This window comes from Crenobacter caeni (assembly GCF_010435965.1).
Classification (GTDB): Bacteria; Pseudomonadota; Gammaproteobacteria; order Burkholderiales; family Chromobacteriaceae; genus Craterilacuibacter; species Craterilacuibacter caeni.
In genome coordinates, this window is record NZ_JAAGAA010000005.1 from 164066 (window position 1) to 220270 (window position 56205).

49 protein-coding genes and 1 pseudogene (2 of these 50 only partly in view) are annotated in these 56205 nt (G+C 67.6%); 26 read left to right on the forward strand and 24 right to left on the reverse strand.

Annotation, left to right across the window (positions count from 1 at the left end; all coding sequences use genetic code 11):
- The 5 genes from GZH52_RS07515 to GZH52_RS07535 all read right to left on the reverse strand — a co-directional run.
- Positions 1–712: the 5' portion of an MgtC/SapB family protein gene (locus tag GZH52_RS07515; protein WP_163315865.1), read on the reverse strand. It extends 563 nt beyond the left edge of the window; 712 of the gene's 1275 nt are visible here — the first part of the coding sequence; its start codon is at positions 710–712; its stop codon lies beyond the left edge, outside the window.
- 14 nt (positions 713–726) lie between these two features.
- The gene (dxs, locus tag GZH52_RS07520) at positions 727–2583 is read right to left on the reverse strand and encodes a 1-deoxy-D-xylulose-5-phosphate synthase (protein ID WP_163315866.1); all 1857 of its coding nucleotides are present in this window, start codon (positions 2581–2583) and stop codon (positions 727–729) included.
- Positions 2584–2593: 10 nt separating this feature from the next.
- A complete protein-coding gene (locus tag GZH52_RS07525; RefSeq protein ID WP_163315867.1) occupies positions 2594–3487 on the reverse strand; it encodes a farnesyl diphosphate synthase in 894 nt (297 codons plus the stop codon).
- A complete protein-coding gene (locus GZH52_RS07530; RefSeq protein WP_163315868.1) occupies positions 3477–3710 on the reverse strand; it encodes an exodeoxyribonuclease VII small subunit in 234 nt (77 codons plus the stop codon). Before GZH52_RS07530 ends, GZH52_RS07525 begins: the two co-directional genes overlap by 11 nt.
- A gap of 79 nt (positions 3711–3789) precedes the next feature.
- Entirely contained in the window at positions 3790–4767 is a 978-nt protein-coding gene (locus GZH52_RS07535; RefSeq protein WP_275405050.1) for a TerC family protein, read from the reverse strand.
- A gap of 98 nt (positions 4768–4865) precedes the next feature.
- On the opposite strand from GZH52_RS07535, the gene GZH52_RS07540 reads away from it, so the two are divergent.
- Entirely contained in the window at positions 4866–5690 is an 825-nt protein-coding gene (locus GZH52_RS07540) for an SDR family oxidoreductase (protein WP_163315869.1), read from the forward strand.
- 77 nt (positions 5691–5767) lie between these two features.
- On the opposite strand, the gene sstT is transcribed toward GZH52_RS07540, so the two are convergent.
- Positions 5768–7018: a serine/threonine transporter SstT gene (gene sstT / locus GZH52_RS07545; RefSeq protein ID WP_163315870.1), complete on the reverse strand. Its 1251-nt coding sequence runs from the start codon at positions 7016–7018 to the stop codon at positions 5768–5770.
- 283 nt (positions 7019–7301) lie between these two features.
- Between sstT and GZH52_RS07550 the strand changes: the two genes are divergently transcribed.
- Together GZH52_RS07550 and GZH52_RS07555 are read left to right on the forward strand one after the other, a co-directional pair.
- Positions 7302–10115 (forward strand): valine--tRNA ligase, encoded by a 2814-nt coding sequence (locus GZH52_RS07550; RefSeq protein ID WP_163315871.1) that lies wholly within the window; start codon positions 7302–7304, stop codon positions 10113–10115.
- 1044 nt (positions 10116–11159) lie between these two features.
- A complete protein-coding gene (locus tag GZH52_RS07555; RefSeq protein ID WP_163315872.1) occupies positions 11160–11699 on the forward strand; it encodes a hypothetical protein in 540 nt (179 codons plus the stop codon).
- Positions 11700–11789: 90 nt separating this feature from the next.
- Here GZH52_RS07555 and GZH52_RS07560 read toward each other — a convergent pair whose 3' ends face one another.
- From GZH52_RS07560 to GZH52_RS07595, 8 genes are all read right to left on the reverse strand, one after another.
- Positions 11790–12113 carry a hypothetical protein gene (locus tag GZH52_RS07560; protein WP_163315873.1) on the reverse strand — a complete coding sequence of 108 codons (324 nt, stop codon included), beginning with the start codon at positions 12111–12113 and terminating at the stop codon, positions 11790–11792.
- Positions 12114–12143: 30 nt separating this feature from the next.
- Positions 12144–12416 carry a hypothetical protein gene (locus GZH52_RS07565; protein WP_163315874.1) on the reverse strand — a complete coding sequence of 91 codons (273 nt, stop codon included), beginning with the start codon at positions 12414–12416 and terminating at the stop codon, positions 12144–12146.
- Between the two features lie 771 nt (positions 12417–13187).
- Entirely contained in the window at positions 13188–13718 is a 531-nt protein-coding gene (locus tag GZH52_RS07570; protein ID WP_203525668.1) for a lecithin retinol acyltransferase family protein, read from the reverse strand.
- Between the two features lie 109 nt (positions 13719–13827).
- The gene (locus tag GZH52_RS07575; protein ID WP_163315875.1) at positions 13828–14628 is read right to left on the reverse strand and encodes a hypothetical protein; all 801 of its coding nucleotides are present in this window, start codon (positions 14626–14628) and stop codon (positions 13828–13830) included.
- Between the two features lie 80 nt (positions 14629–14708).
- Complete coding sequence (trpE, locus tag GZH52_RS07580; RefSeq protein WP_163315876.1) at positions 14709–16172, reverse strand: anthranilate synthase component I; 1464 nt, start codon at positions 16170–16172, stop codon at positions 14709–14711.
- 127 nt (positions 16173–16299) lie between these two features.
- On the reverse strand, positions 16300–16968 hold the full coding sequence (locus GZH52_RS07585; protein ID WP_163315877.1) for a phosphoglycolate phosphatase: 669 nt from the start codon (positions 16966–16968) through the stop codon (positions 16300–16302).
- Positions 16969–16980: 12 nt separating this feature from the next.
- Complete coding sequence (gene rpe, locus GZH52_RS07590) at positions 16981–17661, reverse strand: ribulose-phosphate 3-epimerase (protein WP_163315967.1); 681 nt, start codon at positions 17659–17661, stop codon at positions 16981–16983.
- Between the two features lie 70 nt (positions 17662–17731).
- Positions 17732–18091 carry a hypothetical protein gene (locus GZH52_RS07595; RefSeq protein WP_163315714.1) on the reverse strand — a complete coding sequence of 120 codons (360 nt, stop codon included), beginning with the start codon at positions 18089–18091 and terminating at the stop codon, positions 17732–17734.
- 75 nt (positions 18092–18166) lie between these two features.
- On the opposite strand from GZH52_RS07595, the gene apaG reads away from it, so the two are divergent.
- Positions 18167–18529, forward strand: coding sequence for a Co2+/Mg2+ efflux protein ApaG (gene apaG / locus GZH52_RS07600; protein ID WP_163315878.1), 363 nt, complete (start codon positions 18167–18169; stop codon positions 18527–18529).
- A gap of 1 nt (position 18530) precedes the next feature.
- On the opposite strand, the gene GZH52_RS16995 is transcribed toward apaG, so the two are convergent.
- On the reverse strand, positions 18531–18665 hold the full coding sequence (locus GZH52_RS16995; RefSeq protein ID WP_275405051.1) for a hypothetical protein: 135 nt from the start codon (positions 18663–18665) through the stop codon (positions 18531–18533).
- 9 nt (positions 18666–18674) lie between these two features.
- Here GZH52_RS16995 and GZH52_RS07605 point away from each other — a divergent pair, with 9 nt between their 5' ends.
- From GZH52_RS07605 to GZH52_RS07630, 6 genes are all read left to right on the forward strand, one after another.
- Complete coding sequence (locus GZH52_RS07605) at positions 18675–20468, forward strand: ABCB family ABC transporter ATP-binding protein/permease (protein WP_163315879.1); 1794 nt, start codon at positions 18675–18677, stop codon at positions 20466–20468.
- Positions 20469–20582: 114 nt separating this feature from the next.
- Positions 20583–20858 carry a LysO family transporter gene (locus GZH52_RS07610; protein WP_163315880.1) on the forward strand — a complete coding sequence of 92 codons (276 nt, stop codon included), beginning with the start codon at positions 20583–20585 and terminating at the stop codon, positions 20856–20858.
- Positions 20855–21457, forward strand: coding sequence for a LysO family transporter (locus tag GZH52_RS07615; RefSeq protein ID WP_163315881.1), 603 nt, complete (start codon positions 20855–20857; stop codon positions 21455–21457). The genes GZH52_RS07610 and GZH52_RS07615 overlap by 4 nt, the downstream gene beginning before the upstream one ends.
- A gap of 85 nt (positions 21458–21542) precedes the next feature.
- Positions 21543–24449, forward strand: a complete 2907-nt coding sequence (locus GZH52_RS07620) for a bifunctional diguanylate cyclase/phosphodiesterase (RefSeq protein ID WP_163315882.1) — start codon at positions 21543–21545, stop codon at positions 24447–24449.
- 37 nt (positions 24450–24486) lie between these two features.
- Positions 24487–25335, forward strand: coding sequence for a hypothetical protein (locus GZH52_RS07625; RefSeq protein ID WP_163315883.1), 849 nt, complete (start codon positions 24487–24489; stop codon positions 25333–25335).
- 66 nt (positions 25336–25401) lie between these two features.
- On the forward strand, positions 25402–26898 hold the full coding sequence (locus GZH52_RS07630) for an amidase (RefSeq protein WP_163315884.1): 1497 nt from the start codon (positions 25402–25404) through the stop codon (positions 26896–26898).
- A gap of 4 nt (positions 26899–26902) precedes the next feature.
- On the opposite strand, the gene GZH52_RS07635 is transcribed toward GZH52_RS07630, so the two are convergent.
- The 3 genes from GZH52_RS07635 to GZH52_RS07645 all read right to left on the reverse strand — a co-directional run bounded on the left by GZH52_RS07635 (position 26903) and on the right by GZH52_RS07645 (position 31386).
- Positions 26903–27904, reverse strand: coding sequence for a TIGR03790 family protein (locus GZH52_RS07635; protein ID WP_163315885.1), 1002 nt, complete (start codon positions 27902–27904; stop codon positions 26903–26905).
- A complete protein-coding gene (locus GZH52_RS07640) occupies positions 27897–29312 on the reverse strand; it encodes a class II fumarate hydratase (RefSeq protein ID WP_203525669.1) in 1416 nt (471 codons plus the stop codon). The genes GZH52_RS07635 and GZH52_RS07640 overlap by 8 nt, the downstream gene beginning before the upstream one ends.
- Before the next feature lie 70 nt (positions 29313–29382).
- Positions 29383–31386, reverse strand: a complete 2004-nt coding sequence (locus GZH52_RS07645) for a helicase-related protein (RefSeq protein WP_163315886.1) — start codon at positions 31384–31386, stop codon at positions 29383–29385.
- 169 nt (positions 31387–31555) lie between these two features.
- Between GZH52_RS07645 and GZH52_RS07650 the strand changes: the two genes are divergently transcribed.
- From GZH52_RS07650 to GZH52_RS07705, 12 genes are all read left to right on the forward strand, one after another.
- Complete coding sequence (locus GZH52_RS07650) at positions 31556–32986, forward strand: circularly permuted type 2 ATP-grasp protein (RefSeq protein WP_163315887.1); 1431 nt, start codon at positions 31556–31558, stop codon at positions 32984–32986.
- 3 nt (positions 32987–32989) lie between these two features.
- A complete protein-coding gene (locus GZH52_RS07655) occupies positions 32990–33901 on the forward strand; it encodes an alpha-E domain-containing protein (RefSeq protein ID WP_163315888.1) in 912 nt (303 codons plus the stop codon).
- Positions 33901–34680 carry a transglutaminase family protein gene (locus GZH52_RS07660; protein ID WP_163315889.1) on the forward strand — a complete coding sequence of 260 codons (780 nt, stop codon included), beginning with the start codon at positions 33901–33903 and terminating at the stop codon, positions 34678–34680. Before GZH52_RS07655 ends, GZH52_RS07660 begins: the two co-directional genes overlap by 1 nt.
- 12 nt (positions 34681–34692) lie before the next feature.
- Positions 34693–35415 (forward strand): proteasome-type protease, encoded by a 723-nt coding sequence (locus GZH52_RS07665; RefSeq protein WP_163315890.1) that lies wholly within the window; start codon positions 34693–34695, stop codon positions 35413–35415.
- 165 nt (positions 35416–35580) lie between these two features.
- On the forward strand, positions 35581–36342 hold the full coding sequence (locus tag GZH52_RS07670; RefSeq protein ID WP_163315891.1) for an ABC transporter substrate-binding protein: 762 nt from the start codon (positions 35581–35583) through the stop codon (positions 36340–36342).
- A 60-nt stretch (positions 36343–36402) separates the two neighbouring features.
- On the forward strand, positions 36403–37089 hold the full coding sequence (locus GZH52_RS07675; RefSeq protein ID WP_163315892.1) for an ABC transporter permease: 687 nt from the start codon (positions 36403–36405) through the stop codon (positions 37087–37089).
- A complete protein-coding gene (locus tag GZH52_RS07680; RefSeq protein ID WP_203525670.1) occupies positions 37089–37790 on the forward strand; it encodes an ABC transporter permease in 702 nt (233 codons plus the stop codon). Before GZH52_RS07675 ends, GZH52_RS07680 begins: the two co-directional genes overlap by 1 nt.
- Before the next feature lie 8 nt (positions 37791–37798).
- Positions 37799–38914, forward strand: a complete 1116-nt coding sequence (locus tag GZH52_RS07685) for a succinylglutamate desuccinylase/aspartoacylase family protein (RefSeq protein ID WP_163315894.1) — start codon at positions 37799–37801, stop codon at positions 38912–38914.
- Between the two features lie 19 nt (positions 38915–38933).
- Positions 38934–39755 (forward strand): ABC transporter ATP-binding protein, encoded by an 822-nt coding sequence (locus GZH52_RS07690; protein WP_163315895.1) that lies wholly within the window; start codon positions 38934–38936, stop codon positions 39753–39755.
- A gap of 10 nt (positions 39756–39765) precedes the next feature.
- Complete coding sequence (locus tag GZH52_RS07695; protein ID WP_163315896.1) at positions 39766–40719, forward strand: GlxA family transcriptional regulator; 954 nt, start codon at positions 39766–39768, stop codon at positions 40717–40719.
- A 15-nt stretch (positions 40720–40734) separates the two neighbouring features.
- The gene (locus GZH52_RS07700; protein WP_163315897.1) at positions 40735–41757 is read left to right on the forward strand and encodes an arginine N-succinyltransferase; all 1023 of its coding nucleotides are present in this window, start codon (positions 40735–40737) and stop codon (positions 41755–41757) included.
- Positions 41757–42476 carry an arginine N-succinyltransferase gene (locus GZH52_RS07705; protein WP_163315898.1) on the forward strand — a complete coding sequence of 240 codons (720 nt, stop codon included), beginning with the start codon at positions 41757–41759 and terminating at the stop codon, positions 42474–42476. The genes GZH52_RS07700 and GZH52_RS07705 overlap by 1 nt, the downstream gene beginning before the upstream one ends.
- 10 nt (positions 42477–42486) lie before the next feature.
- Here the strand turns inward: GZH52_RS07705 and GZH52_RS07710 are convergent.
- Positions 42487–42819 (reverse strand): annotated as a pseudogene (locus GZH52_RS07710) (MurR/RpiR family transcriptional regulator); the annotation flags it as partial.
- 123 nt (positions 42820–42942) lie between these two features.
- Here GZH52_RS07710 and katG point away from each other — a divergent pair.
- The 4 genes from katG (at position 42943) to fdhF (ending at position 49988) form a co-directional block, all read left to right on the forward strand.
- Positions 42943–45105: a catalase/peroxidase HPI gene (gene katG, locus GZH52_RS07715; protein ID WP_163315899.1), complete on the forward strand. Its 2163-nt coding sequence runs from the start codon at positions 42943–42945 to the stop codon at positions 45103–45105.
- A gap of 133 nt (positions 45106–45238) precedes the next feature.
- Entirely contained in the window at positions 45239–45676 is a 438-nt protein-coding gene (locus GZH52_RS07720) for an NAD(P)H-dependent oxidoreductase subunit E (RefSeq protein WP_163315900.1), read from the forward strand.
- A complete protein-coding gene (locus tag GZH52_RS07725; protein WP_349290644.1) occupies positions 45673–47217 on the forward strand; it encodes a formate dehydrogenase beta subunit in 1545 nt (514 codons plus the stop codon). Before GZH52_RS07720 ends, GZH52_RS07725 begins: the two co-directional genes overlap by 4 nt.
- A complete protein-coding gene (fdhF, locus tag GZH52_RS07730; protein ID WP_163315902.1) occupies positions 47214–49988 on the forward strand; it encodes a formate dehydrogenase subunit alpha in 2775 nt (924 codons plus the stop codon). The genes GZH52_RS07725 and fdhF overlap by 4 nt, the downstream gene beginning before the upstream one ends.
- Before the next feature lie 51 nt (positions 49989–50039).
- On the opposite strand, the gene GZH52_RS07735 is transcribed toward fdhF, so the two are convergent.
- The 5 genes from GZH52_RS07735 to GZH52_RS07755 form a co-directional block, all read right to left on the reverse strand.
- The gene (locus GZH52_RS07735; RefSeq protein WP_163315903.1) at positions 50040–50972 is read right to left on the reverse strand and encodes a bifunctional OB-fold nucleic acid binding domain-containing protein/MaoC family dehydratase; all 933 of its coding nucleotides are present in this window, start codon (positions 50970–50972) and stop codon (positions 50040–50042) included.
- Positions 50973–50975: 3 nt separating this feature from the next.
- Positions 50976–52187 (reverse strand): thiolase family protein, encoded by a 1212-nt coding sequence (locus GZH52_RS07740; protein WP_163315904.1) that lies wholly within the window; start codon positions 52185–52187, stop codon positions 50976–50978.
- A 94-nt stretch (positions 52188–52281) separates the two neighbouring features.
- A complete protein-coding gene (locus GZH52_RS07745; RefSeq protein ID WP_163315905.1) occupies positions 52282–53916 on the reverse strand; it encodes a class I adenylate-forming enzyme family protein in 1635 nt (544 codons plus the stop codon).
- On the reverse strand, positions 53913–55037 hold the full coding sequence (locus GZH52_RS07750) for an acyl-CoA dehydrogenase family protein (RefSeq protein WP_163315906.1): 1125 nt from the start codon (positions 55035–55037) through the stop codon (positions 53913–53915). Before GZH52_RS07750 ends, GZH52_RS07745 begins: the two co-directional genes overlap by 4 nt.
- 3 nt (positions 55038–55040) lie before the next feature.
- Positions 55041–56205, reverse strand: the 3' portion of a protein-coding gene (locus tag GZH52_RS07755; protein ID WP_163315907.1) for an acyl-CoA dehydrogenase family protein. The gene runs 26 nt beyond the window's last position; the window shows 1165 of its 1191 coding nt (coding positions 27–1191); the start codon falls outside the window, past its right edge; the stop codon is at positions 55041–55043.

Below are 56205 nucleotides of genomic sequence, written 5' to 3' on the forward strand. Positions count from 1 at the left end.
CGGGGCGCTCGCGGGCCTGGCGTGCGAACACCAGTGTCGTCGCCGTCGACGACACCACCCCGCCCATCAGCCCGGTCAGCGGCGCGCCGTAGCGCGAGCCCAGCACCTTCAGCGCGAGGTAGCCGGCGAGGCCGACGCCGACGATCAGCACCACCAGCAGCCACACCTTGTACGGGTTGAACGCGCCGTACGGGCCGAAGCGCGCGTCCGGCAGCAAGGGCAGCACGACGAAGGTCAGCGCGCAGAACTGGATGATGGATAAGAGGTCGCGCCGCGACAGCCCGTGCGACATGCCGGAGAGTTCGCGCTTCAGATACAGCAGCAAGGTGGTGAGCACGCCCAGCGCAATCGCGAGCTGCGCCTCGCCCAGCCAGATCAAGACGCCCAGCCCGTAACAGATCAGAAGCGCCATCTGCGTGGTGGTGCGCGGCTCGCGCAGCGCCTCGCGCGGGGCGGGCAAAAAACCCAGGGCGCCGGCGAGTGCGAGACCGACCGCCGGCAGCCAGGCAGCGGCGAAGGTGGTGCCGAGCATCGCGAGCAGGGTACCCAGCAGCGCGGTCAGCGCGAAGGTGCGGATGCCGGCGATGTCGGCCTTGCGCTCGCGCTCGACGCCGATCAGAAGGCCGATCGCGATGCTGGTCAGGAATTCGGGCAGCGCCGCGAACGGCGTGCCCTCGAAGCGCAGCCAGGCCGAGAAATCCCACTCGCCCATGGCCGCGCCTCCGCTTAGTTGTCGCTCAGGCGCGCGCGGATCGCCGCCTCGATGCCGGCGCCGTCCAGCCCCAGTCCGGCGAGCAGCTTCGCGTGGTCGCCGTGTTCGACGTAGTCGTCGGGCAGGCCCAGTTGCAGGCAGTTGGCAGGCAAGCCCGCCGCGGCGAGTGCTTCCAGGCAGGCCGAGCCCGCGCCGCCCATCACCACGTTCTCTTCCACGGTGACGATCAGCTCGTGGCTCTGCGCGAGCTCGCGCACCAGTGCTTCGTCCAGCGGTTTGACAAAGCGCATGTCGGCCACCGTCGCGTCCAGCGCCTCGGCCGCGGCGAGCGATGGCGCGACCATCGAGCCGAAGGCGAGGATGGCGACCTTTTGCCCCCGGCGGCGCACGACGCCGCGGCCGACCGGCAGCGCGGTCATCTCGGCGTGGATTTCGGCACCGCAGCCGCTGCCCCGCGGGTAGCGTACCGCGGTCGGCGTGTCCATCTGGTACGCGGTGAACAGCATCTGCCGGCACTCGTTCTCGTCGGACGGCGCCATCACCGTCATGTTCGGGATGCAGCGCAGGAAGGAGAGATCGAACGCGCCGGCGTGGGTTGGGCCGTCGGCGCCGACCAGGCCCGCGCGGTCGATCGCGAACAGCACCGGCAGGTTCTGCAGCGCGACGTCGTGGATCAGCTGGTCGTACGCGCGCTGCAGGAAGGTCGAGTAGATCGCGACCACCGGCTTCATGCCGTCGCACGCCATGCCGGCGGCGAAGGTCACCGCGTGCTGCTCGGCGATCGCGACGTCGAAGTAGCGCTCGGGGTGCTCGCGCTCGAAGCGCACCAGGCCCGAGCCCTCGCGCATCGCCGGCGTGATGCCGACCAGGCGGTGGTCCTTCTTGGCCATGTCGCAGATCCAGTCGCCGAACACCTGCGTGTAACTGGGTTTGCCGCCGCCCTTGCCGCTGGAGAGGCCCGCAGCCGGGTCGAAGCGCGACACGCCGTGGTAGGCGGTCGGGTCGTTCTCGGCGAGCTTGTAGCCCTGGCCCTTCTTGGTGACCACGTGCAGGAACTGCGGGCCCTTCAACTTGCGGATGTTGGAGAGGGTGTCGACCAGCACGTTCAAATCGTGCCCGTCGATCGGGCCGATGTAGTTGAAGCCGAACTCCTCGAACAGCGTGCCCGGGGTCAGCATCCCCTTGGCGTACTCCTCGACCTTGCTGGCCAAGTCGCGCAAGGGCGGCGCGAAGCCCTTGAGCACCTTGTTCGACTGCTGGCGCACCGTGCTGTAGAAGCGGCTGGAGAGCAATCGGGCGAGGTAGTTGTTGAGTGCGCCGACGTTCGGCGAGATCGACATCTCGTTGTCGTTGAGGATCACCAGCAAGTTGGTGTCCATCGCGCCGGCGTTGTTCAGCGCCTCGAAAGCCTGGCCGGCGGTCAGCGCGCCGTCGCCGATGATGGCGACGCAACGGCGCTCGCTCTTTTGCGCCTTGGCCGCGACGGCCATGCCCAGCGCCGCGCCGATGCTGGTCGAGCTGTGGCCGACGCCGAAGGTATCGTAGGTCGATTCCTCGCGCTTGGGAAAACCGGCGAGGCCGCCTTGCTGGCGCATGGAGTCCATGCGGTCCTTGCGGCCGGTCAGGATCTTGTGCGGGTAGGTCTGGTGGCCGACGTCCCACACCAGGCGGTCGTCCGGTGTGTCGTACACATAGTGCAGCGCGACGGTTAGCTCGATGCTGCCCAGGTTGGACGAGAAGTGGCCGCCGGTCTTGCTGACCGACTCGACCAGGAAGTCGCGCAGCTCGCCGGCGACCTTGGGCAGCGCCTCGCGCGGCAAACGGCGCAAGTCGGCCGGGGTGTCGATGGTATCGAGCAGGGCGGTCGTCATCAAGGCGGCCTCAGAAGGAGCGTTCGACAATGTAGTCGGCCAGTTCGCGCAGGCGGCGGGCGTCTGCGCCAAAGGGTTCGACGGCGCTAATGGCGTCGTCGTAGAGTTCGCGGGCGAATTCACGGGCACGGGCAAGTCCCAGCAGGCTCACGTAAGTCGGTTTGTCATGGGCGGCGTCCTTGCCGGCGGTCTTGCCGAGCGCCTGGCTGTCGGCGTCGACGTCGAGCACGTCGTCGACCACCTGGAAGGCGAGCCCCATGCACTTGGCAAAATGGTCGAGGCGCGCGCGCGCATCGTCGTCGATGTCGCCGGCCAGTGCACCCAGGCCAACCGCCGCGCGGATCAGCGCGCCGGTCTTCATCAGGTGCATGTATTCAAGTTCGGGCAATTCGAGCGACTGGCCGACGGAGGCCAGGTCGATCGCCTGGCCGCCGGCCATGCCGGCGTGCCCGGCGGCGCGGGCGAGCGTGTGCGCCATCGCCAGTTGCCGCGCGGGCGCGACGCCCGGCAGCGGGCGGCTGACGATGTCGAACGCCAGCGTCTGCAGCGCGTCGCCGGCCAGAAGCGCGGTCGCCTCGCCGTAGGCGACGTGGCAGGTCGGCTTGCCGCGGCGCAGCACGTCGTCGTCCATGCACGGCAAATCGTCGTGGATCAGCGAATAGACGTGCACGCACTCGACGGCGCAGGCCAAGGGCGCCAGTACCGCGGGCGCGGCGCCGGCCGCTTCACCGGCGGCGAAGACCAAGAGCGGGCGCACCCGCTTGCCGCCGCCCAAGGTGCTGTAGCGCATCGCCTCGTGCAGCGCGCGCGGGTGCGTGCCCTCGGCGGGCAGCAGGGCGGCGAGCGCCTGTTCGGTCTGCTGCTGGATGGCGGTCATCCAGCCGGTAAAGGTGTCAGCCGGCATCGGGCAGGTCCAGCGGTTTGAGTTCTTCGTTTTCCAGGATCTTGAGCTGCTGTTCGGCGTCGGCGAGCTTGGCCTGGCAGAACTTGATCAGCTCGGTGCCCTGCTTGTATGAGGCGAGCGCGTGCTCCAGCGGCATGTCGCCGCTTTCCATCGCGTGGATGATCTCCTCGAGCTGGGCGAGCGCCGCCTCGAAAGTCGCGGCGCTCTTCGGTGCTCTGGCCATGTGCATTCCTTTGGCAAAAAACCGTCTGGCGCCCATTGTAGGGCGCATGGCTGAAGCTGCCTAGCGAGGCCGGCCGACTTTACGCGGCCTTCTGCTTGCGCGGGAAGAGCAACGACAGCACCACCGAGCTTGTGATTACCACGAACACCACGCCCAGCGAGATCGCGGTCGGGATGTGGAACACCTTGACGATCAGCATCTTGACGCCGATGAAGGTGAGCACCACCGCCAGGCCGTATTTGAGCAGGTGGAAGCGGTCGGCGACGTCGGCGAGCAGGAAGTACATCGCGCGCAGGCCGAGGATCGCGAAGATGTTCGAGGTCAGCACGATGAAGGGGTCGGTAGTCACCGCGAAGATCGCCGGGATGCTGTCGACCGCGAACACCACGTCGGAGAGTTCGATCATCACCAGCACCAGGAACATCGGCGTCGCGTAGCGGATGCCGTCCTTCATGATGAAGAACTTCTCGCCGTGCAGCTCGGGAGTGACCCTGAGGTGGCTGCGCACGAACTTGAGGATGGGGTTGTCCGACAGGTCGGCTTCCTCGTCCTTCTCGGGCAGCATCATCTTGAGGCCGGTGAACACCAGGAAGGCACCGAAGATGTACAGCACCCAGGCAAATTCCTTCACCAGCGCGGCGCCGACGCCGACCATCACCGCGCGCAGCACGATCGCGCCGAACACGCCGTAGACCAGCACGCGGCGCTGGTACTCCGGCGGCACCTTGAAGTAGGCGAAGATCATCAGGAACACGAAGATGTTGTCGACGGCGAGCGATTTCTCGATCACGTAGCCGGTCAGGAACTCCAGCGTCTTCTCGTGGGCAATCACCGGCCCGAACGCCGGGTCCATCTTCAGGTCCCAGTAGAGCCAGGCGGCGAAGGCGAGGGCGACGCTCACCCAGACCGCCGACCAGCCCAGCGCTTCCTTCGCGCTGACCTTGTGCGCGCCTTGCTTGTTGAGCGCGACGATGTCGATGGCGAGCATCGCCAGGACGGCGACGAAGAAGACGCCGTAAAAGAACGGCGAGCCGATGTCCGGCATGGCCTGCTGCATGATCAAACCCCTGTAAGCGTTGCGTTGTATTGCGGGCGCGTATTTTGGTGTAGTGTGCGCGCTCTGGCTAGTAGCAAAAACGCATAGATTGTAAAACGATGAAAACCATCCTGATTAGCGGGTGTTCGAGCGGGATCGGCTACGCGGTCGCGCACGGCCTGAAAAACGAAGGTTGGCGGGTGTTCGCGACCTGCCGCAAGTCTGAGGACGTGGCGCGGCTGGTCGCCGAAGGGCTCGAAGCCTTAAGGCTAGACGTCGACGACAACGAAAGCATCCACGCCTGCGTCACCGAAGTGCTGGAAAGGACCGGCGGGCGGCTCGACGCGCTGTTCAACAACGCGGGCTTCGGCCAGCCCGGCGCGTGCGAAGACATCACGCGCGACGCGCTGCGCGCGCAGTTCGAGACCAATTTGTTCGGCGCGTGGGCGCTGTGCGCAGCGGTGCTGCCGGCGATGCGCAAGCAGGGGCACGGCCGCATCCTGTTCAACAGCTCGGTGCTGGGTTTTGCCGCGATGAAGTGGCGCGGCGCGTACAACGCCTCCAAGTATGCGATGGAAGGGCTGTGCGACACGCTGCGCCTGGAGCTGGACGGCTCGGGCGTGTTCGTCAGCCTGATCGAGCCGGGGCCGATTGTCAGCCGCTTTCGCCCGAATGCGCTGGCTAAATTCCTGGCCAATGTCGACATCGAAATGAGCGTGCACCGTGCCGCTTACGAAGCGCAACTGGCTCGCCTGCAAAAGCCGGGGCCGGCGGCGCCGTTCACCTTGCCCGAGTCGGCGGTGCTAGATAGCGTGCGCCGCGCGCTGGCCGCCCGTCGTCCGGCCGCGCGCTACCGGGTGACGGTGCCGACGCATCTCTTCTGGTACTTGAAGAGAGTGTTGCCGACGCGCTGGCTGGACGCCTTGCTCTCGCGCGCCGCTTAAAACGCAAAAAGCCCCGCAGCATGGCGGGGCTTTGCTTTGGGTGGATGGGACCCGGGTACTGCTTCTTGTTGTATAGCTTAGGCCTTGGCGGCGCTGGTGACCGCGCCTGCCTGCGCCTCTTCCTCGGCGATGCAGGCGGCGGCGGTGAACAGCACGTCGGTCGACGAGTTGAGCGCGGTCTCGGCCGAATCCTGCAGCACGCCGATGATGAAGCCGACCGCGATTACCTGCATCGCGATGTCGCCCGGGATGCCGAACAGGCTGCACGCCAGCGGGATCAACAGCAGCGAGCCGCCGGCCACACCCGATGCGCCGCACGCGCACACCGCGGCGACCACCGACAGCAGCAGCGCCGTCGGCACGTCTACCGTGATGCCCAGCGTGTGCACGGCAGCGAGGGTCAGTACGGTGATGGTGATCGCGGCGCCGGCCATATTGATGGTCGCGCCCAGCGGGATCGATACCGAGTAGGTATCTTCATGCAGGCCGAGCTTCTCGCACAGCTCCATATTGACCGGGATGTTGGCGGCCGAGCTGCGGGTGAAGAAGGCGGTGATGCCGCTTTCTTTCAGGCAGGTGAAGACCAGCGGGAACGGATTGCGGCGGATCTTCCAGAACACGATCAGCGGGTTGAGCACCAGCGCCACCAGCAGCATGCTGCCCAAGAGCACGGCCAGCAGTTGCGCGTAACCGTACAGCGCGTCAAAGCCGGTTTCGGCGATGGTCGACGACACCAGGCCGAAGATACCCAAGGGCGCGAAGCGGATCACCACGTGGACGATGAAGGTCACGCCGTAGGAGAGGTCGTGCACCACCTGCTTGGTGGTGTCGGACGCATGGCGCAGGGCGATGCCCAGCGCGATCGCCCACGCCAGGATGCCGATGAAGTTGGCGCGCAGGATCGCGTTGACCGGGTTGTCGACCACGTTCAACAGCAGCGCCTTCAATACCTCGCTGATGCCGCCGGGCGGGGTGAGGTCGCCGCTATGGGTGGCCAGCGTCAGCACGGTCGGGAAGGCGAAGCTCATCAGCACCGCGACCAGGGCGGCTGCGAAGGTGCCCAGCAGATACAGCACGAGGATGGGGCGGATGCTGGTGGGTTGGCCCTTCTTGTGGTTGGCGATCGACGAGGCGACCAGCACGAACACCAACACCGGCGCGACCGCCTTGAGCGCGCTGATGAACAGCGAACCCAGCAGCCCAGCCGACTTGGCGGCCGACGGCGCGAACACGGTCAGCGCGATGCCGGCTACCAGGCCGATCATGATCTGGCTGACCAGCGAGCCGTGCATCAGGTAGCGCAGCAGGGGATGTTGCTTCTCTTGCATGATGGGGACGTTCCTCTCTCTTCTCTAACGTGCGCAGGGCGCACCTCTATTTGGTCCGGATCTTTTTATTGGTGTTCCCGCCGCCGCCCATGCTGAGGGGGTGGCTGGATGGGAGCGGTTAGTCTATCCGCTAAATCAGAAAAATTGGAAGTAGTTGTATACGATATGCGATATGCAATTGCGGGTTTGCGACACGCGTTTCGGGCGTCGGCAAGACGGCAGGGAGGCGGGCGGGTTATAATCGTCCCATTTTTTCGCGCATAACAAGACACCGAAAACGACCATGGAACTTGCCAAGAGCTTTGAACCGGGCGACATCGAACGCCGCTGGTACGACGTGTGGGACAAGGCCGGCTACTTCAAGCCGAGCATGAACGAAACCCAGCCCTCGTTCTGCATTCAGCTGCCGCCGCCTAACGTCACCGGCACGCTGCACATGGGCCACGCCTTCAACCAGACCATCATGGACGGCCTGACCCGCTACTACCGGATGAAGGGCGACAACACGCTGTGGGTGCCGGGCACCGACCACGCGGGCATCGCCACCCAGATCGTCGTCGAGCGCCAGCTCGCCGAGCAGGGCGTCTCCCGCCACGACCTGGGCCGTGACGCGTTCATCTCCAAGGTATGGGAGTGGAAAGAGAAGTCCGGCGGCACCATCACCAGCCAGATGCGCCGCGTCGGCTGCTCGGTCGACTGGGACAAGGAATACTTCACCATGGACGACAAGATGTCGACCGCGGTGACCGAGGTGTTCGTGCGCCTGTTCGAACAGGGCCTGATCTACCGCGGCAAGCGCCTCGTCAACTGGGACCCGAAGCTGGGCACTGCCGTGTCCGACCTCGAAGTGGTTTCCGAGGAAGAAGACGGCAAGATGTGGCATATCGGCTACCCGGTGGTCGGCTCCGACGATGTGGTGGTAGTTGCCACCACCCGTCCGGAGACGCTGCTGGGTGACGTCGCCGTCGCCGTCAACCCGAGCGACGAGCGCTACCAGCACCTGGTCGGCAAACAGCTCGAGCTGCCGCTGACCGGTCGCACCATCCCGGTGATCGCCGACGACTACGTCGACGCCGCCTTCGGCACCGGCTTCGTGAAGATCACCCCGGCGCACGACTTCAACGACTACCAGGTCGGCAAGCGCCACGCCACAGAGCTGATCAACGTGATGGCGCTGGACGCGACCATCCTGCCCGAGGCCGAAGTGTTCGCCTTCGACGGCACCGACATGGGCCGCATCACGCTGCCGGCCGCTTACGCCGGCCTCTCTACCGCCGATGCCCGCAAGGCGGTTCTGGCCGACCTGGAAGCCGCAGGCCTCTTGGTTGAAACCAAGCCGCACAAGCTGATGGTGCCGCGCGGCGACCGTACCGGCTCGGTGATCGAGCCGCTGCTGACCGACCAGTGGTTCGTCGCGATGAGCAAGGTGGGCGAGGGCGACCCGACCGGCAAGAGCATCACGCAGAAGGCGATTGACGCGGTCGAGTCGGGCGAAGTGCGCTTCGTGCCGGAGAACTGGGTCAACACCTACAACCAGTGGATGAACAACATCCAGGACTGGTGCATCAGCCGCCAGCTGTGGTGGGGTCACCAGATCCCGGCGTGGTACGACGAGGACGGCAAGGTCTACGTCGCCCGCACCGAGGAAGAAGCGCGCGCCAAGGCCGGCGGCAAGGTGCTGCGCCGTGACGACGACGTGCTGGATACCTGGTTCTCCTCCGCGCTGGTGCCGTTCTCCAGCCTGGGCTGGCCGGCCGAAACGCCGGAACTCAAGGCTTTCGTTCCGTCGCAGGTGCTGGTCACCGGCTACGAGATCATCTTCTTCTGGGTCGCGCGCATGATCATGATGACGACCCACTTCCTGGGCAAGGTGCCGTTCAAGGACGTGTACATCCACGGCATCGTGCGCGACCACGAAGGCAAGAAGATGTCGAAGTCCGAAGGCAACGTGATCGACCCGGTCGATTTGATCGACGGCATCGCGCTGCCCGAGCTGATCACCAAGCGCACCACCGGCCTGCGCCGCCCGGAGAAGGCCCCGCAGATCGTCAAGGCGACCGAGAAGCTGTTCCCCGAGGGCATCCCGGCCTACGGTACCGACGCGCTGCGCTTCACCATGGCGAGCTACGCGTCGCTCGGCCGCTCGGTCAACTTCGACTTCAAGCGCGCCGAAGGCTACCGCAACTTCTGCAACAAGCTGTGGAACGCGACCCGCTTCGTGATGATGAACGTCGAGGGCAAGGACTGCGGCCAGGACGAAACCCTGCCGCTGGAATACAGCTTCGTCGACCAGTGGATCATCGGCCGCCTGCAGCAGGCCGAGGCCGACGTCACCCAGGCGCTCGACACCTACCGCTTCGACCTGGCCGCGCAGACCATCTACGAGTTCATGTGGAACGAGTACTGCGACTGGTACGTGGAATTGGCCAAGGTGCAGATCGCCAACGGCAACGAAGCCCAGCAGCGCGCGACCCGCCGCACGCTGGTGCGCGTGCTGGAAGTCGCGCTGCGCCTGATCCACCCGATCATGCCCTTCATCAGTGAAGAGCTGTGGCAGACGGTGGCGCCGCTCGCCAACGCGAAGAAGACCGACTCGCTGATGGTCGCGCCGTGGCCCGTCGCGCAGATGGACAAGGTCGACGCGGCAGCCAACGCCCGCATGGACGCGTTCAAGGACATGGTGAACGCGATCCGCAACCTGCGCGGCGAGATGAACCTCGGCCCTTCGGTGAAGGCGCCACTGTTCATCGAGGGCGACGCTTCGTTTGCCGAGTTCGTGCCTTACCTGCGCCTGCTGTGCCGCCTGACCGAGGGCAGCATCGTTGCCAAGTTGCCGGAAGACGACGCGCCGGTGGCGATCTCGGGCGACGCGCGCCTGATGCTGAAGGTGGAGATCGACAAGGCGGCGGAAACCGCGCGCCTGACCAAGGAAATCGGCAAGACCGAGGTCGAGATCGGCAAGCTGTCCGCCAAGCTGGAGAAGCCGGGCTACGTCGACAAGGCGCCGGCGCACCTGGTCGAGCGCGACCGCGCGCAACTGGCGGACTTCAGCGACAAGCTGGACAAGCTGAAGGCGCAACTGGCCAAGCTTGCCTAAGCGTTAGCAGTCACTTCGAAAAACCCGTCCTCTTCGAGGGCGGGTTTTTTTATTTGGGCTGGCCGCACCGGGTCTTGCCGGCTGCGCCGCGAGGGCACCGTGTAAAACTTCTGGGCGGGAAAATGCAAATCGCCACCTGGTGAGCGGTGGCAATGGCGGGGCAATCAGGGTTGTGGTTGTTCGTAACCGGCATCCTGCCAGTCGTCTACATCGTGTGGCGAGACCATTGATGAATCCTCATGAGTAAAAGGGATGCAAAGCGTCAAGATTTTAGCCATGAATTGCTGCTCTGCAGCATTTTTGCTCATATTTGTTGGTTCTTAAGGCCTGGATAATCGATTAGGCAACTATCGCTGTCACGTCTTGCTCTCCCGCTGGACGGGTGCCGGGCGCTGCGCCCTGCAGCATGTGGCCGGGTAGGGTGGGTTAGCCGCTGACTGAGCGCGGCAAGCGAAGCGGCGCGAAGGAATGCGGCGTAACCCACCGCGATGTGTCCGCTTCGCGGACGCCATTTTCAAGCCGCTTCCGCGCGGCGGGCGGGGCCATTTCTTTTGTCTCGCCAAAAGAAATGGCCGAAAGAAAAGGCGACCCGAAGCCGCTTCGAAACCCCGCGCCAAAGCCGCCCGCCAAGGCGCCGCCTAACTCGCGGCTCGCTACCGCGATCCGCTCAAACAGGAGGCGGCTTAAAACCTTGGCGGCCAGCTTCGCCGCGGCTCGCGGCTACGGGGTTTGGGCTGGATCCCCATTGATGCGGCTGGTTCGTGGCGTTTGATCGGGTGGGTTAGCCGCTGACCGAGCGCGGCAAGCGAAGCGGCGCGAGGGAATGCGGCGTAACCCACCGCGGAGTGTCCGTTGAGCGGGCGATATTTCTTGTCGTCTGACGCCATGGGTCCGAATCAGCGATCCGCCCAGATAGGGGGCTGCTTCAATCCTGATGGCCTGTTGTCGTGGCGACATGGTTGTTCAGGGTGGCTTCGGCAAGGCTTTTTTGCTGGTGCCGATGCTGATAGCCTTCGGTCAATACAGCTTTGATGAAAGTGGCTCATGAAACAGCACCATGCGGGTCTTTCCACGGCAAACCGGCTTTTCTGTGCGGCGGGTGGCGTCCGGTGTCTGCTGGCGTGCGGGCTGGTGTTTTCTCTTTCAGCGTGCGCGAGTCTGGAAGACTTCCAGAAGATGACGCCGGCAGAGCGGGCGCGGACGGTATGCGAGAGCCGGTCGGACTACGCCGGGGTGCAGCGAAAAATCCGGGATTTCGAAAGCAGGGTCGCGGAGGCGGATGAGGCGATGCGCAAAGGGGTACGCAGCCATCGCCAGTGCAATCGGGTCAAGGTGTATGGAGACAAGATCACGACCTGCACCACCATCGGCAATACCACCCAGTGCAGGGAGAGCCGCCCCGAGCGTTTTGAGAAACAGTGCGTGGATGTGCTGCTGCCAATCGATGTCCGGCAGGAAAAGGAAAACCGGGACGCGTGGGCGGCTGAAATCAAGGCACTGCAGGCGCGTGGCAGGCAGGTGTATGGAGAGTGTTTTGCGTCAGTGGTCAAGCTGAGTGTCGAGGACGCCTACAAGCTCTATTGACGCTCGCCTGGATACCAGCCCGGTTTGCCATGTTCCGGATGCTTGTTTGTGCCGGTATGTCCGCTGCGATAGGCGGCACAAAGGCCTGTTTCAATCGACTAGCGTCGTGCCTGCCAGTTCTTTCACGAATTCCCGTTTGATTGTCGTGCTGCTGATGTAGAACAGTTCGACGTCTTCGCCAGCCTGCGTGTATGCGGCGCGGAAGTTGTGGCTGCCTACCACGATCTTGTATTCGAGGATGGTGCGGTTGCCCCTTTTCAGGTGGTAGGCGGGTTTGATCTTGTGGGGGCGGTGTTCGATGATTTCGGGCAGGGTGTGCTGGATATTGTGCCTGATGTCTGCCTCAAGCTGGCCGTGTTTGCTGAAGAAGCGCTGGATGTACTTGTTGTTGTCGATTCTGACGGTGCAGGGCATGGCGGTGCTCGCTTTGGTGGTGGCTGCGTGTCAGAGTCTGTGTTTCACCATGTAGTATTTCCGGTTCTTCGGGAATTCGACCGACTTCAGTTGCTTGAGCAGGTGTTCCAGTTTGGCCGCTTCGACGTTCCTGAATTCCTTGTGCTCGAATCCGTCCTCGACGACGTGGAAGGTGCCCTGATCCTGCTTGGTGATGACGATCTTGCGGTCTTTCTTGTAGGTCAACAGTTCGACCTTTTCGCCGACACGCATCTTTTTAAGTTCGTTCAGTGGCGTGTTGATGAAGGTCTTGATGTCGTGCATGGGGTTCCCCTGTCAAAAGCGCGTTTCGTACAGGGTAGGTTAATCTTCGAAAAAATCCAGTTGAAAAAGATATTGAGTCCGCTTCGCGGACGACATTTTCAAGCCGCTTCCGCGCGGCGGACGGGGCCATTTCTTTTGTCTCGCCAAAAGAAATGGCCGAAAGAAAAGGCGACCCGGAGCCGCTTCGAAACCCCGCGCCAAAGCCGCCCGCCAAGGCGCCGCCTAACTCGCGTCTCGCTACCGCGATCCGCTCAAACAGGAGGCGGCTTAAAACCTTGGCGGCCAGCTTCGTCGCGGCTCGCGGCTACGGGGTTTGGGCTGGATCCCCATTGATGCGGCTGGTTCGTGGCGTTTGGTCGGGTGGGTTAGCCGCCGGCGGCGGCGTAACCCACAAAGGGATTGTGACTTGCAAATAATTGGTGGGTTACGGCCTGCGGCCTAACCCACCCTACGCGTTGTACGCCAGCCGACAATCCCCGTCAGGCTCGCGCCGGCGTAAAAATGGCCGGCGAGGTTTTAAGCTGGCCCTTGTTCGAGCGATTCGACGGTAGCGAATACCCCGCTGAGCGAATCAAAGATTCGCACGCATGGAGTTGGCCAGCGCCTTGCCGACCGTTTTTATGACTGGGTTTTGCGGGCCGCCGACGGCGTTTTGGATGCAAGGGGCTTGTCGCCATAAGCCCCTTGCCCATTTCTATCTGACTGATGATGGTGGGTGACAGTCTGTAGTGTTTAATCGTCCGTGACTTTACATCTATGAGCCAATTGCTTTTATAAATCCCACACCCGCCATTCAGTTCCTCCAATTCTGATTTGTACTTCATCTTTTAGGAATGTGAAGAAGTTGCATGAATTTTCAAAATTTCCAGATAGGCAGCCAGCTGTAAATTGATGGCAATTATCCATTATAAGGTTATAGCTTCGTTGACTTCCAATCATTGACTCTGCAAGCTTTGCAACATTTGTAGATCCGACAGGAGTGCCTGCATTGCAAGATACATAAATTGATATTGCGGTATTCCAACCGCCAAGTCTATTTATGAACTGTTTTGGATTAACGCGCTCTATTATTCCATCGCCACTTAGGTGAACTATATTGTTGCTGCCAATGTAAATTCCGGAGTGTTCTGCAGTTCCTGCTGCTAAATCACAATAAATTACACTGCCAATAGCCGGTGCAGAGACTTTGTCTCGAACTGCATTGTCAATAAAACTCTCGACAAGATTGTTAACTGGACGTTTAATTTGTCCGTTTATGACTGCTCCAATGGTTGAGCCTACTATTGTGTTTAATAGTCCCATTTGCACTCTCCAAAATTTTGCAAAAATATAAATATAAGTTCAGTCTGGTCTGGTTAGGGGTGTTGTGTTTATGCTTGCATATGTGATTTTTATTTGTACGGATAAATTTTCATTTTGGTTTAGTCCTCCAGTGCGTTTGAATGCGAACTAATTCAGATTCCTCGTTTTTCGCAATTGTATTTCGTTCCGTTGTTAACGCTTTAAAAAAATCTCTGCAGATGCCGTGTTCTGCAATATCTAATTTTTCGTGTAGTTGTTCAAGTAAAATTACCGATGCATTGCTGTCTTTTTTGTATGTTGCTGTTATTGAATAACTGAGCCCAGTTGATTGGTTGAATGAGTAGCCATCTGCTACATGCAGTAAGTTTACAGACTTTGGGATGCACCAGCCAATTGATGTTTCTACCCCTTTTGTATTTATCACGTCTACTATTTCTGATTTGATGTAAAAACCAAATAGCTTGCACGAAACCCATGGTTCATTGCTGGTTAAAAATTTACTTTCATGGATTTCTTTTGCTAGTTCTATTTCAAAATTTAGCTCAATGTCAAAATCTGTTGCAGCACAGCCTTTTGCGTTAATGGGTGGGTGGATTTTTATTTTCTTTATGGTGATGGTGCCTAGTGTTGAGGATATGAATTCTCCTTCGGCAAATAAAGACCAGATTAGCTTTGCTTGGTTGATGAGGGCGTTGTGATCGGACTTGTTTGCTCTGAGGCGAAGCGTCCAGACTAAATTGTCTTTTTTGTTGGTGGCTCTGTCGTATAAATGGATATTCCCAATTGGGGATGGGTGTGCGCACGAAGCCGCTGACATGTATTTCATTGGGCTCAAGCCGTTACATGAACCAGTTCTTTTTATTAACTCATTGGAAAGAATGGAAATTACGTAGTCTGCATGCAAGAACATAATATTGGCTCCAGATATGGTATTTGCAATTTCTCGCAGACTACTTTATCCCCGAGTGCCGGGTCGTTTGTGAAAAATGTTCACCCATCCAACCCTGCCTGCACCAATTCAGCTGCGCGGATCACCGCGCGGGCCTTGTTCTGGGTTTCCTGCCATTCCGATTCGGGCACCGAGTCGGCGACCACGCCGGCGCCGGATTGCACGGTGAGCACGCCGTTCTTGATTACCGCGGTGCGGATGGCGATGGCGAGGTCCATGTCGCCGGAGAAGCCGAGGTAGCCGACGGCGCCGCCGTACACGCCGCGCCCCGAAGGTTCGAATTCGTCGATGATTTCCATCGCGCGCACCTTGGGCGCGCCGGAGAGGGTGCCGGCGGGGAAGGTGGCGCGCAGCACGTCTATGTTCGAGGTGGCGGGCGACACCGTGCCTTCCACGCTGGAGACGATGTGCATCACATGCGAGTAGCGCTCGATGACCATATTGTCGGTGACGCGCACACTTCCGGTGTCGGCGACGCGGCCGACGTCGTTGCGGCCCAGGTCCATCAGCATCACGTGCTCGGCGATTTCCTTGGGGTCGGCCAACAGGTCGGCGGCCAGCGCCTCGTCTTCCTCGCGGTTCTTGCCGCGCACGCGGGTGCCGGCGATCGGGCGCACCGTCACTGTGTCGTGCTCGCGGCGCACCAGGATCTCGGGCGACGCGCCGACGACGTGGAAGTCGTCGAAGTGGTAGAGGAACATGTAGGGCGAGGGGTTGAGGCTGCGCAGTGCGCGATAGAGCGACAGGGGCGAGTCGGTGAACGGCATGCTCATGCGCTGCGAGAGCACTACCTGCATGATGTCGCCGTCGACGATGTAGCGCTTGGCCGACTCGACCGCCGCCTTGAACGCCTCCTGCCCGAACTCGGACGTTGCCTGCGTGGTTTGCGAGGGCAGCGACAGCGGCAAGGGCGAGGGTTCGCGCAGGCGGCCGCGCAGCTGGGCGAGGCGCGCGTGCGCCTTTTGCAGCGCGTTGGGTACCGCCGGGTCGGCGTACACGATCAGCGTGAGCTTGCCCGAGAGGTTGTCGACCACCGCCAGCTCTTCGGAGAGCATCAACAGGATGTCCGGCGTGCCGGCCGGGTCTTCCTTGCGGCCGTCGGCGAGGCGCTTCTCGACATAGCGCACGGTGTCGTAGCCGAAGTAACCGACCAGCCCGCCGGCGAAGCGCGGCAGGGCTTCGGCGGGCGGGGTGTGGAAGCGCTGCTGGAACGCCTCGATGAAGGCGAGCGGGTCGCCCTGGTGGCGTTCGATCACCTTGTCGCCGTACTCGACCTGCACCCGGTCACGGTTCACCCGCACGCGGGTGGTGGCGGGCAGGCCGATGAAGGAGTAGCGGCCGAAGCGTTCGCCGCCGACTACCGATTCGAGCAGGTAGGAGTAGGGCGCGTTGGCGAGCTTCAGGTAGACCGACAAGGGGGTGTCGAGGTCGGCGAACAGCTCGAGGGTGACGGGGATGCGGTTGTAGCCGGCGTCGGCCAGCGCGTTGAATTCGGTTTGCAGCATGGGGGCTCCCGGTGGGGCTGATGTGTAGGTGGCGGGGATCTAGTGCGTGTCTAGCGTCGCCATCGGCAGGGCAGCAGGGCCGGGAGCAGTATCGTCATGAGCTTGCGGTCAGTTGTATGTCAGATCGCTAGCCATTTTTCATCAAATCGTAGAGCTGGGCAAGGTTGTCGACCACCACGTCCGCTTCCAGCGTGGAAACGTCCTCGTAGCCGTAGCTGACCGCGATGGCGACGGCGCCCGCTGCGCGCGCGGCTTTCACGTCGTTGACCGAGTCGCCGACCATGCCAAGCTGGCCGGCCTCGACGCCCATCACTTCGGCGGCGTGGCGCACCGGCAGGCCGGACGGCTTCTTCTCGGTCAGGGTGTCGCCGCCGATCACCAGCGAGAACAAATCGGCGATGCCAAGCTTTTGCAGCAGCGGCACGGCCAGGCGTTCGGACTTGTTGGTGACCACCGCCAGCGGCAGCTGCAGGGTCTTCAAAAGCTGCAGGCCGTCGAGCACGCCCGGGTAGAGGCGGGTGTGGTCGGCCAGGTGCGCCGCGTACTCGGTGACGAACAGGGTGTAGCCCCGCTCCCACAGCGCGGGGTCGGCCACGCCGTCGCGCTCGTCGGTCAGCGCGCGGTGTACCAGGGACGCGATGCCGTCGCCGACGTGGCTCTGGATGCGGGCTTGTTCCAGCGGCGGCATGCCGAGCGCCGCGCGCATGCGGTTGGCGGCGCCGGCCAGGTCGGCGATCGAGTCGCTCAGCGTGCCGTCCAGATCAAAGGCGAAGGCCTTGAGGTGCTTGATGTCCATGTCTCGCCCCTCTTAGCGGCCGGCCTTGGCGAGTTCGGCGCGCATCGCGTCGATCACCGCCTTGTAGTCGGGCTTGCCGTAGATCGCGGAGCCGGCGACAAAGGTGTCGGCGCCGGCTTCGGCGATTTCGCGGATGTTGTCGACCTTGACGCCGCCGTCGACTTCCAGCCAGATCTCGCGGCCGGTGCGCGCGGTGTACGCGTCGATGCGCTCGCGCGCGGCGCGGATCTTGTTCAGCGCCTCGGGGATGAAGCTCTGCCCGCCGAAGCCCGGGTTGACCGACATGATGAGGATCATGTCGACCTTGTCCATCACGTGGTCGAGGTAAGAGAGGCTGGTGGCCGGGTTGAACACCAGGCCCGCCTTGCAGCCGGCGTCGCGGATCAGCCCCAGCGTGCGGTCGACATGCTCGGAGGCCTCGGGGTGGAAGGTGATGATGTCGGCGCCGGCCTTGGCGAACATCGCCGCCAGCGCGTCGACCGGCTTGACCATCAGGTGCACGTCAATCGGCGCGCTGGTATGCGGGCGGATCGCCTCGCACACCATCGGGCCGATGGTCAGGTTGGGCACGTAATGGTTGTCCATCACGTCGAAGTGGATGATGTCGGCGCCGGCGGCGACGACGTCGCGGATCTCCTCGCCCAGGCGGGCGAAGTCGGCGGACAGGATGCTGGGGGCGATGCGGTAGTTCATGGTGTCGGCATGGTTGGACGGGAGGCGGGCATTGTAACGCCCGCCTGCCGCCTGCGTCATGCCGGCGCCGTCACTGCGTGCCTTCGGCTACCGGTGCGGCTTCCTCTGTCGGCGAGGCTGCGGCCTCTTCGGCCGGCAACTCGGAGAGCGCCTCTTCGGCCGGGGCGGACGCGTCGGCGGCGGCCGGCTGTGCACGGGCCACCGCGCGCGGCAGCACGGTGACCTTGCCCGAGTGCGGGTGCGGGGTATACGCGGCGACCGGGTCGGTGTTGGCCGACGGCGTGAACGGCTGCAGCAGTTCGGGGCCTTGCTGGGCGGCTTGCAGCGTTGCGTTGGAAAAGCCTTGCCATGCGGCGTAGGCGGCGAGCACGGCGGCGGCGAGAACCGCGGCCAGGATGAAGCGCTTGCGCTTGTCGGCGATGTCTGACATCTATGCTGGTTGGGTGGTGTGCTGCGGCGGATTGTCGGCCGCGCACCGCGGCGTGTCAATTGCAAGGAGAGGGTGATGGTCGAAGTCGAGGTGGTGCCGTTTTATCTGGCGGACGAGTCGGACGTGGCGGCGGACGTTTACGCGTTCGGCTACCGGGTGGCGATCCGCAACCGGGGGGAGGCGCCGGTGCGCCTGCTCGCCCGGCACTGGGTGATCACCGACGCCAATGGCCACGTCGAGGAGGTGCGCGGGCGCGGCGTGGTCGGCGAGACGCCGCGCATCGAGGCAGGCGGCGTCTACGAGTACGACAGCTGGACGCGGCTGACCACGCCGTGGGGCAGCATGCGCGGCAGCTACCAGATGGTCGGCGCGGACGGCGAGCGTTTCGACGCCGACATCCCCGAGTTCAGGCTCATCGCGCCGCGCAGCCTGCACTGATTCAGCCGCGCGGCCAGGTCCACCACACGATAAAGGCGGCGAGCAACAGCGCCAGCGCCGCTTCGGCCAGCAGGATCCACATGGCGTTTCCCTCCGGGTTCTGTTTCAATCTGGCCGACAAGAATTTCACAGGCAAGCAGAACCCATGCGTTTTACCCATACCACCCCCCCGCCGACCGACCGTGACGACTGGCAGACGCTGCGCACGTTGTGGCCCTATCTGCTGCGCTTCAAGGGGCGGCTCGCGCTGGCGCTGTCCTGCCTGATCGGCGCCAAGGTCGCCACCGTCACCGTCCCGCTGTTCCTGAAGGACATCGTCGACGCGCTGTCGGTGCCGGCCACCTTGCTTGCAGTGCCGGTGATGGCGCTGGCCGGCTACGGCGTTGCCCGCCTGCTCTCCAGCGTGCTGGGCGAGGTGCGCGACGCGGTGTTCGCGCGGGTGATCCAGGGCGCGATCCGCCAGGTGGCGCGGCAGGTGTTCGCGCACCTGTTCCGGCTGTCGCTGCGCTTCCACCTGGGGCGGCAGACCGGCGGGATGAGCCGCGACATCGAGCGCGGCACCAAGGGTATCGGCTTTTTGCTCAACTTCACGGTGTTCAACATCCTGCCGACGCTGATCGAGATCGCGCTGGTCGCCGGCATCCTGTTCTGGCTGTTCGACGTCTGGTTCGCGCTGGTGACGGTGGCGACCATCGCCGTCTACATCGGCTTCACGCTGGTGGTCACCGAGTGGCGCACGGTGTTCCGCCGCACCATGAACGACCTCGACTCCAAGGCCAACGCCAAGGCGATCGACGCGCTGATCAACTACGAGACGGTCAAGTACTTCGGCAACGAAAACTGGGAGGCCGCGCGCTACGACGAGGGCCTCGCCCGCTGGGAGGCGTCGGCGGTCAAGAACCAGGTGTCGCTGTCTTTGCTGAACGCCGGGCAGGGCGTGATCATCGCGGTGGGCGTCACCTCGGTGATGGTGATGGCCGCGCGCGGGGTGGTGGCCGGAACGATGACGGTCGGCGACGTGGTGCTGGTGGCCAGCTACCTCACGCAACTGTGGTCGCCGCTGCACTTTCTGGGCTTCGTCTACCGCGAGATCCGCCACGCGCTGGCCGACATGGAGCGCATGTTCGGGCTTTTGCGCCAGGACGAGGAGGTCGCCGACGCGCCCGGTGCCAAGGTGCTTGTCGGCAACGAGGCGACGGTCAGCTTCGACGCGGTCGATTTCTCTTACGACGGCAAGCGGGAAATCCTGAAGCAGGTGAGCTTCACCATCCCGGCCGGCAAGACGCTGGCGGTGGTCGGCGCGTCCGGCGCCGGCAAGTCGACGCTCGCGCGGCTGTTGTTCCGCTTCTACGACGTGTCGGGCGGCGCGGTGCGCGTGAACGGCACCGACATCCGGCAGCTGACGCAGGACAGCCTGCGCGCGCACATCGGCATCGTGCCGCAGGACACCGTGCTCTTCAACGACACCATCTGGGCGAACATCGCGTACGGCCGGCCTGAGGCCAGCCGCGAAGAGGTGATCGACGCGGCGCGGCGCGCGCATATCCACGCCTTCGTCGAGGGCTTGCCCGACGGCTACGACACCCAGGTCGGCGAGCGCGGCCTCAAGCTCTCCGGCGGCGAGAAGCAGCGCGTCGCCATCGCGCGCGCGCTTCTGAAGAACCCGCCGATCATGATCTTCGACGAGGCGACCAGCGCGCTCGACTCGCGTACCGAACGCGCGATCCAGCAGGAACTGGCGGCAGCGGCCAGCGGGCGCACCACGCTGGTGGTCGCGCACCGGCTGTCGACCATCGTCGACGCCGACGAGATCGTGGTGCTCGACGCCGGGCGGGTCGTCGAGCGCGGCAGCCACCGCGCGCTGGTCGCCGCAGGCGGGCGCTACAGCGCGCTGTGGGCGATGCAGCCGCAGGGCGAGGCGGCCGCGGCAGACCTTTGAGGCAAGACAATCCATTGCCCGATACGCATTGAAAATGCTAATCGGGCATGGTATGACTGTGCTGTTGCCGGCCGGGGCTGCCCCGGCCGTTGTTTTTGCCTGCGGAATCCCTCGATGTTCAGTGTCCTTGCCTGTCTGATTGCCGGCGTTGTCGTCGGCCACTTCGCGCGCGACAGCCGCGCCGTCCGCCATACCGGCCGCCTGATCTCGTTCGCGATCATGCTGCTCTTGTTTTTTCTCGGCGTGTCGGTCGGGCAGAACGAGACCATCCTCGCCAACCTGTCGACCATCGGTGCGAAGGGCGTGCTGATCTCGCTCGCCTCGACCATGGGCAGCGTGCTCGCCTCGTGGTGGGTGTACCGCCGCTTCTTCCGGGAGCTGCCGGCATGAAGGGCGCGCTGGTGGTGATCGGCTGCTTCGTCGCCGGCGTGCTGCTGGCCGCGTTTGACCTGTGGCCGCAAGGCTTCGAGGCGGACTCGCTGACCCTGTGGGCGCTGTTTGCCCTGCTGTTCTGCGTCGGCGTGTCGGTGGGCTCGGACGACACGCTGCGCCGCACGCTCGCCCGCATGCGCCCGCGCATCCTGTTGGTGCCGCTCTCGACCATCGTCGGCACCCTGCTCGGCAGTTTCCTGGTGAGCTTCGCGATCAGCGACGTGTCGCCGACCGAGTCGATGGCGGTCGGCGCGGGCTTCGGCTACTACTCGCTGTCGTCGATCTTCATCACCCAGTACAAGGGCGCCGAGCTTGGCACCATCGCGCTGGTGTCCAACGTGTTCCGCGAGATCTTCGCGCTTTTGATGGCGCCGCTTTTGTTCGCGTGGTTCGGCCGCCTGGCGCCGATCGCCGCCGGCGGCGCGACGACGATGGACACCACCTTGCCGGTGATCAGCCGGGTATGCGGGCGCGACTGGGTGTTCGTCGCGATGCTGCACGGCTTCGCGGTCGACTTGTCGGTGCCCTTCCTGGTGACCTTCCTCTGCGCGTGGTAGGGCGCGGCCAGGCGCTGGCGGTAGTCGTTGCTTGTTTTATACCCAAACGGCATGATGGTTGTTCGACCCCGAGCCCGCTGTCCCAATGCCGCCACTGCCCCGCCTTGCCCGCCGCCTGTCAGGCTGTTACCCGTCCTGGCGCCTCGCCGCGCTGCTGACCGTGCTGTTCGCGGCGGGCGGCCTGCTGCCGTCCGGCCGCTTCTTCGCCGCCCCGGCGTCCTACCTGCCGCTGCACACCCTGCTCGAATTCGTGGCGATGCTGGTCGCGGTGATGGTGTCGACGCTGGCGTGGAGCCTGCGCAGGGAAACCGACAACCGGCCGCGGCTGCTGCTGGGCGCGGGCTTCCTCGCGGCGGGGCTGCTCGACTTCGGCCATGTGCTCTCGTACGCCGGCATGCCGCCCCTGGTGACGGCCAGCGGTCCGGAGAAGGCGATCAACTTCTGGCTGATGGCGCGCGCGGCTTCCGCGCTCGCGCTGCTGGCCGTCGCACTCAAGCCTGGCGGGCACTGGTCGGGCCGCCGGGCCGGCGCCGCCTACCTGGCGGCAGGGGCGTGCGCGCTGTTGTGCGGTGCGGCGGTGCTCTACCACCCCTACCTGTTCCCGCGCACCTTCGAGGCGGGGCAGGGGCTGACGCCGTTCAAGATCTTCGCCGAATACGCGATCAGCGGCGTGTACGGGCTGGCGGCCTGGCTGTTCGCCCGCCGCGCGCTCGCCCGGCACGATACGCTGTCGGCCGCCTTCGCCGCCGCCGCGTGGATCTTCGCGTTGGCCGAACTCTTCTTCACGCTCTACTCGGACGTGACCGACCTCTTCAACCTGCTTGGGCATTTGTACAAGGTCGCGGCCAGCGTGCTGGTCTACCGCGCGGTATTCGTCTCCGGCGTGCTCTACCCGTACCGGGCGCTCGCCTTTGAACGCGGCCGCTTTCGTGCGCTGTTCGACACCATCCCCGACCCGGTCTGGCTGAAGGCGCCGGACGGGCGCTACCTCGCGTGCAACGCCGCGTTCGAGCGGCTGTACGGCTGGAGCGAGGCGAAAATCAAGGGGCAGACCGATTACGACTTCGTCGATGCGGCGCAGGCCGACGCCTTCACCGCCTACGACCGGCGTGCCGCCGCCGCCGGCCAGCCCCTGCTGAACGAGGAGTGGCTGACCTTCGCGGCGGACGGCTACCGCGGCCTGTTCGAGACGACCAAGACGCCGATGCGCGACATGGACGGCGGCCTGCTGGGCATCCTCGGCATCGCGCACGACGTCAGCGCACGCAAGCGGGCGGAGGAGGGGCTGCGCGAGAGCGAGCAGCACTACCGTACGCTGGCCGACAGCGGCAGCGCGCTGATCTGGACGTCGGGGGCGGACACGGGCTTCGACTTCGTCAACGCGCGCTGGCGGGTGTTTACCGGGCAGTCGCTGCAGATGGCCGCCGGCGAGGGCTGGCTTGCCGCGGTGCACCCGGAAGACCGCGACGCGGCGCTCGCCGGCTACCGCGCGGCGTTCGCGGCGCGCAAGCGCCTGTTCACCCAGCTCAGGCTGCTGCCGGCGCAGGGCGAGGCGCGCTGGTTCAGCGTCGACGCGTCGCCGCGCTACAGCCGCCACGGCGATTTCCTTGGCTATATCGCGTATTGCCTGGACATCAGCGAGCAGAAGGCCGCCGAGGCGGAGATCGAGCAGCTCGCCTACTACGACGCGCTGACCGGGCTGCCCAACCGCCGCCTGCTCGCCGACCGCCTCGAGCGCGCCTTGCTGGGCAGCGTGCGCCGGGGCAGCCAGGCGGCGCTGCTGATGATAGACCTCGACAACTTCAAGGCGCTGAACGACACCCAGGGCCACGCTGCCGGCGACCGCCTGCTCGCGCAGGTGGGCCTGCGGCTGTTGGCGAGCGTGCGCGCCAATGACACCGTCGCGCGGCTGGGCGGCGACGAATTCGTGGTGATCGCAGAAGACCTCGGCCAGGGCGACGCGGCGTGGCAGGCGGCCGGCTGCATCGCCGGCAAGCTGGTGTCCGCGCTGGCCGCGCCGTTCGAACTGGAAGGCAGCGACGCCGGCGCAAAGCCCTGCGAGTACCGCTGCTCGGCGAGCATCGGCGTGGTGCTGACCGACGCGCCCCTGTCGGTCGACGAATTGATGAAGCGTGCCGACGCCGCGATGTACCGGGCGAAAAGCGGCGGGCGCAACCGCTACGCGCTGTTCGACCCGGACATGCTCGCCGCGCTGGTGCGGCGTACTGCGCTGGAGTCCGCGCTGCGCAAGGCGGTGGACGAGGCGAGGATCACCTGCCACCTGCAGGCGCAAGTCGGCGCGGCGGGCAGGGTGGTCGGCGCCGAGGTGCTCGCGCGCTGGCATGACGAGGCGTTCGGCACCGTCCCTCCCGGCGAGTTCATCCCGCTGGCCGAGGCGTGCGGGCTGATCGAGACGCTGGGCGATCAGGTGCTGTCGCTCGCGTGTGACCGCCTGCGCGCGTGGGAAAACGAGCCGGTGCTGGGCCGCCTGCCGCTGTCGGTCAACGTCAGCGCGCGTCAGTTCGAGCAGGAAGGGTTCGCCGCGCGGGTGCTCGCGCTCGCAGCCGGCGTCGAGGCGCGTCTGGTGATCGAGCTGACCGAGAGCGTGCTGATCGACGAGCCGCAGCGGGTGATCGAGTGCATGCAGGCGCTCGCCGCGCACGGCGTGCGCTTCTCGCTGGACGATTTCGGCACCGGCTATTCGTCGCTCGCCTACCTCAAACGCCTGCCCCTGTCGGAACTCAAGATCGACCAGGCCTTCGTGCGCGACATCCACCGGGACGGCAACGGCGCGGCGATCGCGCGCACCGTGCTCGCGCTGGGCGAGAGCCTGGGCCTGGCCGTGCTGGCCGAGGGGGTGGAGAACGCGGAGGAATACCATGCGCTTGCGCAGGCCGGCTGCACGCTGTTCCAGGGCTATTGGTTCGGCCGCCCCGAGGCGCCCGACGCGTTCGAGGCGCGCGTGCGCGAGGCGGCCGCCATGCCCGCCTGAGTCGGCGAAGGCAGGCGCGTTCGGCTAGGCTGTGCGGATGTCCGCTACCTGCCGTTACCTGTCCGTCTGCCTGCTGCTTGCCGCGTGCGCGCGTGCGCCCGCGCCGCAGCCTGCACCCGTGCCGCCGCTGCCGCCGCCGGGCTCGCTTTGGCATGCGCTTGCGCTGGGGGACGCCAGCGTCGGGCTTGCGGTCGGCGCGGCGCAGTGCGAAGGCGGCGTGCTGTTGATCGGCCTGCACGACAGCGAACAGACCGCGCGGCTGGCCGCGCAGCAAGCCTGGCCCGCACGGGATGCGCGTCTTGTCTGGCTCTTGAACGGCCAGCGCCGCGCGCTTGCCTTTACGGTGAACGGCGACACCTACCGCGCCGACCCCAACCGCATCTTCACGCCCGCGGGCGTCGCGGCGACCCTCGCATACTACGGCAAGGACGCCTGGCCGGCGCGCCAAGCGCTCGCGCGCTTTGCCGGGCAACTCTTGGCCACGGCCGGCGTCGCCCGGGCGTCGGCCGTGGTCGCGCTGCACAACAACCACGCCGGCGGCTACTCGGCCGCGTCCTACCTGGCGGGCGGCAAGCTTGCCGCCGCCGCCCGTGCGGTGCACCTGGGCGAGCCCGCTGCGCCGGACAACTTCTTCTACCTGACCGACGCGCGGCTCTTCGCCGCACTGTCGGCGCAGGGCTTCAACGTGGTACTGCAGGACAACGCGCGGGTGCCGGACGACGGCTCACTGTCGGTGCTCGCCGCGCGGCTAGGCCTCGTCTACGTCAACGTCGAGGCGAGGCAGGGCGAAGTAGACGCGCAGCGGCGGATGCTCATCGCGCTGCGCCCGCTGCTGCGCGGCGCACATTGCCCAGGTGCCGGCGAACGGGCCCCTGCAGGCGGGTGAGCGCGGGCGGCGTTGGCTGCCGGCTCGCGCCTGCCTTAAAATGACATGGGCTTAACGGGAGGCGCCATGTCGGGATTCGGGGATTACCAGCAGTGCGATGCGACGGCGCTGGCCGCGCGCATCCGTTCGGGTGAAGTGAGCCGGGAGGCGGTCTTGCAGGCGTGCCTCGCGCAACTGGACGCGGTCAACCCGCGCATCAACGCGGTGGTGCACGACATGCGCGGGCAGGCGGCGGCATCCTTGCCGGGCTTGCCCGACGGGCCGTTTACCGGCGTGCCCTTCATCGTCAAGGCGCTGCTGTCCGACTGTGCGGGCGAGCCCATCGGCGCCGGCACCCGCTTGCTGCAGACGGTCAGGGCTGGCGCCGACAGCGAACTGGTGACGCGCTACCGCAAGGCGGGCCTGGTGATCGTCGGGCGCAGCAACACGCCCGAGCTCGGGCTGACCAGCTACACCGAGCCGGCGGTCAGCGGGGCGACCCGCAACCCGTGGCGGCTTGGACTGACGGCAGGGGGCTCCAGCGGCGGCTCGGCCGCGGCGGTGGCCGCCGGCATCGTGCCGATGGCGGGTGGCGGCGACGGCGGCGGTTCGATCCGCATCCCGGCCGCGTTCTGTGGCCTGTTCGGGCTCAAGCCTTCGCGCGCTCGGGTGCCCAGCGGGCCGTGGCCCGGCATCCCCTGGCACGGTCTGGTGCAGGAACACGTGATCACCCGCTCGGTGCGCGACAGCGCGGCGATGCTCGACGCGGTGCACGGCGTCGACGCGGGTGCGCCGTGCGCGGCGCCGGCACCTGTGAGGCCCTTCCTCGCCGAGGTCGGCGCGCCGCCCGGCCGCTTGCGCATCGCGTACACCGCGCGCGCGCTGTTCGGCAAGGGGCGGGCCGACGCCGACAGCGTGGCGGCGCTGGAGGACGCAGTGGCGCTGCTGGGCTCGCTCGGCCACGAGCTGGTCGAGGCGACGCCGGCGCTCGACGCCGAAGCGATTGCACGGGCGTTCTTCGTGATGGTCGCGGCCGAGGCCCGCGCCGACATCGAGTGGGTGGCAAGGACGGCCGGCGTGCGTGCGCGCATGGCCGACTTCGAGCCGCCGACCTGGGTGCTGGGGCTGTTGGGGCAGAGTTTCGGCGCGGACAGGCTCGCTGACGCGTGCCGGGTACTGGACGGTGCCGCGCGCGAGATGGGGCGCTTTCACGCCGGGTACGACCTGTTGCTGACGCCGACCATGGCGGCGGCGCCGCACCCGCACGGCGCCTTGCAGCCGACGCCTGCCGAGCAGTTGTTGATGCGCGTGCTCGGCCGGCTGGGCAGCGGGCAGGTGTTCCGCGCGCTGGGCGTGGTCGACGAGATCGTCGACAAGGCCTTCGCCGCGCTGCCTTACACGCCGATCTTCAACGCGACCGGCCAGCCGGCGGCGTCCTTGCCGCTTTACTGGAACGCAGAAGGCCTGCCGGTTGGCGTGCAATTGGCCGCCGCCTACGGCCGCGAGGACCTCTTGTTCCGCGTCGCCTCGCAACTGGAGGCGGCGCGGCCGTGGTCCGCTCGCCGCCCCGCGCTCGCGCCCTGAGCGTTCAGCGCCGGGCCGCCGCGTACGGCGCGGCGAGCGGGTCGCCGACGAACAGCCCCTGCGCGGGCCACAGTACGCTCTTCCAGTACGCCTCGAGCGCGGTGTCGCCCGCGAGGTAGCGCGCGACCAGCACCTGCGGGTGCGGGAACTTCTGCGGCCAGTTGCAAGGCTCGGACACCGTGCCGTAGCTCGCGCTGGCGCCGGCCTTGAGCCAGGCGGTCGCCGGCATTTGCGTCCCCCCCGCGAGCACGCCGCCGAACGAGGTCAGGTGGTCGGCCAGCGCGCCGGGCAACAGCGACGCGCGCGCGACCTCGTGCGCGTCGGTGTCGCCGGTGAAGACGAACATCGCGCCCCGCGCCGGGGCGAGCGCGCGGCCCTTTAGCGTGACCAGCCGCACGGCGCCGACTGTGTGCGCGCCCTCGGGCGGGAAGAAACGCGCGCGGCTGTCGCGCGCGGCGTCACCGCTGACCACGAAGTAGGCCGCTGCATCCGGCGGCGCCTGCGCCGCACGGCCGCGCCGGGCGAGCGTGCGGGTGAGCGCGGCGTCGTCGGTGAGCAGCATCGATGGCGGAAGTAGCGGGCCCTTGAGCGGCCCCTTGGCGTTGAAAAAGGGGCTGTCGCGGCCGGCCGCGCAAGTCTCCGTGCACTGGCGCGCGTCAAAGCCCAGCGTCAGCGCCGAGGTGACGCTGTTGCAGCCGACCGCGTAAGGCTCGGTCCAGGCCAGCGCCAGGGCGCGGGTGCCCGCGGGCAGCTTCCTTTCGATCTCGCGCCTGAGCGCGGGCAGCGCGGCCGGCGCGAGCACCGCACCCTTGGGGACATGCACCGCGATAAGGTGGCTTGCCGGCACGCCGCGCGCCTCTGCGTACGCGCGCGCGGCCGCTTCGCCGGCCGGGTCGGCCGCCCGAAAGAGTACGGCGAGGGTCCGGGCGTCCGGCGAGGCGCCGCCGTGGGCGAGCGCGGCGGCCAGCAGCGCGGCAAGGGCAAGGCAGGCGCGCGCGTCAAGCATCGGGCGGCTGCGTCATCCGGTACGCGTCGCACACCCGGTCGAAGAGTTCGGGTGCGACGCCCAGCTCGAGCGCGGCGTCCCTCAGCGGGACGCGGCGGGTCAGCGCGAGGCGGGCGATCTGCGCAGCCTTCTCGTAGCCGATATGCACCGACAGCGCGGTCACCCGCATCAGCGCGCGGTCGCTGTAGTCGGCGAGGCGCGTCTCGTCCGGCACGCAGCCGTCGACCAGGTACTGGCGGAAGCTGGCCATCGCCTCGCCCAGCAGGTTCGCCGACTCGATCAGGTTGCGCCCGATCAGCGGCTTGTACACGTTCAGCTGCAGCATGCCGGCGGCGTTGCCCAGCGCGACCGCGTGGTCGTTGGCCATCGCCTGCAGCGCGACCATCGCCAGCATCTCGCACTGCGTCGGGTTGACCTTGCCCGGCATGATCGACGAGCCCGGTTCGTTCTCGGGCAGGATCAGCTCGGCGAAGCCGCACAGCGGGCCGCTGGCGAGCAGGCGGATGTCGTTGGCGATCTTGAAGAGCACGCCTGCCAGCGTGCGCAGCGCGGCGGAGACGCGCGCGAGCGCGTCGTGCGAGGCCTGTAGCGCGAAGCGGTTGTCGGCGACGCTAAACGGCAGCCCGCTGAAATTGGCGAGCTGGTTGACCGCCAGCGCTGCAAAGCGCGGCGGCGCGCCGATGCCGGTGCCAAGGGCCGTGCCGCCCAAGGGCAGCGGGTAGAGGCCGGCGCGCGCGTGCTCGACGTCGGCGCGGCACGCGGCAAGCTGGCTGGCGAACGCCGACCACTCCTGGCCGGCGGTCATCGGCACCGCGTCCATCAGGTGGGTGCGGCCGACCTTGACGAGGCCCGCCCACAAGGCGGCCTTGTGCGCGCAGGCGAACTCCAGTTGCTGCAACGCGGGCAGCAGCACGCGCTGCAAGGTGAGGGCGGAGGCGACGTGCAAGGCGGTCGGGAAGGTGTCGTTGCTCGACTGCGAGCGGTTCACATGGTCGTTCGGGTGCAGCGGGCTGTGGCTGCCGACCGGCTCGTTGTCCAGTTCGCTCGCGCGGTTGGCGATCACCTCGTTGACGTTCATGTTGAACTGGGTGCCGCTGCCGCTAATCCACGGTGGCAGCGGGAAGTGGCCGTCGAGGCGGCCGCCGAGGATCTCGTCGCACACCCGCACGATCAGCGCCGCCTGCTGCGGCGCGATCTCGCCCAGTTGCGCGTTGGCCAGTGCACATGCCTTCTTGATCAGCGCGTACGCGCCGAGGATCTCGCGCGGCATTTTCTCGCGGCCGACGGCGAAGTGGGCGAGCGCGCGCTGGGTCTGCGCGCCCCACAGCCGGTCGGCAGGGATGTCGATCTCGCCCAGCGAGTCGTGTTCGGTACGGGTGGTCGGCACGGCGGCGTCCTCGGGCAGCATCACGCATCAAGCATAGACGCTGCCCAAGGCGGCACGCCTCGGGGCGTGCCCACGCTCCCGCGGGCAGGTTTTAGCCGTGGCGCGGCGGCGGGCGCTTGCCACGCGGCTTGCCGCCGGCGCCACCGCCGCGGCGCGCGCCCTGCGGCTTACCCTGTTTGCCGCCTGGCTTGCCGCGCGAGCGGCGGTTCTGCTGCTGCAGCATCGCGTCGATCTCGTCGGACGCCTTGAGCATCAAGGCCTGTGCCATCTCGCCGTCGGGGAAGGTGTCGCTCATGCGGTAGGCGAGCCACGCGTACGCGGCGTACAGCTTGCACAGGTCTTCCAGCCTTTGCAGCGCGTTGCGCCCCGGCGCCACCTCGCCCATGCGCAGCACGGTGGCGGTGCGGCCGCGCGCGCGCGCCTCGGCCCAGTCGAACAGCGCACGCTCCAGCATGGGGATGCGCGTCGACACCGGGGTCAGGCTCAGCGTGAAACGGTCTTCCAGCGTGAGCGGCAGGGCGTCCAGCCAGCGCGCCTTCTCCATCTGCTCGGAGAGGTTGGCCGGCAGGAAGAATTCGTCGTGCACGTTGATGTGCTTGGTGAAGAGCTCGAGCAGCGCGGCAAGCTTCGTCTCGCCGGTCGCCTGCGAGATGTCCTGCAGGTAGGCGAGGTTGGGCGCGACGTAAAAGCCGGTGTCGGGCAAGGGCTCCGGCTTTTGCCGCAAAAGCTGCGCGATGCTCTTGTGCGTGCGCGCGTCGATGCCGGCGACAAAACCGGTCTCGTGCTTGCCGAAGCGCCCGGCGCGACCGGCGATCTGCCGCGCCAGGGGCGCCGGGATCAGCCCCTCGGCGACGCCGTCGAACTTGCTGTCGGTGGTGAAGATCACGCGGCGCGCCGGCGTGTTCAGTCCCATGCCGATCGCGTCGGTGGCGACCACCACGCTGGTGTGCCCCTCGACGAAGCGCTCGGCCTGCGCCTGGCGCACCTCGGGCGACAGGCTGCCGTAGATCGCCGACACCGAGTGGCCTTCCTCGATCGCGCGGTCTCGCCAGGCGAGCACCTCGCGCCGGGAAAACGCGATCAGCACGTCGCCGGGCATCAGGTTCCTGAGCGAACCCAGCGGCGCCTTGTCCATTTCGAGCTTGGTCTTGCGGGTCAGTTCGCGTACTTCCAGCGTGCCGCCGACGCGCGCGACCAGCGATTCGATCGCGTCGCGCGCCTCCAGCGCACCCAACAGGTACACGGTTTGCGCCGGCACGCCGCACACCGCCGCCGTCCACGCCGCGCCGCGGTCCGGGTCGTCCAGGAGCTGGATCTCGTCGATCACCGCGACCTCGACCGGGCGGTTGGCGTTGAGCATCTCGACGGTGCTCGCCACATGGCGCGCGTCCGGGTCGATCTTGCGCTGCTCGCCGGTGATGAGGCTCACCGGCACGCCGGCGTCGACCAGGCGCTGGTAGTTTTCCAGCGCCAGAAGGCGCAGGGGCGCGAGGTAGACGCCGCTCTTGGCCTTGGCCAGGTGCTCCATCGCCGCGTGCGTCTTGCCCGAGTTGGTCGGCCCGAGCACCGCGATGAAGTGGCGCTGCATGCCCTGCGCGACGGTGAACGACTCGGGGTAGCGCGACAGGTTGACCGCCGCGCGCGTCCTCGCCGCCGCCTCGTCGGCCTTGCTGTCGGCCGACGCTTCGCGGATACGCGTCTGGGCCAACCGGATGCGTTCGCTCGCGCGTTCGTACTTGGCGACAAAGGCCGACAGCGCGCGCCGCGCGTCCAGCCCATAGCGCCCGGCGGTTTGCAGCACCTCGCGTGCGGTGTCAGCGAGCGCGGCCTCGAGCGTGGCGCAGGTCTCGGCGTTCCAGCGCTCGCGCAACAGTTCGAGCTTGCCCTGCGCGGAGAGGCGCCGCCACTTGCCCGACTTGCCGAGAAAGCCCGCGTCGGGGATCAGGTGGTAGGCGACGGTGTGGCCGTCCACCTGCACCTCCCCATGCACGGACACGGCGTAGCTGCCGTCGGTGGTGACGAGGCTCGCGCGGTGCGCCTCGAGGTAGTCGGTGAGCGCGCTCTGGTCGAAAGGGTCTTGGATTTCGGTATTCATGCAGGGAAGGGTAGGCAAGAGACGGGCGCTGGCAAGGGAAAGCAGGGTCGCCCGGGCGGCAACGCGCCTGATCGGTCGCCGAGTCTAGCAGAGATCGGCGGCCAGATCAGCGCCGGCGGTGGCACGGGGCTTGCTACGGCTTGGGCAGGACACCGAGAGGGAGCACTCCATGCACGCGCTGACCCTGCCCGAGACGGGCCATTTCGACGAGATGCTGCTGCCAAGCGGCGGCATCCGCCCGCACTACCGCGCCTTCGCGCACTGGCTGCAGGCGCAGTCGCCGTCGGTGCTCGCGCAAAAGCGCGAGCAGGCCAACCAGCTCTTCCACCGGGTCGGCATCACCTTCGCGCTGTACGGCGACGACGCCGGCGCCGAGCGGCTGATCCCGTTCGACACCATCCCGCGGGTGATCCCCGCCGCCGAGTGGGCGAAGCTCGAGGCGGGCCTCGCGCAGCGGGTGCGCGCGCTCAACGCCTTTCTCGAGGACATCTACCACGAGCACCGCATCGTCAAGGCGGGCGTGGTGCCGGGCGAGCAGGTATTCGCCAACGCGCAGTACCAGCCCTTGATGCAGGGGGTGAACCTGCCCGGCGCGGTGTGGGCGCAGGTGACCGGGGTCGACCTGATCCGCCACGCCGACGGCGGCTACTACGTGCTCGAGGACAACCTGCGCGTGCCCTCCGGCGTGTCGTACATGCTGGAGAACCGCAAGATGATGATGCGGCTCTTCCCGGAGCTGTTCGCCCGCCACGCCATCGCGCCGGTCGATCATTACCCGACGCTGCTGCTCTCGACGCTGCGTAGGGCCTCGGCGCGCGAGAACCCGACCGTGGTCGTGCTCACCCCGGGGCACCACAACAGTGCGTACTTCGAGCACGCCTTCCTCGCGCAGCAGATGGGCGTCGAGCTGGTCGAGGGGCGCGACCTGTTCGTGCGCGACGACCATGTGTACATGCGCACCACCGCCGGGCACAAGCAGATCGACGTGATCTACCGGCGCATCGACGACACCTTCCTCGACCCGCTCGCGTTCCGCCCCGACTCCATGCTCGGCGTGCCCGGGCTGATGCAGGCGTACCGCAAGGGGAACGTGGTGCTCGCCAACGCGATCGGCACCGGCGTCGCCGACGACAAGTCGATCTACCCCTACGTGCCCGAGATGATCCGCTACTACCTGGGCGAGACGCCCATCCTCGACAACGTCGAGACCTTCCAGTGCCGCCATCCGGCCGAGCTTGACCATGTGCTGGCCAACCTCGAGCGCCTGGTGGTGAAGGAGGTCCACGGCGCCGGCGGCTACGGCATGCTGGTGGGGCCGGCGGCCAGCCGCGCCGAACTGGAAGATTTTCGCGCACGGCTGATCGCACAGCCGGAGAACTATATCGCGCAGCCGACGCTGTGCCTGTCGTCGTGCCCGACCTTCGTCGAGGCCGGCATCGCGCCGCGCCACATCGACCTGCGCCCCTTCGTGCTGACCGACGGGCGCGAGACCAGCATGGTCGCCGGCGGCCTGACCCGCGTCGCCTTGCGGGCGGGCTCGCTGGTGGTCAATTCGTCGCAGGGCGGCGGCACCAAGGACACCTGGGTACTGGAGGAGTAAGCAATGCTGTCAAGAACCGCAGACCACCTGTTCTGGATGGCGCGCCAGATGGAACGCGCCGAAAACCTGGCCCGCCTGCTCGACGTGAGCCTGGCGGTGTCGCTGCTGCCGGCCTCGCGCGGCGGCGCGGACGTCTCGGCGCCGCTGGTGCTCACCGGCACGCTGGACGCTTACCTTGCGCGGCACGGCGAGCCCGACGCCTCGCGGGTGCTCGCGTTCATGAGCTTCGACGCGGGCAACCCCTCGTCCATTCTCAGCTGCATCCGCCACGCGCGCGACAACGCGCACGCGGTGCGCGGCAAGATCACCGCCGAGATGTGGATGTCGATCAACGCGACCTGGCTCGAGGCGCGCGAATTCGCGCAGGGCGGCGCAGGCGACCAGGCCTTCTTCGACTGGGTGAAGGAGCGCTCGCACCTCTTTCGCGGCGCGACGCACGGCACCTGCCAGCGCACCGACGCGTTCTCCTTCATCCGGCTGGGCACCTTCATCGAGCGCGCCGACAACACCGCGCGCCTGCTCGAGGTCAAGCGCCACCTGCTCGACGACGCGGACGCGGCCGACTACTACGCGTGGAGCGCGCTGCTGCGCGCGGTCGGCGCGTTCGAGGCCTACCACGCGCTGTACCGCGACGCCCCGTCCGGCCGCCGCGTCGCCGAGCTGTTGCTGCTGCGCCCGGACATGCCGCGCAGCCTGCGCGCGTGCTTCGACGAGATCTACAAGTGGCTCGCCAGGCTGGAGGGCGACAACGGCCGCGCGGCGAAAAGGCTGGCCGCCGAGCTGCGCGCGGCGCAGGCGTATACCAGCGTCGACGAGGTGTTCGACGCCGGCCTGCACGACTACCTCACGCGCATGCTCGGCGACATCACGCGGCTGGGCGCGCTGGTGCACGAGGCCTATCTGGAGGCGGCCTGATGCGGCTGAGCATCCGCCACGAGACCTGCTACCGCTACGACGGTGCGCCCGCGCGCAGCACCCAGCTGTTGCGGCTGACCCCCGCCGACAGCGCCGCGCAGCGCGTGCTCGCGTGGCGTCTGGTGCTGCCCGGGCCTGCCAGCGAGACGGTGGACGGTTTTGGCAACCGCACCCACCTTGTCACGCTGGAGGGGCCGCACCACGAGATCCGCCTGCTCGCCGAGGGCGAGGTCGAGACGCGGGTCGCCGGCCCCGACCCCGCGCTGGGGCCGCTCGACGTACGGGTCTACCTGCGCCCAAGCGCGCTGACTGCGGCGAGCGCGGCGATTGCCGAACTGGCCGCGGGCAGCGCGCGCTCGGTCGCCGGCTGCGCGGATTTGGCCGCACGCGTGCTCGAGGCGATGCCGTACCGGCCGGGGGTGACCTCGGCCGGTACGACGGCGGCCGCCGCGCTGGCGCTTGGTGCCGGCGTGTGCCAGGACCACACGCAGGTGTTCGTAGCCGCCTGCCGCACGCTCGCGCTGCCGGCGCGCTACGTCAGCGGCTACCTCCTGAACGAGGACGAGACGCACGCGGCCAGCCACGCGTGGGCGGAGGTCTGGCTCGACCACGCCTGGCACGGCTTTGACGTGAGCAACGCACGCGCGCCCGACGAACACCACCTGCGCCTGGCGGTCGGGCTCGACTACCTGGACGCCTGCCCGGTGCGCGGCGTGCGCCAGGGCGGCGGCGCCGAAACGCACCGCGCGCACGCCGACGTGCGCGCTACCGACGAATGACAGGGAACAACCATGACTTATTGCGTCGCGATCCGCCTGGCCGAAGGGCTGGTGTTCGCCTCCGACACCCGCACCAACGCCGGCGTCGACCATGTCGCCACCTTCCGCAAGATGCGGGTGTTCAGCGCGCCGGGGGTGCGCCTGGTGCTGCTCTCGTCGGGCAACCTTGCGACCAGCCAGAGCGTCGCCAGCTTGCTCGAGCGGCGCTTCCGGCTGCATGACGGTACGGGACTTGCGACGGTCGACTCGCTGTACGACGCGGCCGCGCTGGTCGGCGCGACGCTGCGCGAAGTGCTCGCGCGCGACGCCGACACGGCCGCCGGCGTCGATTTTTCCAGCCACTTCCTGCTGGGCGGGCAGGTCGACGGCGAGCCGGTGCGCCTCTTCCACGTCTACCCGCAGGGCAACTTCATCGAGGCGAGCGAGGACACGCCGTACTTCCAGATCGGCGAATCCAAGTACGGCAAGCCCATCCTCGACCGCGTGCTGGACTACCACACACCGCTTGCGCAGGCGATCCAGTGCGCGCTGATCTCGATTGACTCGACGATGCGCTCCAACCTGTCGGTCGGCGCGCCGGTCGACCTGGTGTGGCTGCGCCCGGACGACGTACGCGCCCCCGCGCCGGTGCGCCTGAACGAGAACGACCCTTACTTCATGTGCCTGCGCGAGGGCTGGAGCCGCGGCCTGCGCGAGGCGTTCGCGACCCTGCCGGCACCCGGCTGGGAAATATAAGCGGGGTTTTCATCAAGGCGTAACAATATGTCGCATTGGTGTATCTGTTTGGCATCGTCAAAGTGATTTAATGCTCCGGCGCGGACATCGGGTCCGTCTTGGGCCGACCAGCCCCCGTCACAACATAGAGGTGTGCGGCGCGGCCCCAACTGGGAGAATCTCTGGATGAAAAAAATCACTTTGCTGGCCGCGCTTGTGGCTTCCGGCCTGGCCCATGCGGCTGACCCCATCCGCATCGGCGTCGACGCCACTTACGAGCCGTTCGCGTACAAGTCGGCCGACGGCAAGCTGGTCGGCTTTGACATCGACATGGCCAACGCCCTGTGCGCGCAGATGAAGGCCAAGTGCGTGTTCGTCGAGCAGGAGTGGAAGGGGATCATCCCGGCGCTCAACGCCAAGAAGTACGACGCGATCGTGTCGTCGATGTCGATCACCGAAGAGCGCAAGAAGGCCGTCGACTTCACCAGCAAGTACTACCACACCCCGTCCCGCCTGATCGCCAGGGCAGGCAGCGTCTCCGGCACCCCGGACAGCCTGAAGGGCAAGAGAGTGGGCGTGCTCAAGGCGTCGACCCAGGAAAAATACGCGCTGAAGTACTACCAGCCGGCCGGCGCGACCGTCGTCCCGTACAACAGCACCCAGCAGGCTTACCTCGACATGGCCGCCGGCCGCCTGGACGCGACCGTCGCCGACAGCGTCGAGGGTTCCACCGGCTTCCTGAAGAAGCCGGAAGGCAAGGGTTACGCCTTCGTCGGCCCGGTGCTGAAGGACGAAGCCATCTTCGGCCACGGCGCCGGCATCGCGGTGCGCAAGGGCGACGACGCGCTGCGCAACAACTTCAACAAGGCGATCGTCGACGTGCGCAAGAACGGCACGTACAAGAAGGTGAACGACAAGTACTTCGCCTTCGACGCCTACGGCGAGTAAGTCCTTCCGGTGCTGACCCGGGCGCGCCTTGCGGCGCGCCCGCCTACAAGGAACCTGCCGATGCTGGAAGGTTATACCGCGTATATCGTCGCCGGTGCGTCGACCACGTTGAAGATCGCGCTCTCCTCGCTGGCCGTCGCGACCGTGCTGGGCCTGGTTGGCGCCGCCTGCCGCCTCGCGGGCCAGCCCTTGCTCAACCGCAGTGCCGAGGCGTACTCGACGCTGGTGCGCGGCGTGCCCGACCTCGTGCTGATGCTGCTGGTGTTCTACGGCGGACAGGTCGCCGCCAACAGCCTGCTGGAGTCGCTCGGGCTGCCCGCCGTCGACTTCGACCAGTTCATCGCCGGCGTGCTGACGCTCGGCTTCATCTACGGCGCCTACCTGAGCGAGACCTTCCGCGGCGCCTTGCTCGCCGTGCCGCGCGGCCAGTGGGAGGCCGGCTGGGCGTACGGCATGAGCCGCCCGCGCGTGTTCCTGCGCATCGTGCTGCCGCAGATGATCCGCCTGGCGATTCCCGGCTACACCAACAACTGGCTGGTGCTCACCAAGGCGACCGCGCTGGTGTCGGTGATCGGTCTGCAGGACATGATGTACCGCGCCCGCGAAGCCGGCGCGGCGACCCGCGAGCCGTTCACCTACCTCTTGGTGGTCGGCGCGGTTTACCTGATGATCACCACGGTTTCGCTGCTGCTGTTGCGCGCGCTCGAGCGCCGCACCTCGGCCGGCGTGCGCATGGGGGAGATGTGATGCTCGACTTTGCCGTCGTCCTCGAGCCGGATAACCTGAAGCTGTACGGCGAGGGCCTGCTGACCACGGTCAAGCTGCTGGTCATCTCACTCGCCTGCGGCCTTGCCGCCTCGGTGCCGCTGGCCGTGCTGCGCGTGTCCAGCAACAGGTTGGCCAGCCTGCCGGTGTGGGGCTTCACCTACGTGATCCGCGGCACGCCCATGCTGCTGCAGCTCTACCTGATCTATTACGGCCTGTCGCAGTTCGCGCTGGTGCGCGAGAGCGCCGCGTGGGCGCTGCTGTCGGACGCGTGGTTCTGCGCGATGCTCGCGCTCGCCATCAATACCTGCGCCTACACCACCGAGATGCTCGCCGGCGCCTTGCGCGCGACCAGCCACGGCGAGATCGAGGCCGCGCGCAGCATGGGCATGAACCGCTTCACCCTGTACCGGCGCGTGCTGCTGCCCTCGGCGCTTCGGCGCAGTCTGCCCGCGTACAGCAACGAGGTGGTGATGATGCTGCACGCGACCAGCCTTGCCAGCACGGTGACGCTGCTCGACATCACCGGCGCCGCCGACCGGCTGTACTCGACGTATTACATGCCGTTCGAGCCCTTTATCGCGGCAGCGCTGTTCTACCTTGCGCTGACCTGGCTGATCGTCCGGCTGTTCCGCCGCTTCGAGCGGCGCTACCTCGCCTACCTTGCCCCGCGCACCCACTGAGAACCACCATGCAAACACGCAATCATCCGCTGGCGGCGCCCGGGCTTGGCGCGCACCGCAGCGTGACCAGCTTCCATTTCGGCACGCGCGGCGACGGGCAGAAGGTCTATATCCAGGCCGGCCTGCACGCCGACGAGATCCCCGGCATGCTGGTGTGCCACCACCTCAAGGCCATGCTCGCCGAACTGGAGGCCGCAGGCCGCCTGCTAGGGGAGGTGGTGCTGGTGCCGGTGTGCAACCCGGTCGGGCTAGACCAGTCGCTGCTGTTCGACGCGCAGGGGCGTTTCGACCTGGCCTCCGGCGAGAACTTCAACCGCGGCTACCCGCAGTTTGCCGAAGCGATCGGCGACGCGCTCGAAGGCGCGCTGGGCGCGGGCGCCGCGGTCAACCGCCAACGCATTAGGGAGGCGATGCGTGACTACCTGGCGGCCCAGCACCCGGTCGGCGAGCTCGCTTCGCTCAGGCATACGCTGGTGTCGCTCGCCTTCGACGCCGACATCGTGCTCGACTTGCACGCCGACTTCGAGGCGGTGGTGCACCTCTACACCGAGACGCCTTACGTCGAGGAAGCCCTGCCGCTTTGCCGGCTGCTGGGCGCCCGCGCGCTCTTGCTTGCCGAAGGCAGCGGCGGGCAGTCGTTCGACGAGGCCTTGAGCGGTGTGTGGTGGCAGCTTGCGCGGCGCTACCCCGACGCCAACATCCCGCGTGCCTGCTTCGCGACGACGGTCGAGCTGCGCGGCGAGACCGACGTCGAGCACGAAACGGCCCGTGCGGACGCGGCGGCGCTGCTGGCCTTCCTCACGCTCAAGGGCGTGGTCGCCGGTGATGCGCCGCAGCTGCCGCCCGCCCTGTGCGAGCCGACGCCGCTGGCCGGCTCCGAACCCCTGATCGCGCCCGAAGCCGGCGTCGTCGTCTACTGCAAGGCGTCGGGCGACAGGGTGGCGGCCGGCGAGACCGTGTGCGAGATCGTCGACCCGGTCAGCGGACGGGTGTTGCCGCTGGCGGCCACGGTCGACGGCGTGCTGTACGCACGCGCCGCCACCCGCTTCGCGCTCGCCGGCGCTAACCTGGGCAAGGTCGCCGGCCGCGTGCCGTTTCGCAGCGGCAATCTGCTCAGTGCCTGAGACCCTCTTGGAGAACAACATGTATCACGACCAGAAACCGGGCGGGGCGTGTGCGGCCGGCGCGGGTGTTGCCGCGCGCGCGGTCAAGCTCGAGGTGAAAGACGTCCACAAGCGCTTCGGCGAACACGAGGTGCTCAAGGGCATTTCGCTGACCGCGCACGCGGGCGACGTGATCAGCATCATCGGCTCGAGCGGTTCGGGCAAGAGCACGTTCTTGCGCTGCATCAACCTGCTCGAGCGCCCGCACGAGGGCAGCATCGCGCTGGCCGGCGAGCCGCTGGAACTGATCCGCAAGCCCGACGGCATGCTGGACGCGAAAAGCGGGAAGCAGCTGCAGCGGATGCGCGCGCGCCTGGCGATGGTGTTCCAGCACTTCAACCTGTGGGCGCACATGACGGTGCTGCAGAACATCATCGAGGTGCCGGTGCACGTGCTGGGGGTGCCGCGCGACGAGGCCGTGGCGCGCGCGCGCCGCTACCTGGAGAAAGTCGGCCTGTGTGGCGTCGAGGACAAGTACCCGGCGCACATGTCCGGTGGCCAGCAGCAGCGCGTGGCGATCGCGCGCGCGCTGGCGGTCGAGCCCGAGGTGATGCTGTTCGACGAGCCGACCTCGGCGCTCGACCCCGAACTCGTCGGCGAAGTGTTGCGCGTGATGCGCGCGCTGGCCGAAGAGGGGCGGACCATGGTGGTGGTCACCCACGAGATGGCCTTCGCGCGCGAAGTGGGCAACCACGTGATGTTCCTGCACCAGGGCCGCGTCGAGGAAGAAGGCGACCCGCAGCAGGTGCTCGCCAACCCGCAAAGCGAGCGCCTGCAGCAGTTCCTGTCGCGCACCCGCTAAGGTCAACGTAATGGACAGCGCACATCCTGGCGGTCGCTGGCACGTCCTGCTGCTGCCGGGCTTTTTCGACGGAGAGGCCGGCGTGCTCGTCGACCTGCTTTGTGCGCACGCCGGCGCCGCGCTGCCGTCGCTGCTGTGGGTGTCGGCCGACGGCGCACCGGTGCGCTCGGCGGCGGGCCGCTCCTCGGCGGTCGACACTGCGCTGTGTGCGGCGGACGCGCCGGCCACCTTGTTCGTGCTGGGCGGCGAAAGGGTACCGGCGCAGGACGACGCGCCGCTACTGGGCACGCTCGCGGCGCTTGCTCAGGCGGGGACGCGGCTCATGGCCGTGCACGGCGGCGTGTTCTGGCTGGCGGCCGCTGGCCTGGCAGCGCCGGCCGTCGCCGTGCACTGGACGCAGGCGGACGCCTTTCGCGAGCGCTACCCGGCGGTGAAGGTGAGCGAGCAGTTGTTCGAACTCGGCCCGCGCGGCGGCAGTTGCGCGGGCGGTGCGGCGCTGGCCGACTTCGTGCTGTCGCTGCTTGCGGCCGACGGCCACGCGCCGGCGTGCGGGCCGCTTGCCGAGCGCTGGCTGCTCGAGCGGGTGCGGCGTGGCGACGAGCGCCAGCGTGCGGCCTTGCGCACGCAAAGCGGCGCCGCCGACCCCAAGCTGGTCGGCGCGGTCGAACTGATGCAGAGCAACCTCGAAGAGCCGCTGACCACCGACGAGATCGCCCGCCTCGTGCATATCTCGCGCCGCCAGCTCGAGCGGCTGTTCCGGCAGTATCTGGAGCGGGTGCCGTCGCAATACTATCTGGAGCTGCGCCTCGAGCGCTCGCGGCAGCTGCTGCGCCAGACCAGCACGTCGATCATCCAGGTCGGCCTCTCATGCGGCTTCTCGTCGGGGCCGCACTTTTCCAGCGCCTACCGCAACCATTTCGGCCTGACCCCGCGCGACGAGCGCAGGCAGGCGCGCGGCGGCTGACAGGACCTTTCCCCCATGCTCGTATTCAGACCCGTCACCGAACAAGACCTCGCCGCGGTGCACGCGCTGGCCGCGCAAAGCCCGGTCGGCGTGACTTCCCTGCAAGGCAGCCGCGCGCGCCTTGCCGAACGCATCCGGCAGAGCGAGTCGGCGCTCGCCGGCGACATCCGCTTCCGGGGCGAGGAGCGCTACCTGTTCGTGCTGGAAGACAACGACAGCGGCGAGCTGGCCGGGGTCGCCGGCATCGACGCGTCGGCCGGCTTCGGCGAGCCCTTCTACTGTTTTCGCAACGACACGCTCTCGCACAGCTCGGCGAGCCTCGGGCTCTCCAACCGCGTGCATGTGCTGACGCTCTGCCACGACCTGAGCGACGCGTCCTTGCTGACGGCCTTTTATGCCGGGCCGGGGGCAGGGCGCGCGGGCGCCGAGCTTCTGTCGCTCGCGCGCCTCATGTTCGTCGCCGGCCATCCGCAGCGTTTCGCGAACACGGTGGTGTCGGCCATGCTCGGGGTGACCGAAGCGGGTGACGTCTCGCCGTTCTGGGACTCGGTCGGGCGGGTGTACTTCGGCATCGACTACGCCGAGGCCGAACGCGTGTGCGGCGAGCATGGCCGGCGCGTGCTCGCCTCGCAGATGCCGCAGCAACCAATCTACGTGCCCCTGCTGTCCGAGTCCGCGCAACTGGTGATGGGCGAAGTCGGCGAGGAGGCGCGGGTGGGGTACGACATCCTCTACGGCGACGGTTTCGAGGTGGAAGACTATATCGACGCTTTCGACGGCGGACCGGTGCTGCTCGGGCGCGTGTCCGCGCTGCGCTCGACGGCGGCAAGCAGGACCTGGCCGGTTGCAGCCGGCGAGCCGGAAACGGGCGATGAATGGCTGCTCGCCAATACCGGCACTGCGGGTTTCAGGGCGGTGCGCGCACGCGCGTCGCTCGAGGCGGGCATGCTGCGGGTCGGGGCGGCGGCGATGCAGGCTTTGCAACTCGGCGAGGGTGCGTGGGTACGCGCCTTGCCGTGCGGAGGGGAGGGGCGCTGATGCAGGCAAGACTCGCAAACCCGGCAGACCGGGACGCGCTTGCAGCGTTCCACGGACAGGGCTTCGGGCCGTTGCCGGCGGAGGCGGCCAGGGACGGCGGGGCGGCCGACGTGCTGCTGGTGCTCGAAGACGCGCAAGGCGTGCTGGCCGGCTATGCGCTCTTGCGCTCGCCCTCGCTCGCCGCGCATTTCAGGCGGGGCGTCAGCGTGCGGCGCGTCCCGCTCGCCGGCATCGACCGCAAGCTTGCGACGCTGACCCTGTGCAACGACCTCTGCGACGCGGCAAGGCTTTGCGCGCTCCGCGTGGCGGGCGAGGGCGACCCGGCCGCTGCCGCGGCCGCGGTACTGCTCGGAGCCGTCCAGGAGACGGCGCGGCGCGAGGCGGCACGCTTCGGCCGGCGCCTGTACGCCGCGCTGCCCGGCGTACAGGGCGCGGACGGTGACGCCGTACTCTGGCAGGCGCTGGGCCGGCACTTCGCCGCGCAGGGGCAAGCGCATCTGGACGGCGATGCGGCGGCGCTTGCCGAATTGCTGCCGCAGCACACGCTTTACGCCGGCTTCCTGCCAGCGCCCGCCCGCGCCGTGCTGGGGGTGGCCGGCGACGCATGCCGCGACGTGCAAGGATGGCTACACGCAGCCGGCTGGCAGGCGAGCGATTACGTCGACCCGTTCGACGGCGGGCCGGTGTTGCTGTGGCCGGACGGGGGCGCCGGGCGCTGACGCGTTGGACTCAGGCCCCGCCCCACTCGTCGATCAGGGCGAGCCGGCCGGTGCTGTGCGCGCCGCGCAACTGGTGCACGCGCGCGATCAGCGCCTCGACCAGCACGAAAAGCGGCAGCTTGCTGTCCCAGCCGGCGGCGGCGTTGCCGCGCCCGACCAGCACCAGCCGCCCCAAGGGCGCGATCGGCGACAGCCACTGGTCGGTGAACAGGCACAGGGTGAGCCGGTGCCGTGCCGCCTTCTGCGAGAGCGCCTCCAGCGCAGGGTCGTAACGACGGATGTCGAACAGCAGCATCAGGTCGCCCTTGCGGAAGTCGACCAGCGTGTCGGCCCAGGCAGCCCCGGCGGCACCTGCGCGAGCGTGTTCCGGCTTTTTTCTTGCCTACACTTCTCAGGATTGCCGCGTTCTATCCTGCGCCATGTGCGCAGTATGGCCGGCCCATCCACCGTAGCGGAGGGTTTGACGATGCAAGATACGCAGCAAACGGCGGGCAAGTGCCCGGTGATGCACGGCGCGAACACCGAGGTGGGCAGCCACGTGCCCTGGTGGCCGCACGCGCTGAATCTCGACATCCTGCACCAGCACGACAGCAAGACCAACCCGATGGGGGGCGGCTTCGACTACCGCAAGGCGGTCGCAGGGCTCGACTTTGCCGCGCTGAAACAGGACCTCGTCGACTTCATGACGCAAAGCCAGGTTTGGTGGCCGGCCGACTGGGGGCACTACGGCGGGCTGATGATCCGCATGGCGTGGCACTCGGCCGGCACCTACCGCACTGCCGACGGGCGTGGCGGCGCCAGCCGCGGCAACCAGCGCTTCGCGCCGATCAACTCGTGGCCGGACAACGCCAACCTCGACAAGGCGCGCCGCCTGTTGTGGCCGATCAAGAAGAAATACGGCAACAAATTGAGCTGGGCCGACCTGATCGTGCTGGCCGGCACCATGGCGTACGAGACGATGGGGCTGAAGACCTACGGCTTCTCGTTCGGGCGCGAGGACATCTGGCACCCGGAAAAGGACATCAACTGGGGGCCTGAGAAAGAGTGGATGGGCGCCGAGCGCTACCAGGGCGACGACCGCGCCTCGTTGGAAAACCCGCTTGCCGCGGTGCAGATGGGGCTGATCTACGTGAATCCGGAGGGTGTCGGCGGCAAGCCCGACCCCTTGCGTACCGCCCAAGACGTGCGCGAGACCTTCGCGCGCATGGCGATGGACGACGAGGAAACCGTCGCGCTGGCCGCCGGCGGCCACACCGTCGGCAAGTGCCACGGTAACGGCGACGCCGCCCGTCTCGGCCCCGCGCCGGAAGGCGCGCCGCTGGAAGACGCCGGCCTTGGCTGGCTCAACAAGACCACCCGCGGCATTGGCTGCGACGCGGTGACCAGCGGGCTGGAGGGCGCGTGGACGACCAACCCGACGCGCTGGGACAACGGCTACTTCAAGCTGCTCTTGGGTTACGAGTGGGAACTGAAGAAGAGCCCGGCCGGCGCCTGGCAGTGGGAGCCGATCGGCATCCGCGAGGAGGACAAGCCGCTCGACGCCGAAGACCCTTCGGTCCGACGCAACCCGATCATGACCGATGCCGACATGGCGATGAAAATGGACCCGGCCTACCGCAAGATCTCCGAGCGCTTCGCCGCCGACCAGGACTACTTCTCCGAGGTGTTCGCGCGCGCGTGGTTCAAGCTGACCCACCGCGACATGGGTCCGAAGAGCCGCTACATCGGCCCGGACGTACCGGCCGCAGACCTGCTCTGGCAGGACCCGGTGCAGGCGGGGCCGGTGGGCTACGACGTCGCGGCGGCCAAGGCGAAGATCGCCGCGTCCGGCCTGTCGGTGGCGGAGCTGGTGAGTACCGCGTGGGACAGCGCGCGCACCTTCCGCGGCTCGGACAGGCGCGGCGGCGCCAACGGCGCGCGCATCCGCCTCGCCCCGCAGAAAGACTGGCCGGGCAACGAGCCCGAACGGCTTGCCCGCGTGCTGGCGGTACTCGAGCCGATCGCGCGCGAGGTCGGCGCGAGTGTGGCCGACATCATCGTGCTTGGCGGCAACGTCGGCGTCGAGCGGGCGGCGCACGCGGCGGGGTTCGACGTCGAGGTGCCTTTCTCGCCCGGGCGAGGAGATGCAAGCGAGGAGACGACCGACGCGGCGTCGTTCGCGGTGCTCGAACCTGTGCACGACGGCTTCAGGAACTATCTAAAGGCCGACTACGCGGTGGCAGCCGAACAGTTGCTGCTCGAGCGCAGCCAGCTGATGGGGCTGACCGCGCCCGAGATGACGGTGCTGGTCGGTGGCCTGCGCGTGTTGGGCGCCAATTACGGCGGAGCTGCGGACGGCGTGTTCACCGACCGGGTCGGCGTGCTCAGCAACGACTTCTTCGTCAACCTCACCGACATGGGCAACAGCTGGCAGGTGGCGGGCGACAAGCGTTACGAGCTGCGTGACCGGGCCAGCGGTACGCTTAAATGGACGGCGAGCCGGATCGACCTGGTGTTCGGCTCGAACGCGGTGCTGCGCGCCTACGCCGAGCTTTACGCGCAGGACGACAACGCCGGCAAGTTCGTGTGCGACTTCGTGTCGGCGTGGGTGAAGGTGATGAACGCCGACCGTTTCGACCTTTGTGCCTGAGCTTGTCCCTCCGGGCCACGGGCACCCCATGCGGGGTGCCCTTTTTGCTGTGCGGCCGTTTCTGCCCGCATCCGGCCTGACAGCGGCACGGCGGCTTCCTACAGTGGACTTTTAAACCGGCGGGAGCGCTTCGATGACTGACACGCTGACAGAGGACGCGCTTGCTGCGCTGATCGAGCAACACCGGGGCCGGCGCGGCGCGCTGCTGCCGCTGTTGCACGCGGTGCAGGCCACGTGCGGCTATATCCCGGACGCAGCGATCGCGCCGATTGCGTCGGCGCTACGCATCTCGCGCGCCGAACTCGAAGGGGTGATCAGTTTCTACGCCGATTTCCGGCGCAGCGCGCCCAACGCGCACCGCCTGCGCATCTGCCGCGCCGAGTCCTGCCGTGCCATGGGCAGCGAGGCGCTGTGGCAGGCGGCCCAGAGTGCGCCCTCGGATACCGATATCGAGGTCGTGTACTGCCTGGGTGCGTGCGCGGCGTCTCCCGCCGCCGAGTACGACGGCCGGCTGTTGTGCCGGCTTGACGCCGCGCGCATCGCGCGCCTTTGGCAGGAGGATCAGCCGTGAGCGTGCGCGTGAGGATCAGCGAAGACTCGGTCGCCTGCGCGCTGGGCGCCGATGACGTGGCCCGGGCACTGGCGGCGGCGCTGGCCGTGCGGGGGCTCACCGCCGATATCGTGCGGGTGAGCGCGCGCGGGCTCTACTGGCTGGAGCCGCTGCTGGAGGTCGATACCGACGCGGGCAGCTTCGGCTACGGGCCGGTGACGGACGCCGACATCGACAGCCTGCTGGACGCCGGCCTCCTGCAAGGCGGCGCGCACCCGCTCGCGCTGGGCCCGGTCGACGCGCTGCCGTTCCTTGCGCGCCAGCAGCGGCTGGTGTTCGCGCGCGCCGGGCTGATCCGGCCGCTGTCGCTCGATGACTATCTGGAAAGTGGCGGTTACGCGGGGCTCAAGCGGGTGCTGGAGACGGGGGAGGACGCCTTCATCGCCGAACTGGAGGCGTCCGGCCTGCGCGGTCGTGGCGGCGCCGCGTTCCCGGCGCATATCAAGTGGCAGGGCGTGCGTGCTCAAGGGGACACCGAGCGCTTTGTCGTGTGCAACGCCGACGAGGGCGACTCCGGCGCGTACGCCGACCGCATGCTGATGGAAGGCGACCCGTACGCGTTGCTCGAAGGGATGACCATCGCCGCGCTGTGCGTCGGCGCTGAGCAAGGTTACGTCTACGTGCGCAGCGAATACCCGCACGCGATCGAAAAACTCAAGCAGGCGGTGGCGCACGCCGAGGCGGCCGGGTTCCTGGGGGAGGACATCGCGGGCAGCGGCCGCGCGTTCCGCGTCGAGGTGCGCGCCGGCGCCGGCGCGTATATCTGTGGCGAGGAGTCGGCGCTGATCGAGTCGATCGAGGGCAAGCGCGGGCAGGTGCGGGCGCGCCCGCCGCTGCCGGCGGTCTGCGGCCTGTTCGGCAAACCGACCCTGGTGCACAACGTGCTCTCGCTCGCGTCCCTGCCGGTGATCGCGCGGGACGGCGGCGCGGCGTTCTACCACTTCGGGCGCGAGCGCTCGCGCGGCACCTTGGCGTTGACGCTCGCCGGCTGCCTGCGCCGGTGCGGGCTTATCGAGACCGCGTTCGGGCCGACGCTCGGCGAGCTCGTCGACGATTTTGGCGGCGGCGCCAAAATGGGGCGCGTCAAGGCGGTGCAGGTCGGCGGGCCGCTGGGCGCGTGGCTGACTGTGGACGACTTTGACCTGCCGCTCGACTACGAGGCGTTCGCCGCGCGCGGCGCCATCCTCGGCCACGGTAGCGTGGTCGCGGTGGACGAAGCGTGCGACATGGCGGGCATGGCGCGCCTCGCGTTCACCTTCTGCGCGGCCGAATCGTGCGGCAAGTGCACGCCGTGCCGCGTCGGCTCGGTGCGCGGCGGCGAGATCGTCGAGCGCCTGATGGCCGGCAGCCATCACGCCGCCGACGACGTCGCGCTGCTGTTGGAACTCACCGATACCCTGCGCGACGCGTCCTTGTGCGCCTTGGGCGGCATGCTGCACTACCCGGTGCGCTCGGCAATCGAGCACTTTCCGGACGAATTCACGGGAAGGGACACACGATGAAAAGCCGCCGCGAAGCCGACCTTGGTACGCCCGCGCCGGGGCAGGCCGGCACCGTTTCGCTGACCATCGACGGCCTCACCATCGAGGTGGCCGCCGGCACCTCGCTGCTGCGCGCCGCCGCCCTCGCCAACTCGCCGCTGCCCAAACTGTGCGCGACCGACACGCTGGCGGCCTTCGGCTCGTGCCGGCTGTGCCTGGTGGAAATTGACGGCCGCCACGGCACCCCTGCCGCCTGTACCACGCCGTGCGAGGATGGCATGGTCGTGCGCACGCAAAGCCCGCATCTGGCCCAATTGCGGCGCGGGGTGATGGAGCTCTACCTGTCGGACCACCCGACCGACTGCCTGAGCTGCGCGGCCAACGGCAATTGCGAGCTGCAGGACACCGCAGGCGAAGTCGGCGTACGCGAGATCCGCTACGGGGTGGGGCAGGGAGACAACCATCTCGCCGACGCGATCGACACCTCCAACCCCTATTTCGTGTACGACCCGGCGCGCTGCGTGGTCTGTTCGCGCTGCGTGCGCGCGTGCGAAGAAGTGCAGGGCTCCTTCGCGCTCAACATCAGCGGGCGCGGCTTCGCGTCGCGCGTCGGCTTTGCCGGCGAAAACCTGATGGGGTCCGAGTGCGTCTCGTGCGGCGCCTGCGTCGAGGCGTGCCCGACCGCGACGCTGACCGAGCGCACGCTGATCGCCGCCGGGCAGCCGACGCACGCGCTGACCACTACCTGCGCGTACTGCGGGGTCGGCTGCTCGTTGGAGACCGAGGTCAAGGGCGGACAACTGGTGCGGCTGACCCCGTCGCGCGCGGGCGGCGCCAACCACGGCCACGCCTGCGTGAAGGGCCGCTTCGCGTGGGGCTACGCGACGCACCCCGAGCGGGTGAAGCAGCCGCTGATCCGTGACCACATTACCGAGCCGTGGCGCGAGGTGGGTTGGGACGAGGCGATCGCCTTCGCCGCGGCGGGCCTGCGGGGCGTGCAGGCAAGGCACGGCGTGGGCGCTATCGGCGGCATCGCGTCCAGCCGCTGCAGCAACGAAGAGGCCTACCTCGTGCAGAAGCTGGTGCGCGCGGTGTTCGGCAACCACAACATCGACAACTGCGCGCGGGTCTGCCATTCGCCGAGCGAGTACGGGCTGAAGGCCGCGTTTGGCGAGGCGGCCGGCACCCAGCACTTCGACTCGGTGCATGCGGCCGACCTGATCCTGGTGTGCGGCGCCAACCCGACCGACGCGCACCCGGTGTTCGCTTCGGCGCTGCGCCGCCGCCTGCGCGAGGGTGCGCAGCTGATCGTGATCGACCCCAGACGAACCGGCCTGCTCGATACCCTGCACGCAGGCGAAGGCCTGCACCTGGCGGTGAGACCCGGCACCAACGTGCTGCTGCTCAACGCGATCGCCTACACGCTGATCGAGGAGAAGCTGGTCGACCGCGACTTCATCGGTGCGCGCTGCGACGAAGCCTCGTGGCTGTCCTGGCACGACTTCATCCTGCTGCTCGAACACGCGCCCGAGGCGGTAGAGGGCGAGTGCGGCGTCGCCGCGGCGCTGATCCGCGAGGCGGCCCGCCGCTACGGGCGGGCCGCCAACGCGGCGATCTACTACGGCTTGGGCGTCACCGAGCACAGCCAGGGCTCGAGCGCCGTGATGGCGCTGGCCAACCTCGCTCTTGCCACAGGCAACCTCGGCCGCGACGGGGTCGGCGTCAACCCCTTGCGCGGGCAGAACAATGTGCAAGGCGCGTGCGACATGGGCGCGGTGCCGCACGAATTCACCGGCTATCGCCACGTCGGCATCGAGGAAGTCCGCGCAAGCTTCGAGGCGGCGTGGGGCGTGCAGATGCCGGAAGACGCCGGCCTGCGCATCCCGCAGATGTTCGAGGCGGCGCTCGAAGGCCGTTTTCTCGGACTGTACTGCCAGGGCGAGGACATCGCGCAGTCCGACCCGGACAGCCGCCACGTGCACGCGGCGCTCATGGCGATGGAATTCGTGGTGGTGCAGGACATCTTCCACAACGAGACGGCCAGGTTCGCGCACGTGCTGCTGCCCGGCGCGACCTTCCTGGAGAAGGACGGCACCTTTACCAACGCCGAGCGGCGCATCTCGCGCATCCGCCGCGCGTTGCCGCCGCTCGCCGGCATGGCCGACTGGCAGGTGACGCAGGCGCTCGCGCGCGCGATGGGCTACCCGATGGCGTACGGCCACCCGTCCGAGGTGATGGACGAGATCGCGCGCCTGACGCCGACCTTCGCCGGCGTCAGCTACGGCCTGCTCGACAAGCTCGGCAGCGTGCAGTGGCCGTGCGACGCCAATGCCCCTCACGGCACCGCCGTGCTGCACGCGACAGCCTTCAGTCGCGGGCTTGGCCAGTTCAACAACACGCCCTACATGCCGACCAGCGAGGCGGTGAGCCGCGCCTTCCCGCTGTTGCTGACCACCGGGCGCATCCTCGAACACTACAACGTCGGCGCGCAGACGCGGCGCACCGCCAACCTCGCGTGGGTCGACCGCGACCACCTGCGCATCCACCCGCAGGACGCCGCCGCGCGCGGCATCCGCGCCGGCGACCGGGTGCGTGTGGCCAGCCGGATGGGGCAGACGGAGCTGGACGCGCAGGTCACCGACACCGTGCAGCCGGGCGTCGTCTACGCGTCCTTCCACTTCCCGCAAAGCGGCACCAATGTGCTGACCACGCTGAACGCCGACTGGGCGACCTCGTGCCCGGAGTACAAGGTCACCGCGGTCGAGGTCGAGCGCTCGGGCAGGGACGAATGAAAAAAGGCCCCGCGCAAGCGGGGCCAACCACCACATCGAGGGCCTGCAAACTCAGAGCATGTAAAGCACGATCAGCTCGTTGATCAGTGCGGGGCGTTCCTGGCCGACCACGTGCACGCACATCTCCAGCGTCAACTGGGTGCCGGCCTTGACTTCGTCGACCGCCTTCACGCGCGCGCGGCCGTGGATCCGGCTGCCGGCGGGTACCGGCGAGGGGAAGCGCAGCTTGTTGCTGCCGTAGTTGGCCATATTGCCGAAGCCGGTCAGCTCCCAATCAAGCGGCATGGTCAGGCGGGAGAGCAGCACCTGGATCAGCATGCCGTGCGCGATGGTGCCGCCGAACGGGCCTTGCTTCCTGGCGCGTTCCGGGTCGGTATGAATCCAGTAGTCGTCGCCGGAGAGCGCGGCAAACTGGTCGATCAGCTCCTGCCCCACCGTATACGTGTTGCTCCAGCCCGAGTAGTCGTCGCTGACAAGTGCCTTCAGCGACTCGAAATCCTTGAAGTGGATCTGCCGCTTGGCCTTGGCCGGCGAGGCCACTTCTGGCGTGTCGTCTGCCGCGCGCTTGATCACGGTCAGCGCCTTGTTCTCGCCGGTGAAGCGCAGCAAGGGGGTGTCGCCGCTTGCGTCGAATACCGGTCTTACCGCCATGCCGATCTGGATTTCGTCCTCATCAAGGCCGACCAGCGTGGTGTTCAGATGCACGCCTTCGGCGAGCTCAACCACCGCGAGTTTCTGCGGCGCCTCGTCGGCGAAGTCGGGTAGGGTCGGGATGCGCGCGATGGTGTAGGTCAACAGCTTGCCGCGGCCGGACACCTCGCGCCACGCGAGGCGGTCGGACAGGCAGTGCGGGCAGTGGCGGCGCGGAAAGAAGTTCCAGCGGCCGCAGGCGTCGCACTGCTGCAGTTCGATGCGGCGCGCCTTGAGCGCGTCCCAGTACGGGCGCGAGATGTCGGTCGCGACCGGTTGCGGTTTGTTTGCCATGGTTTATTCCCCCATCAGGATCAGCGCGGCCTGTTCGCTCATCACGCCGCCGGTGCCGGAGACGAAGGCCTTGTCGCAACGCGAGAGCTGGCGCTCACCGCAACTGCCGCGCAATTGTTCGACTGCCTCGATCAGCTGGCTCATGCCGCCGGCGCTGCCGGCCTGGCCGAAGCCCAGCTGGCCGCCGTGGGTGTTGAGCGGGAAGTCGCCCTTGTAAGTGAGGTCGTGCTCGCGCACGAAGGCCATGCCTTCGCCCTTCTTGGCGAAACCGGCGTCCTCCAGCGACAAGAGCACCGTGATGGTGTAGCAGTCGTAGAGCTGGGCGACGTCGATGTCGGCCGGGGTGATGCCGGCCATCGCGAAGGCGCGGCGCGAGGCCGGGCCGATCGGCGTGTCGAGCATGTCCGGCGCGTAGGTCGGCGACTTGCTGATGATGTGTTCGCCAAAGCCCTTGACCCAGGCCGGGCGGTGGCGGCCGCGGCGGGCGAGGTCTGCGTCCGCCACGATAAAGGCGGCACCGCCGGCGACCGGCATCACGATCTCGAGCACGCGCAAGGGGTCGGCGACCATGCGGCTTGCCAGAACGTCGTCGATGGAGAGCGGCTTGCCGTAGAACATCGCGTCCGGGTTGGCGCAGGCGTTGGTGCGCTGGTCGACGACGATCTTGGCCATCGCGGCCTCGTCGTAGCCGTAACGCGCCTTGTAGCGCTGGGCGATCATCGCGTAGCCGGTGTTCTGCGCCATATGGCCGTAGGGCAGGTCGAACTCGGCCTCGGGCGCGCCAAACGCGGTGCTGTGTCCGCCGTAGCGCATCGCGCGCGCCATCGCCATCGGGTCCTCGTCCGGGCCCATCGGCGCCATCCGCTGCGGGATCACGCACAGTACGGCGCGGCACAGGCCAAGCTCGATCGCGGCGGCCGCGCGCCACGCCATGGCGACGCCGGAGGCACCGCCCAGGTCGACCACCTCGCCGAAGTTGAGCGCGGTGCCGAGGTATTCGCCGACCATGGCCGGAACGAAGCTGGAAGCCTCGTGAAAGTGCGGGCCGTTCACGCACAGCCCGTCGATGTCGGACGCTTCGAGGCCGGCGTCGAGCAGCGCCTGGCGCGCGAGGTCGGCGACCTGCTCGAGGTGGAACATGCGCGGGGCCGTCTGGTATTTCTCCGGCCGGTATTGCGCGATGCCGACGATTGCTGCCTTGCCTTGCAAGCCCATCGTTTTTCTCCTGCTGAGTCTGTCCTGTGTCCTTTGTACCGCTTGCCGGCCCCTCCGCCATCGTCCGTGCGGAGGAGCCGGCGCTCGCCGGCCGCTAGACGGGCACCCTGAGCGCCTGGCGCATCAGCTTGCCGGTCGCGTTGCGCGGCAGCGCGGTCTCGCTGACATGGATGCTGGCGGGCACCTTGTACGCGGCCAGGCGCGCGGCGGCGAACGCGCGGATCGCGTCGGCGTCGCGCGGCGCGCCCGCGCGCACCACCACCACGGCTTCCAGCCGCTCGCCCAGGCGCTCGTCGGGCACCGCCAGCGCGGCGGCCTCCAGCACGTCCGGGTGTGCGGTCAGGCAGTGCTCGACTTCGGAGAGCGAGAACTTCTCGCCGCCGCGGTTGACCACTTCCTTGCTGCGCCCGGTAAGCGAAACGAGGCCGTCGGCGTCGACAAAGCCGATGTCGCCGGTGGCGAACCAAGCGCCATTGAACGAAGATCGGTCGAGTTGCCCGTCCTGCCAGTAGCCGTCCATCAGCGTGACGCCGGCAAACGCGAGTTCGCCCTCGACGCCGGCCGGGCAGGGCGTGCCGTCCGGTGCCTGCGCCCGCACCCGCATGATCGGCGAGACCAGGCCGCTGGCCTTCGGGTGTTCGAAGAAGAGCTCGCCGCTGTTCACGCAGCCGGCGCCGCCGGTCTCGGTCATGCCGTAGCCGACGCCCTGCATTGCCTCGGGCAGCGCGCGCGCGATGCGGCCGGACAAGGACTCGGGGACGCCGGCGCCGCCGTAGCCGAGCGCCAACAAGTGACCGAGCCGCGCCGGATCGAACGCCGGGTGGCTGATCAGGTCGACCTGCATCGCCGGCGAGCCGTTGAAGGTGGTGACGCCGTCTTCCTGCATCGCGCGGATCGCCTCGGCGGCATCCCATTTGTGCATCAGCGCAAGTTCGCGCCCGCCGCGCAGGCCGGCGACGAACTGCGCCATCAGCCCGGAGACGTGAAAGAGCGGCACCGCGACCAGGCTCTTGATGCGCCGGCCGGCGGCGCGCGCGATCAGCGCGGGCTGCGCCATCGCGCCGACCGCGGCGAAGAAGTCGAAGTTGAACGCGCCCTGCGCCAGCGCGCGCTGCGAGAGCAGCACCGCCTTGGCACGCGCGCTGGTACCCGAAGTGAACAGCACCGCGGCGGTGTCGTCAGGCGAAACCTGCGGCCAGGCCTCCGGCGCCGGGCCGGCCAGGGTTGCCATGTCCAGCGTGGCGGCGCCGTCGACGCCGACCACGGTCAGATCGCCCAGCCGTCCGTCTAGCCTGGCGAGCCGGTCGGCGTCGGCGATCAGCCAGCTCGCTTCGGCGTCGGCAAGCGCGTGGGAAAGCTCCTCGCCCTGCCACCAGCTATTGAGCGCGCACGGCACGGCGCCGGCTTTCAGTACCGCGTAGAAGGCGACCAGCCACTCTGGGCGGTTGCGCATCGCGATCGCGACCCGCGTGCCGCGCGCAAGCCCCTGCGCGAGCAGGCCGGCGGCCACGCGTTCGACCTCGGCGAAGTAGCCATTAAAACTCAGCTGTTTGCCCAGGTAGGACAGGAAGATGGCGTCGCCGTGGCGGCGGCCGGCTTCCAGCGCGTCGTTCAGCGTCGCAGGCGCGTTGCGGAACACCACCATCCCGCCTTGTTCGGCCAGTTCGAACGGTGCGCCCGGCGCGGTCAGTTGCGCGTACGCGGTCTTCCACTTGTCTATCGTGCTCATGCCACCACCCCGATCAGTCGTGCGTAACGCGCGCGCTGGTACACGCTGTCGCCCAGCAGAGCTTCCAGCACCTGCACGCGCTTGAGGAAAAGGCCGACGTCCAGCTCGTCGGTGACGCCGATGCCGCCGTGCAGTTGCACCGCCTCGTCGGCGACGGCAAGCGCAGTCTCGCCGGCCATGCCCTTGGCGAGTGCGGCGGGAAGGGCGAGGTCTGCGTCGGTGTCCAGCGCGGCGACGGCGGCCTGCACGCAGCTCTCGGCGAGCTCGATACGGGTGAACAGCCGCGCCATGCGGTGCTGCAGCGCCTGGAAGGCGCCGATCTTGCGGCCGTATTGCTCGCGCTGCTTGAGGTACGCCAGCGTGGTGTCGAACAGCACGCGGCTGATTGCCTGCAACTGCGCGGCCAACGCGATGCGTGCACGCTCGAGCACGGTGTTCAGTGCCGCGTCGGCCGCCGCGCCGCGCGCGAGCAGTGCGGCTTCGTCCGCTTTCACCCCGTCCAGGCGCACGCGCGCCATCGGCTGCGCGTCGATCTGCGACAGCGGCTGGCAGCTGACGCCCGCGGTGTGCGCGTCCAGCACGAACAGCAGGGTGTCCTGGGTGTCCGCGTCGCGCGCGACGACAAGCAGCAGGTCGGCGAACTCGCCGTCGACCACCGCGCACTTGGCGCCGTTGATGCGCCAGCCGTCTGCCTCGCGTGTCGCACGGGTAGCGATCCGCGTCGGGTCATGCCGCGCGCGCTCGTCCAGCGCCAGTGCGCCCAATTTGTCGCCGGCAGCCAGGGCCGGCAGCCAGTCGCGCTTTTGCGCGTCAGACCCTGCCGCTTCGATCAGCCCCGCCGCCAACAGGTTGCTGGCGAACAAGGGCGTGGCAGCCAGCGTGCGCGCGGCCTCGGCGAGCACCAGCGCGACGCCGGAGCGGTCGAACGGCACGCCACCGACCGCCTCGGGCAGCGCGATGGCGTTCCAGCCAAGCTCCGCCATCTCGCGCCAGGCGTCGGCGTCGTGGGTCAGGCCTTGTGCCTTGAGCTTGCGCTGGTGCGCGAGCGGCAGGCGGCCGGCGAAAAAGTCGGCCGCGCTCTCGCGCAGCATGTTCTGGTCTTCGTTCAGGACAAAACGCATCGTTCAGCCTCCGCTATCGGGCAGGCCCAGCACGCGGCGGGCGAGGATGTTGAGCTGGATCTCGGAGGTGCCGCCGGCGACGGTGTAGGTGTACGCGTTCAGCCACTGGCGGGCGAGCTTGAGGAGTTCCTCGTCGTAGCCTTCGCCCTCCCAGCCCAGCGCGTCGGTGCCGGCCAGCGCCGTCAGCGTGCGGTAGCGCGTCTTGTTCTGCTCGCTGTGCAGGTACTTGAAGGTCGCCACCAGCGCCGAGACGTCCTGCCCGGCGCCGCCCGCCTCGTGGGTGCGCTCGAGCATCAGCTTGTACGCGTGCTCGTCCATCGCGCACGCGGCGACACGGTCGGTGAGCACCGCGCGGCTGTCCGGGTCGGCCTGGGCGACAAGGCGGCGGGCGAGGTCGAGAAAGTCGACGCCGGGTACGTTGTTGTCGCCGAACTTGCTCATCGCGCGGCGCTCGTGTGCGAGCAGCGCCTTGGCAAGCATCCAGCCCTCGCCCTCGGCGCCGACCAGGTTGGCCACCGGCACGCGAACGTTGTCGAAGAACACCTGGCAGAAGTGCGACTTGCCGCTGATCAGTTCGATCGGACGGGTACTGACCCCTGCGCTTGCCATGTCGATCAAGAGCATGCTGATGCCCGCGTGCTTGCCGGCCGTGGGGTCGGTGCGCACCAGCGCGTACATCCAGTCGCTGCGGTCGGCGTAGGAGGTCCAGATCTTCGAGCCGTTGACGACGTAGTCGTCGCCGTCGTGCTCGGCGCGGCAGGAAAGGCCGGCGAGATCCGAGCCCGCGCCGGGCTCGGAAAAACCCTGGCACCAGGCCACTTCGCCGCGTGCCATGCCCGGCAGGTGGCGCGCCTTCTGTTCATCGCTGCCGAATTCGAGCAGCACCGGCCCGATCATCCAGATGCCCAGGTTGACCATCGGCGCGCGGCACTTGAGGCGGGCAAGCTCGCTCTCCAGTACCCGCGTCTGGCGCGCGTCAAGCCCGCCGCCGCCGTATTCGCGCGGCCAGTCCGGCGCGAACCAGCCCTGGTCCCTCATGCGCTCGAACCACAGCTGCTGGTCCGGCTGGGTAAAGGTGAGCCGGCTGCCGGCGAGCACCATCTCGCCTTCGGGCGGCGGCGTGCGCATCGATGGCGGGCAGTTTGCTTCCAGCCATGCGCGCACCGAC

What these genes read in the sequence shown, in the direction of transcription:
- apaG (WP_163315878.1), top strand. Translation starts at nt 18,167, where the DNA reads ATGGTCGAAGTCGAGGTGGTGCCGTTTTATCTGGCGGACGAGTCGGAC.
- GZH52_RS07565 (WP_163315874.1), bottom strand. Translation starts at nt 12,416, where the DNA reads ATGCACGACATCAAGACCTTCATCAACACGCCACTGAACGAACTTAAA.
- GZH52_RS07605 (WP_163315879.1), top strand. Translation starts at nt 18,675, where the DNA reads ATGCGTTTTACCCATACCACCCCCCCGCCGACCGACCGTGACGACTGG.
- GZH52_RS07670 (WP_163315891.1), top strand. Translation starts at nt 35,581, where the DNA reads ATGAAAAAAATCACTTTGCTGGCCGCGCTTGTGGCTTCCGGCCTGGCC.
- GZH52_RS07595 (WP_163315714.1), bottom strand. Translation starts at nt 18,091, where the DNA reads ATGTCAGACATCGCCGACAAGCGCAAGCGCTTCATCCTGGCCGCGGTT.
- rpe (WP_163315967.1), bottom strand. Translation starts at nt 17,661, where the DNA reads ATGAACTACCGCATCGCCCCCAGCATCCTGTCCGCCGACTTCGCCCGC.
- GZH52_RS07685 (WP_163315894.1), top strand. Translation starts at nt 37,799, where the DNA reads ATGCAAACACGCAATCATCCGCTGGCGGCGCCCGGGCTTGGCGCGCAC.
- trpE (WP_163315876.1), bottom strand. Translation starts at nt 16,172, where the DNA reads ATGCTGCAAACCGAATTCAACGCGCTGGCCGACGCCGGCTACAACCGC.
- fdhF (WP_163315902.1), top strand. Translation starts at nt 47,214, where the DNA reads ATGAAAAGCCGCCGCGAAGCCGACCTTGGTACGCCCGCGCCGGGGCAG.
- GZH52_RS07570 (WP_203525668.1), bottom strand. Translation starts at nt 13,718, where the DNA reads ATGGGACTATTAAACACAATAGTAGGCTCAACCATTGGAGCAGTCATA.
- GZH52_RS07705 (WP_163315898.1), top strand. Translation starts at nt 41,757, where the DNA reads ATGCAGGCAAGACTCGCAAACCCGGCAGACCGGGACGCGCTTGCAGCG.
- GZH52_RS07560 (WP_163315873.1), bottom strand. Translation starts at nt 12,113, where the DNA reads ATGCCCTGCACCGTCAGAATCGACAACAACAAGTACATCCAGCGCTTC.
- GZH52_RS07735 (WP_163315903.1), bottom strand. Translation starts at nt 50,972, where the DNA reads ATGGCAAACAAACCGCAACCGGTCGCGACCGACATCTCGCGCCCGTAC.
- GZH52_RS07555 (WP_163315872.1), top strand. Translation starts at nt 11,160, where the DNA reads ATGAAACAGCACCATGCGGGTCTTTCCACGGCAAACCGGCTTTTCTGT.
- GZH52_RS07680 (WP_203525670.1), top strand. Translation starts at nt 37,089, where the DNA reads ATGCTCGACTTTGCCGTCGTCCTCGAGCCGGATAACCTGAAGCTGTAC.
- GZH52_RS07660 (WP_163315889.1), top strand. Translation starts at nt 33,901, where the DNA reads ATGCGGCTGAGCATCCGCCACGAGACCTGCTACCGCTACGACGGTGCG.
- GZH52_RS07625 (WP_163315883.1), top strand. Translation starts at nt 24,487, where the DNA reads ATGTCCGCTACCTGCCGTTACCTGTCCGTCTGCCTGCTGCTTGCCGCG.
- GZH52_RS07525 (WP_163315867.1), bottom strand. Translation starts at nt 3,487, where the DNA reads ATGCCGGCTGACACCTTTACCGGCTGGATGACCGCCATCCAGCAGCAG.
- dxs (WP_163315866.1), bottom strand. Translation starts at nt 2,583, where the DNA reads ATGACGACCGCCCTGCTCGATACCATCGACACCCCGGCCGACTTGCGC.
- GZH52_RS07575 (WP_163315875.1), bottom strand. Translation starts at nt 14,628, where the DNA reads ATGTTCTTGCATGCAGACTACGTAATTTCCATTCTTTCCAATGAGTTA.
- GZH52_RS07530 (WP_163315868.1), bottom strand. Translation starts at nt 3,710, where the DNA reads ATGGCCAGAGCACCGAAGAGCGCCGCGACTTTCGAGGCGGCGCTCGCC.
- GZH52_RS07610 (WP_163315880.1), top strand. Translation starts at nt 20,583, where the DNA reads ATGTTCAGTGTCCTTGCCTGTCTGATTGCCGGCGTTGTCGTCGGCCAC.
- GZH52_RS07655 (WP_163315888.1), top strand. Translation starts at nt 32,990, where the DNA reads ATGCTGTCAAGAACCGCAGACCACCTGTTCTGGATGGCGCGCCAGATG.
- GZH52_RS07690 (WP_163315895.1), top strand. Translation starts at nt 38,934, where the DNA reads ATGTATCACGACCAGAAACCGGGCGGGGCGTGTGCGGCCGGCGCGGGT.
- GZH52_RS07700 (WP_163315897.1), top strand. Translation starts at nt 40,735, where the DNA reads ATGCTCGTATTCAGACCCGTCACCGAACAAGACCTCGCCGCGGTGCAC.
- GZH52_RS07620 (WP_163315882.1), top strand. Translation starts at nt 21,543, where the DNA reads ATGCCGCCACTGCCCCGCCTTGCCCGCCGCCTGTCAGGCTGTTACCCG.
- GZH52_RS07640 (WP_203525669.1), bottom strand. Translation starts at nt 29,312, where the DNA reads ATGCTGCCCGAGGACGCCGCCGTGCCGACCACCCGTACCGAACACGAC.
- katG (WP_163315899.1), top strand. Translation starts at nt 42,943, where the DNA reads ATGCAAGATACGCAGCAAACGGCGGGCAAGTGCCCGGTGATGCACGGC.
- sstT (WP_163315870.1), bottom strand. Translation starts at nt 7,018, where the DNA reads ATGCAAGAGAAGCAACATCCCCTGCTGCGCTACCTGATGCACGGCTCG.
- GZH52_RS07540 (WP_163315869.1), top strand. Translation starts at nt 4,866, where the DNA reads ATGAAAACCATCCTGATTAGCGGGTGTTCGAGCGGGATCGGCTACGCG.
- GZH52_RS07740 (WP_163315904.1), bottom strand. Translation starts at nt 52,187, where the DNA reads ATGGGCTTGCAAGGCAAGGCAGCAATCGTCGGCATCGCGCAATACCGG.
- GZH52_RS07675 (WP_163315892.1), top strand. Translation starts at nt 36,403, where the DNA reads ATGCTGGAAGGTTATACCGCGTATATCGTCGCCGGTGCGTCGACCACG.
- GZH52_RS07665 (WP_163315890.1), top strand. Translation starts at nt 34,693, where the DNA reads ATGACTTATTGCGTCGCGATCCGCCTGGCCGAAGGGCTGGTGTTCGCC.
- GZH52_RS07695 (WP_163315896.1), top strand. Translation starts at nt 39,766, where the DNA reads ATGGACAGCGCACATCCTGGCGGTCGCTGGCACGTCCTGCTGCTGCCG.
- GZH52_RS07630 (WP_163315884.1), top strand. Translation starts at nt 25,402, where the DNA reads ATGTCGGGATTCGGGGATTACCAGCAGTGCGATGCGACGGCGCTGGCC.
- GZH52_RS07750 (WP_163315906.1), bottom strand. Translation starts at nt 55,037, where the DNA reads ATGCGTTTTGTCCTGAACGAAGACCAGAACATGCTGCGCGAGAGCGCG.
- GZH52_RS07585 (WP_163315877.1), bottom strand. Translation starts at nt 16,968, where the DNA reads ATGGACATCAAGCACCTCAAGGCCTTCGCCTTTGATCTGGACGGCACG.
- GZH52_RS07635 (WP_163315885.1), bottom strand. Translation starts at nt 27,904, where the DNA reads ATGCTTGACGCGCGCGCCTGCCTTGCCCTTGCCGCGCTGCTGGCCGCC.
- GZH52_RS07720 (WP_163315900.1), top strand. Translation starts at nt 45,239, where the DNA reads ATGACTGACACGCTGACAGAGGACGCGCTTGCTGCGCTGATCGAGCAA.
- GZH52_RS07615 (WP_163315881.1), top strand. Translation starts at nt 20,855, where the DNA reads ATGAAGGGCGCGCTGGTGGTGATCGGCTGCTTCGTCGCCGGCGTGCTG.
- GZH52_RS07535 (WP_275405050.1), bottom strand. Translation starts at nt 4,767, where the DNA reads ATGCAGCAGGCCATGCCGGACATCGGCTCGCCGTTCTTTTACGGCGTC.
- GZH52_RS07745 (WP_163315905.1), bottom strand. Translation starts at nt 53,916, where the DNA reads ATGAGCACGATAGACAAGTGGAAGACCGCGTACGCGCAACTGACCGCG.
- GZH52_RS07650 (WP_163315887.1), top strand. Translation starts at nt 31,556, where the DNA reads ATGCACGCGCTGACCCTGCCCGAGACGGGCCATTTCGACGAGATGCTG.
- GZH52_RS07645 (WP_163315886.1), bottom strand. Translation starts at nt 31,386, where the DNA reads ATGAATACCGAAATCCAAGACCCTTTCGACCAGAGCGCGCTCACCGAC.
- GZH52_RS07550 (WP_163315871.1), top strand. Translation starts at nt 7,302, where the DNA reads ATGGAACTTGCCAAGAGCTTTGAACCGGGCGACATCGAACGCCGCTGG.